Annotated in this window: 48 protein-coding genes (2 of these 48 only partly in view); 26 read left to right on the top strand and 22 right to left on the bottom strand. The window is 43.0% G+C overall.

Going from position 1 to position 57,671, the window contains the following annotated elements; all coding sequences use genetic code 11:
- The 3 genes from fetB to QO189_RS02715 form a co-directional block, all read left to right on the top strand.
- Positions 1-417, top strand: the 3' portion of a protein-coding gene (fetB, locus tag QO189_RS02725) for an iron export ABC transporter permease subunit FetB (protein ID WP_371531403.1). 378 nt of this gene lie to the left of the window's left edge; the window shows 417 of its 795 coding nt (coding positions 379-795); the start codon falls outside the window, past its left edge; its stop codon occupies positions 415-417.
- Positions 418-989: 572 nt separating this feature from the next.
- Positions 990-2,687, top strand: a complete 1,698-nt coding sequence (locus QO189_RS02720; protein ID WP_371531402.1) for an AMP-binding protein — start codon at positions 990-992, stop codon at positions 2,685-2,687.
- A 576-nt stretch (positions 2,688-3,263) separates the two neighbouring features.
- Positions 3,264-4,964: an AMP-binding protein gene (locus QO189_RS02715; protein ID WP_371531401.1), complete on the top strand. Its 1,701-nt coding sequence runs from the start codon at positions 3,264-3,266 to the stop codon at positions 4,962-4,964.
- 87 nt (positions 4,965-5,051) lie between these two features.
- Here the strand turns inward: QO189_RS02715 and QO189_RS02710 are convergent, their stop codons facing one another.
- From QO189_RS02710 to sohB, 5 genes are all read right to left on the bottom strand, one after another.
- Positions 5,052-5,921 carry an SDR family oxidoreductase gene (locus QO189_RS02710; RefSeq protein WP_371531400.1) on the bottom strand — a complete coding sequence of 290 codons (870 nt, stop codon included), beginning with the start codon at positions 5,919-5,921 and terminating at the stop codon, positions 5,052-5,054.
- A 203-nt stretch (positions 5,922-6,124) separates the two neighbouring features.
- Positions 6,125-6,877 (bottom strand): histidine phosphatase family protein, encoded by a 753-nt coding sequence (locus tag QO189_RS02705; RefSeq protein ID WP_371531399.1) that lies wholly within the window; start codon positions 6,875-6,877, stop codon positions 6,125-6,127.
- 41 nt (positions 6,878-6,918) lie between these two features.
- Positions 6,919-8,163, bottom strand: a complete 1,245-nt coding sequence (locus QO189_RS02700) for a phosphotransferase family protein (protein WP_371531398.1) — start codon at positions 8,161-8,163, stop codon at positions 6,919-6,921.
- 183 nt (positions 8,164-8,346) lie between these two features.
- On the bottom strand, positions 8,347-9,594 hold the full coding sequence (locus QO189_RS02695) for an acyl-CoA dehydrogenase family protein (RefSeq protein WP_371531461.1): 1,248 nt from the start codon (positions 9,592-9,594) through the stop codon (positions 8,347-8,349).
- 270 nt (positions 9,595-9,864) lie between these two features.
- Positions 9,865-10,845: a protease SohB gene (gene sohB / locus QO189_RS02690; RefSeq protein ID WP_371531397.1), complete on the bottom strand. Its 981-nt coding sequence runs from the start codon at positions 10,843-10,845 to the stop codon at positions 9,865-9,867.
- A 359-nt stretch (positions 10,846-11,204) separates the two neighbouring features.
- Here sohB and aspS point away from each other — a divergent pair, with 359 nt between their 5' ends.
- The 4 genes from aspS (at position 11,205) to QO189_RS02670 (ending at position 15,967) form a co-directional block, all read left to right on the top strand.
- Positions 11,205-13,031, top strand: a complete 1,827-nt coding sequence (aspS, locus tag QO189_RS02685) for an aspartate--tRNA ligase (protein WP_371531396.1) — start codon at positions 11,205-11,207, stop codon at positions 13,029-13,031.
- A gap of 67 nt (positions 13,032-13,098) precedes the next feature.
- Positions 13,099-14,079, top strand: coding sequence for a lysophospholipid acyltransferase family protein (locus QO189_RS02680; RefSeq protein ID WP_371531395.1), 981 nt, complete (start codon positions 13,099-13,101; stop codon positions 14,077-14,079).
- A 130-nt stretch (positions 14,080-14,209) separates the two neighbouring features.
- Positions 14,210-15,004, top strand: coding sequence for a glycosyltransferase (locus QO189_RS02675; protein ID WP_371531394.1), 795 nt, complete (start codon positions 14,210-14,212; stop codon positions 15,002-15,004).
- 105 nt (positions 15,005-15,109) lie between these two features.
- Positions 15,110-15,967: a hypothetical protein gene (locus tag QO189_RS02670; RefSeq protein ID WP_371531393.1), complete on the top strand. Its 858-nt coding sequence runs from the start codon at positions 15,110-15,112 to the stop codon at positions 15,965-15,967.
- On the opposite strand, the gene QO189_RS02665 is transcribed toward QO189_RS02670, so the two are convergent.
- Positions 15,964-17,082, bottom strand: a complete 1,119-nt coding sequence (locus QO189_RS02665; RefSeq protein ID WP_371531392.1) for a glycosyltransferase — start codon at positions 17,080-17,082, stop codon at positions 15,964-15,966. The genes QO189_RS02670 and QO189_RS02665 overlap by 4 nt on opposite strands.
- Positions 17,083-17,403: 321 nt before the next feature.
- Here QO189_RS02665 and QO189_RS02660 point away from each other — a divergent pair, with 321 nt between their 5' ends.
- The 4 genes from QO189_RS02660 to QO189_RS02645 all read left to right on the top strand — a co-directional run bounded on the left by QO189_RS02660 (position 17,404) and on the right by QO189_RS02645 (position 21,528).
- Positions 17,404-18,414 carry a capsular polysaccharide biosynthesis protein gene (locus tag QO189_RS02660; RefSeq protein WP_371531391.1) on the top strand — a complete coding sequence of 337 codons (1,011 nt, stop codon included), beginning with the start codon at positions 17,404-17,406 and terminating at the stop codon, positions 18,412-18,414.
- An 83-nt stretch (positions 18,415-18,497) separates the two neighbouring features.
- Positions 18,498-19,664: a nucleotide sugar dehydrogenase gene (locus tag QO189_RS02655; RefSeq protein ID WP_371531390.1), complete on the top strand. Its 1,167-nt coding sequence runs from the start codon at positions 18,498-18,500 to the stop codon at positions 19,662-19,664.
- Entirely contained in the window at positions 19,664-20,677 is a 1,014-nt protein-coding gene (locus QO189_RS02650) for an NAD-dependent epimerase (protein WP_371531389.1), read from the top strand. The genes QO189_RS02655 and QO189_RS02650 overlap by 1 nt, the downstream gene beginning before the upstream one ends.
- 83 nt (positions 20,678-20,760) lie before the next feature.
- A complete protein-coding gene (locus QO189_RS02645; protein ID WP_371531388.1) occupies positions 20,761-21,528 on the top strand; it encodes a hypothetical protein in 768 nt (255 codons plus the stop codon).
- A gap of 70 nt (positions 21,529-21,598) precedes the next feature.
- Here the strand turns inward: QO189_RS02645 and QO189_RS02640 are convergent, their stop codons facing one another.
- The 6 genes from QO189_RS02640 to glnE form a co-directional block, all read right to left on the bottom strand.
- On the bottom strand, positions 21,599-22,705 hold the full coding sequence (locus QO189_RS02640; RefSeq protein WP_371531387.1) for a glycosyltransferase: 1,107 nt from the start codon (positions 22,703-22,705) through the stop codon (positions 21,599-21,601).
- A gap of 65 nt (positions 22,706-22,770) precedes the next feature.
- Complete coding sequence (locus QO189_RS02635) at positions 22,771-23,850, bottom strand: glycosyltransferase (RefSeq protein WP_371531386.1); 1,080 nt, start codon at positions 23,848-23,850, stop codon at positions 22,771-22,773.
- Positions 23,851-23,915: 65 nt separating this feature from the next.
- Positions 23,916-24,782, bottom strand: a complete 867-nt coding sequence (locus tag QO189_RS02630; RefSeq protein ID WP_371531385.1) for a glycosyltransferase — start codon at positions 24,780-24,782, stop codon at positions 23,916-23,918.
- Between the two features lie 73 nt (positions 24,783-24,855).
- Positions 24,856-25,692, bottom strand: coding sequence for a glycosyl transferase (locus QO189_RS02625; protein WP_102092851.1), 837 nt, complete (start codon positions 25,690-25,692; stop codon positions 24,856-24,858).
- Between the two features lie 106 nt (positions 25,693-25,798).
- Entirely contained in the window at positions 25,799-26,728 is a 930-nt protein-coding gene (locus tag QO189_RS02620; protein WP_102092191.1) for a branched-chain amino acid transaminase, read from the bottom strand.
- A 310-nt stretch (positions 26,729-27,038) separates the two neighbouring features.
- On the bottom strand, positions 27,039-29,903 hold the full coding sequence (gene glnE / locus QO189_RS02615; protein ID WP_371531384.1) for a bifunctional [glutamate--ammonia ligase]-adenylyl-L-tyrosine phosphorylase/[glutamate--ammonia-ligase] adenylyltransferase: 2,865 nt from the start codon (positions 29,901-29,903) through the stop codon (positions 27,039-27,041).
- Positions 29,904-30,302: 399 nt separating this feature from the next.
- Between glnE and tusD the strand changes: the two genes are divergently transcribed.
- Genes tusD through QO189_RS02595 form a run of 4 tightly spaced genes read left to right on the top strand, consistent with a single transcriptional unit; the run spans position 30,303 to position 31,882 of the window.
- Complete coding sequence (gene tusD / locus QO189_RS02610; protein ID WP_371531383.1) at positions 30,303-30,767, top strand: sulfurtransferase complex subunit TusD; 465 nt, start codon at positions 30,303-30,305, stop codon at positions 30,765-30,767.
- 52 nt (positions 30,768-30,819) lie between these two features.
- A complete protein-coding gene (locus QO189_RS02605) occupies positions 30,820-31,143 on the top strand; it encodes a hypothetical protein (protein ID WP_371531382.1) in 324 nt (107 codons plus the stop codon).
- 53 nt (positions 31,144-31,196) lie between these two features.
- Entirely contained in the window at positions 31,197-31,526 is a 330-nt protein-coding gene (locus QO189_RS02600) for a hypothetical protein (protein ID WP_201600647.1), read from the top strand.
- Positions 31,523-31,882, top strand: coding sequence for a TusE/DsrC/DsvC family sulfur relay protein (locus QO189_RS02595; protein ID WP_371531381.1), 360 nt, complete (start codon positions 31,523-31,525; stop codon positions 31,880-31,882). The genes QO189_RS02600 and QO189_RS02595 overlap by 4 nt, the downstream gene beginning before the upstream one ends.
- 42 nt (positions 31,883-31,924) lie before the next feature.
- On the opposite strand, the gene QO189_RS02590 is transcribed toward QO189_RS02595, so the two are convergent.
- Positions 31,925-32,485 (bottom strand): tRNA (cytidine(34)-2'-O)-methyltransferase, encoded by a 561-nt coding sequence (locus tag QO189_RS02590; RefSeq protein WP_371531380.1) that lies wholly within the window; start codon positions 32,483-32,485, stop codon positions 31,925-31,927.
- 262 nt (positions 32,486-32,747) lie between these two features.
- Here QO189_RS02590 and QO189_RS02585 point away from each other — a divergent pair, with 262 nt between their 5' ends.
- Entirely contained in the window at positions 32,748-32,888 is a 141-nt protein-coding gene (locus QO189_RS02585) for an entericidin A/B family lipoprotein (RefSeq protein ID WP_201600641.1), read from the top strand.
- Between the two features lie 107 nt (positions 32,889-32,995).
- Here QO189_RS02585 and hemW read toward each other — a convergent pair whose 3' ends face one another.
- Positions 32,996-34,261 carry a radical SAM family heme chaperone HemW gene (hemW, locus tag QO189_RS02580; protein WP_371531460.1) on the bottom strand — a complete coding sequence of 422 codons (1,266 nt, stop codon included), beginning with the start codon at positions 34,259-34,261 and terminating at the stop codon, positions 32,996-32,998.
- Positions 34,262-34,644: 383 nt separating this feature from the next.
- Here hemW and QO189_RS02575 point away from each other — a divergent pair, with 383 nt between their 5' ends.
- The 4 genes from QO189_RS02575 to accC all read left to right on the top strand — a co-directional run bounded on the left by QO189_RS02575 (position 34,645) and on the right by accC (position 39,012).
- Positions 34,645-35,133: an EVE domain-containing protein gene (locus QO189_RS02575; protein ID WP_371531379.1), complete on the top strand. Its 489-nt coding sequence runs from the start codon at positions 34,645-34,647 to the stop codon at positions 35,131-35,133.
- Positions 35,134-35,486: 353 nt separating this feature from the next.
- Complete coding sequence (locus tag QO189_RS02570; protein ID WP_371531459.1) at positions 35,487-36,854, top strand: MATE family efflux transporter; 1,368 nt, start codon at positions 35,487-35,489, stop codon at positions 36,852-36,854.
- Between the two features lie 242 nt (positions 36,855-37,096).
- Positions 37,097-37,525: an acetyl-CoA carboxylase biotin carboxyl carrier protein gene (accB, locus tag QO189_RS02565; RefSeq protein ID WP_075106157.1), complete on the top strand. Its 429-nt coding sequence runs from the start codon at positions 37,097-37,099 to the stop codon at positions 37,523-37,525.
- A gap of 125 nt (positions 37,526-37,650) precedes the next feature.
- A complete protein-coding gene (accC, locus tag QO189_RS02560) occupies positions 37,651-39,012 on the top strand; it encodes an acetyl-CoA carboxylase biotin carboxylase subunit (RefSeq protein WP_075106156.1) in 1,362 nt (453 codons plus the stop codon).
- Between the two features lie 151 nt (positions 39,013-39,163).
- Here the strand turns inward: accC and QO189_RS02555 are convergent, their stop codons facing one another.
- Entirely contained in the window at positions 39,164-39,784 is a 621-nt protein-coding gene (locus tag QO189_RS02555) for a hypothetical protein (RefSeq protein ID WP_371531378.1), read from the bottom strand.
- Between the two features lie 279 nt (positions 39,785-40,063).
- A complete protein-coding gene (gene leuA, locus QO189_RS02550; protein ID WP_371531377.1) occupies positions 40,064-41,848 on the bottom strand; it encodes a 2-isopropylmalate synthase in 1,785 nt (594 codons plus the stop codon).
- 220 nt (positions 41,849-42,068) lie between these two features.
- Between leuA and QO189_RS02545 the strand changes: the two genes are divergently transcribed.
- Complete coding sequence (locus tag QO189_RS02545) at positions 42,069-42,557, top strand: Lrp/AsnC family transcriptional regulator (RefSeq protein ID WP_371531376.1); 489 nt, start codon at positions 42,069-42,071, stop codon at positions 42,555-42,557.
- A 23-nt stretch (positions 42,558-42,580) separates the two neighbouring features.
- On the opposite strand, the gene QO189_RS02540 is transcribed toward QO189_RS02545, so the two are convergent.
- The 5 genes from QO189_RS02540 to QO189_RS02520 all read right to left on the bottom strand — a co-directional run bounded on the left by QO189_RS02540 (position 42,581) and on the right by QO189_RS02520 (position 48,789).
- Positions 42,581-43,837, bottom strand: a complete 1,257-nt coding sequence (locus tag QO189_RS02540) for a YbfB/YjiJ family MFS transporter (RefSeq protein ID WP_371531375.1) — start codon at positions 43,835-43,837, stop codon at positions 42,581-42,583.
- Positions 43,838-43,963: 126 nt separating this feature from the next.
- A complete protein-coding gene (locus QO189_RS02535) occupies positions 43,964-45,307 on the bottom strand; it encodes an ABC1 kinase family protein (RefSeq protein ID WP_371531374.1) in 1,344 nt (447 codons plus the stop codon).
- A gap of 90 nt (positions 45,308-45,397) precedes the next feature.
- The gene (locus QO189_RS02530; RefSeq protein ID WP_371531373.1) at positions 45,398-46,189 is read right to left on the bottom strand and encodes a ThiF family adenylyltransferase; all 792 of its coding nucleotides are present in this window, start codon (positions 46,187-46,189) and stop codon (positions 45,398-45,400) included.
- Positions 46,190-46,235: 46 nt separating this feature from the next.
- Positions 46,236-47,108 carry a peptide chain release factor N(5)-glutamine methyltransferase gene (prmC, locus tag QO189_RS02525; RefSeq protein ID WP_371531372.1) on the bottom strand — a complete coding sequence of 291 codons (873 nt, stop codon included), beginning with the start codon at positions 47,106-47,108 and terminating at the stop codon, positions 46,236-46,238.
- A gap of 52 nt (positions 47,109-47,160) precedes the next feature.
- A complete protein-coding gene (locus tag QO189_RS02520; protein ID WP_371531371.1) occupies positions 47,161-48,789 on the bottom strand; it encodes an MFS transporter in 1,629 nt (542 codons plus the stop codon).
- Positions 48,790-49,552: 763 nt separating this feature from the next.
- Here QO189_RS02520 and katG point away from each other — a divergent pair.
- The 5 genes from katG (at position 49,553) to QO189_RS02495 (ending at position 57,271) form a co-directional block, all read left to right on the top strand.
- Positions 49,553-51,736, top strand: coding sequence for a catalase/peroxidase HPI (katG, locus tag QO189_RS02515; protein ID WP_371531458.1), 2,184 nt, complete (start codon positions 49,553-49,555; stop codon positions 51,734-51,736).
- 368 nt (positions 51,737-52,104) lie between these two features.
- Complete coding sequence (locus QO189_RS02510) at positions 52,105-53,034, top strand: LysR substrate-binding domain-containing protein (RefSeq protein ID WP_371531370.1); 930 nt, start codon at positions 52,105-52,107, stop codon at positions 53,032-53,034.
- Positions 53,035-53,237: 203 nt separating this feature from the next.
- Entirely contained in the window at positions 53,238-55,766 is a 2,529-nt protein-coding gene (locus QO189_RS02505; protein WP_371531369.1) for a membrane-bound PQQ-dependent dehydrogenase, glucose/quinate/shikimate family, read from the top strand.
- A gap of 284 nt (positions 55,767-56,050) precedes the next feature.
- Positions 56,051-57,070 carry an LLM class flavin-dependent oxidoreductase gene (locus tag QO189_RS02500; protein WP_371531368.1) on the top strand — a complete coding sequence of 340 codons (1,020 nt, stop codon included), beginning with the start codon at positions 56,051-56,053 and terminating at the stop codon, positions 57,068-57,070.
- Positions 57,071-57,100: 30 nt separating this feature from the next.
- Positions 57,101-57,271, top strand: a complete 171-nt coding sequence (locus QO189_RS02495) for a hypothetical protein (protein WP_371531367.1) — start codon at positions 57,101-57,103, stop codon at positions 57,269-57,271.
- A gap of 132 nt (positions 57,272-57,403) precedes the next feature.
- Here the strand turns inward: QO189_RS02495 and QO189_RS02490 are convergent, their stop codons facing one another.
- A protein-coding gene (locus QO189_RS02490) for an AEC family transporter (RefSeq protein ID WP_371531366.1) crosses the window boundary here: on the bottom strand, positions 57,404-57,671 show its 3' portion. 692 nt of this gene lie beyond the right edge of the window; 268 of the gene's 960 nt are visible here — the last part of the coding sequence; its start codon lies off the right edge, out of view; it ends in the stop codon at positions 57,404-57,406.

Raw genomic sequence — 57,671 nt, 5'->3', positions numbered from 1 at the left:
TATACCCCGCAATTCATTATTCCTATATTGGGGCTGATATTGGGCAATTCTTTGACAGCCATCTCATTAACGAGCAATCAACTGATCGAAGCTTTTCATGAGCAGCAAGGACGTATCGAGATGATGTTAAGCCTTTCTGCTAGACCATTTGAAGCTGTGCATGAGCAGATACGTGCTGCGATTACCAATGGGATGACCCCAACGCTCAACTCTATGTTGGTCGTCGGTATTGTCAGCTTGCCCGGCATGATGACGGGGCAAATACTAGCTGGCGCCGATCCCACTCAAGCGGTGCGCTATCAGATAGTGACGATGTTTTTGATATGTGTAAGTAGTACGCTTGGCTGTACGATTAGTGCTTTACTGATTTATCGACGCTTTTTTAATAAAAATCAGCAGTTTATTTTACCTCGATAGTTTCTCCTCTGATCTGATCCCTCAGTTTCACGATCAAGCGTTATCATTCTGAAAAACCAGACCGTTGTTTATCTATATAAGCTCATTAACTCATCTAAACAGCCAATTGCTTTACTCATCATTAATAAACAATCTGCTCTGTTTTTATATTCATTACCAGCTCAAAAATACGCCTTACTTTATCTCATTTCTTAAACATCATAGATGTATCAAATTTTTCAGCTTTATCTATGTACTGCTCAGTCTTGCTTTCTATTATTGTCTTCAACATTATTCATGCTACTGTATTGCTTAAATGTATCGTTTTTTTGATACCGTAGTTGCAAAAACCAGATAATATCTAATTGAAATACAGGTTATTTCTGTCATTGGATTATCTAATTGTTTGATTCATTTAACTCACCCATCAGTAGTTAATTAGCATTGAGCAATGGCAACAAAAGCAAGCAGACACGGACGTTACTGCATCCAATAGCAGGTTAATCACATTAATGCTGATTTGTGATATTGACATGCATATGACTGCTTTCTTAAAAAACATTCACCTATATCAAACTGCAAGGACGCTGACTATGATGCCAAACAAACCTTGGCTTGACCAATATCCGGCAAGTGTACCAAAGACGATTAATCCTGATACTTATGGCAGCGTGATGGAGTTGTACGAGGAGTGCTTCGAGCGTTTTAGCGGGCATCCAATGAGTATATGCATGGGTGTTACGCATACTTATAATGATGTGAATAACGCTTCTCTTGCCATTGCCGCATGGTTACAGGCGCAAGGTCTACCTAAAGGTAGTATCGTCGCACTGATGATGCCAAACCTACCGCAATATCTACCAACGATGATTGGCATCTTGCGTGCAGGCTATGTCTGTACTCCTATTAACCCACTGTATACAGGTCGTGAGCTACGCCATCAGCTAAATGATTCAGGTGCTCAGGTGATTTTTGTGGTGGACAATTTTGCGCAGGCCCTTGAGCAAGTAGTAGATGAGACTGCCATCAAGCGTATCGTCTTATCTAAACTTGGCGATATGATGGGCCTAAAAGGTATGCTAGTAAATACTATTGTCCGTCAAGTCAAACGCTTGATACCCAAATACGAGCTCAACGATCCAAAGCATGAAGTTACCAAATTCCCGGACGTGCTCAAACAAGGTAAAAACTTACCTTTTCATGCGCCAAAAATGACTTTAGATCAATTAGCTATCTTGCAATACACAGGCGGTACTACAGGACTGTCTAAGGGCACGATACTGACCCAGCGCAATATTGTCTCCGCTGCATTAATGGCAGAAGCATGGTATCGCCCAGTGACCTCAGATATCAATGAGGTATATATCAATATGGTCATGGCATTGCCGCTTTATCATATTTTTGCTTTTTCGCTGAGCTTACTCGGTATGCGCTCGGGCTATACCTTTATATTGATACCTAACCCGCGTGATATGCCAGGATTTGTCAAAACCTTGTCCAAGCAGCCGTTTCATATCTTCCCTGCGGTCAATACGTTGTTTAAAGGACTGCTTGATACACCAACCTTCAAAAACTTGAATTTTGCCCCCCTACGCATCTCTCAAGCAGGTGGTATGGCAGCCACCAAACAAACAGCAGAGCGCTGGTTAGAGGTCACAGGCTGCCCTATGGTTGAAGGCTGGGGTATGACTGAAGGCGTCGCTGGTGGTACTGCCAACCTCGTAACCGATGACAAATTCAACGGTACAATTGGCATCCCAGTACCGAACGTCGACATTATCCTCATTGATGAAAATGGCGAGCGTGTGGGTACTCACCAAGCAGGTGAAATGTGTATCAAAGGCCCTAACGTGACCTCAGGATACTACAATAGAGACAGTACTAATGACTTTACGAGTGACGGTTATTTCCGTACTGGCGATATCGCTAGCATGGATGAGAAAGGCTACTTTACTTTACTAGACCGTAAAAAAGACATGATCTTGGTTTCAGGCTTCAATGTCTTCCCAAATGAAGTTGAATCTGTGATGCTAGACTGCGATGGTGTTATTGACTGTGCAGTGATTGGTATTCCTGATGAGCGCCAAGGTGAGGCGGTTAAAATTTATATTGTGCCTGCAGACAATAACGTGACTAAAGAAGTCATTACAGAGTTTGCCCTAGACAATCTGACTGGTTATAAGTGCCCTCGTCACATTGAATTTGTGAGCGACCTACCAAAGAGTAATGTCGGCAAAGTATTACGCCAAAAATTACGTGAAAAACATCACGCAGAACATCCTCAACAATAAGCAAATCCCCTCAATAAAAAAGCGCCTTTATCTTAACTGTAAGGCGCTTTTTTCATTCTATGTATTCCTCTTTAATCGTCATTTTTATAACTTTTACCAATGATTGTATAAATGATAAATGCCATTCATTAGCGTGAACCTCTTGTCTCTTTTACCTTTCAACACATATTGTTCAATATATCAAACGTAAATATAAACTATTGAGTTCTTGGATAGCCGTAACGAATTTAGTTGTAGTTATGTTAATGTAATGCCGAAATGTGTCACTAAGTTTTCTATCAATTTAGATTAATTGAATATTCAATTTAGGGCACTTTATTACTGTTGATTTGAATAAGGATTTTAATTTTAAAAACAGTAATCAGCCGTTTGATCTACTCAGATGCTTATTTTTTAGTAGCTCATTCTTGGTAGTTGAATCAAATTTTATAAAGGACTCTGTACTTTAGCAGTATGTGAAAACAAAGGATAGCACTCGACAATTCATCGCTCAAAAGGCACTGATGTATATCGTCGACATGGATGTGACTACTTTTTTATAGAACCTTAACTTATCTTAATTTAAGGACGCTAGGCATGACAGCAGATAAACCTTGGCTTGCTCAATACCCAGAAAACGTACCCAAGACTATTAACCCTGATCAATATGAAAGCCTCATAGAACTATATGAAGAGTGCTTCAATCGTTTTCGTATGCATCCGATGACTATCTGTATGGGTGTGACTCATACCTATGATGATGTTGATAAGGCGTCACTGGCAGTAGCAGCATGGTTACAAGCTCAAGGCTTACCTAAAGGCAGCGTCGTGGCACTTATGATGCCAAATGTCCCACAATATTTGCCAATCATGATTGGTATCTTACGCGCAGGCTATGTCTGCACTCCTATTAACCCACTGTATACCGGTCGTGAGCTACGTCATCAGTTAAATGATTCAGGTGCTCAGGTGATTTTTGTGGTGGACAATTTCGCTCAAGCGCTTGAGCAGGTCATCGAAGAGACCAATATCAAACGTATTGTCCTATCAAAAATGGGCGATATGATGGGTCTAAAAGGTATTTTGGTGAATACCGTTATCCGTCAGGTCAAACGCTTGGTGCCCAAGTACAACCTGAATGATCCAAAATACAATGTTACCAAGTTCCCTGAAGTACTGAAAAAAGGGCGCAACTTACCGCTTCAAGCCCCCAAAACTACGTTGCAACAAAAGGCAATTCTGCAGTACACAGGTGGTACAACTGGTCTGTCTAAAGGGGCTGTTTTAACCCAGCGTAATGTCGTCGCGGCGGCAATGCAGTCAGAAGCTTGGTATCGCCCTGTGACCTCTGGCATCAACGAGGTATACATTAATATGGTGATGGCATTACCGCTTTATCATATTTTCGCCTTTATGCTCAGCCTACTTGGTATGCGCTCAGGTTATACCTTTATATTAGTACCCAATCCACGCGATATGCCAGGATTTGTTAAAACCCTATCCAAGCAGCCATTCCACATTTTCCCTGCGGTCAACACCCTATTTAAAGGATTGCTTGATCAGCCAAACTTTAAAGATTTGGACTTTAGCGCCCTACGCATCACTCAGGCGGGCGGTATGGCAGCAACTGAACAAACCGCAGCACGTTGGTTAGAAGTGACTGGATGCCCTATGGTCGAAGGTTGGGGTATGACTGAAGGTGTCGCTGGCGGTACTGCTAATGTGATCACTGACCGCAAATTCAATGGCTCTATTGGCATACCAGTTCCTAGTGTCGATATCATCGTCGTCGACGAAAATGGTGAACGTGTCGCCATGCATCAGGCAGGTGAGATGTGCATCAAAGGTCCGAACGTCATGTCAGGCTATTTTAATAGAGACAACACGACCGATTTTACTCGCGATGGGTATTTCCGTACTGGTGATATCGTGAGCATGGATGAAAAAGGCTACTTCACTTTACTAGACCGTAAAAAAGACATGATCTTGGTCTCAGGTTTTAATGTGTTCCCAAATGAGATCGAAGCCGTTATGCTTGACCACGAGGGTATCGTTGATTGCGCCGTGATTGGCATCCCTGATGAAAACCAAGGTGAAGCCGTCAAAATCTATATTGTCCCTGCAGATAATAATGTCACCAAAGAAGACATCAAAGAGTTTGCACTGGATAATTTAACCGGTTATAAATGCCCGCGTCACATAGAGTTTGTCAGCGAACTACCAAAAAGCAACGTGGGTAAAGTATTGCGTCAAAAGCTACGTGAGCAGCACATATCAGACAACCCGCAAACGTTGTAATCTGTACATTATGATTTTGCCATAGAGACAAAAAAGCCCACTATTATTAAAGTGGGCTTTTTGTTTTTGTTGAACAAACCTCTCGTATCAGCTCAATCGACTCATCACTTGCAGCGGCAAACGCTTCATTGCCTGACCTACAATCGACCATGGCAAGCTTGGTACGCACGCTTCTTCCACACCTGCTTCAATCGCTGCAACAATCGCTTTGGTACCAGTATCAGTATCCACCTCAAACGGCAATGGCTTGGCATTCGTATTAATCTCAGTACGGATGTAACCGGGATAAATGGTAGACACCTTGATAGGTAGCTTAGTCAATAGCATATCAGCACGAATACCTTCTGCAAGATGCGCCAAACCTGCTTTGCTAGCGCCATAAGCCGTCAAATGCTTAGGTAGGCCACGCATCGCTGACATACTCGACATTGCCACCAGATGACCGCTATTTTGAGCCCGAAAGATATTCATCGCAGCTTCACATTGCGCTAATGCCGAGATAAAATTAACCTCAACGGTACGGCGGTTGGTATCAAAACGTCCTTTACCAATGCGGCGGCTATCGCCAATACCGGCATTGACCACTATACGATCAATCGTGCCAAAGTCAGCAGCAAATGCATCAAATACCTCAAAAACAGCAACATAATCACTGACATCTAATGCTCGGTACTCAACGCGTATATTGGGATATGCTGCGACCAGCTCTGACTGCAGGCTTTTTAAACGATCAGTACGGCGCGCACAGATAGCGAGGTTGTAACCAAGCTTAGCAAACAATCTTGCCATGCCCTCGCCCAATCCTGAACTGGCACCAGTAATCAATACAGTCTTATTTTTCCCTACTTGCTGCTCATTTAGCTCTTTTAGATATCGCGACGGCTGAATCGCACTAAACACCTGATTTTTACTTTGTTTAGCGCTTTTGGTTACTAAATTGATCAATTTATTTTTCATAGACAATCCTTTTTATATCAATATTAGATAAAATCGATAGCCTATAATATCGCAAATCGATAGATGGAGCTTGTCAGTTGTAAAAATAAACGAAAAATACTCAACAAATATAATGACTGACGTTAACGATATACGTAGCGGTCACATATTTAAAATAGCTACTTTATCACGGCTTTAATATATCACTACGATGTGCTGTCAGCCTAACGCCACGTCACAAAACGCTTACCTTCAGAGAATAGATGACTGTATTCATTTAAAGACAACAAACGCGTACTCTGATTTTTTAGGGTGATAGATGTTACGCCTGTATTTACTAAGCTTTTATTTAACTGATAAGCGGTTTGGCTACCTTGTTTCAAGAGCTGCGCGGTAATGGCAGCGATGACGCCACCTGAGGTAAAGACCAACACCGTACTGTCCTGATCTAAACTCATATTGGCTATTTTTGTACGTACTTGTTCAAGGGCTTGCTGTGCTCGGTCATTAAACTGCGGCCAGCTTTCAATATAGTCTTGATCATTGTCGCCAGCATGCCAGCGCTGCATCGCTTGGTCAAATAGCTCAGCCAAACGCGTGGACGGTGATTCTGCTTTGGCAATTTCAGCTCGATTACCAAAATTCCCAGCTGACTTCACAAACACGTCTTTATGATTGAACTCATCGAATTGCGGCAAAATATAACTATCAGGCTCGTCAAAGTCGATGGCTGATACAGTTGGTGTACTATCGCCGTTATTGATATGAACGAGAGGTTGATAACCCTCCCAAAAATGGCGCGCAGAGTCTTGTTGCCTGACCAAATTACCCGTAAATATCGCATCGATTCGGCGCTGGGTATTTGCATAATGCTGACCTAGCATTTTGGCCTGAGTTTCACCTAGCTCTGAAAGCTGATCGTAGTTTTCTTGACCAAAAGAGGCCTGACCATGACGAGCTAAAAGTATGGTTGTCATAAAATACTGCCTTTTATTATTTTATCCAAAATACTATTTCTTTATATTTCAGATGAATCAGAGGATTTTGCAAAATAGCCCTTTGGTAAGATACCTTTCACCACTTTTTGTACAGGGATTGGCAATTTCTCAATCGTCGCCGCATCGACTCCTCTGTCTTCCAAGTGCGGCTGAACATGTGCATTGAACAGCGCCTCGCCTTCATATTGCGCAATCAGTTTGAGACATTTGGCGTGCATGACGTGTATAGCGAGCCAAGCATTCTTAAATGCTGGATTGGTGGTTTGCTTATGATAGTAGCGATAGTAGATTTGCTGAATGATACCTGATAGACGGAACAGACCGAATACTTCATAAAAGGTCCAGTTGTCTATCTTAAGTCCAGATTTTTCTAGATAATAAGCAACCACTTCATCACGCGTCATCATACCTTCTAAATGAGTTGGCTGACGACGAAACTGCTGCATGACAATGTTATCGTCTTCTTCAATCCAATAGGCCAAGGCACTACCTAAATCCATTAATGGATCGCCAAGGGTTGCCATCTCCCAGTCAAGCACGCCAATCACTTTAGTCGGCTCGTCTGCATCGAGTATGACGTTGTCAAAGCGCCAGTCATTGTGAATAATGCACGTTTTGCTATCAGCAGGCGTGTGCTTTTTGAGCCACTGTCTGACCAAGGCAAAGCTCGGTACATTAGGTGTCTTCGCTTTGATATAGCGCTTGTCCCAGCCACTAATTTGGCGCGCGCAATAGCCATCACCGCGACCCAAATCAACCAAATCAGGATGCTCTGTATAATCTATCTGATGCAGCTCTACCAAGGCGTCCAAAACATTGGTACAAAGTAGACGGGTTTGTTCAGGATCTAGATCAACCCCTTTTGGTAAATTGGCACGAGGAATGATCCCTTCCATACGCTCCATCACATAAAAATCAGCACCGATAACAGATTCATCCGTACATAGCGCAATCATCTCAGGTAGGTAAGGATAGGCATCTTTTAAAGCCTTTTGAACGGTATATTCACGTACCATATCATGTGCAGATTTTGCCTTGGTACCTTTTGGTGGACGGCGTAAGATAAGATCCTGGTTTTTACTTTCGCCTTCATATTGTAAACGATACGTCCAGTTTGACGCTCCGCCCGAAAACTGAGTAACTTTAGGTTCGCCTACGACATCGACACCTTGACTGCGCAGCCATTCACTCACTGCTGTAGCGTCAAGCTCTTCACCTTCACGTACGGCACCACCTTTATCAAGTACTTTATTATCAGTTGCCATAAGACATTCCTTATCCTGTTATCGTTTATTTTTATAGCCAGTAGTCAACTATTTAAAAGCAATGAGCTACTGTTAGCGATGAAAAATTCACTACTAAATCGTTAATAGTGAATTTTCAATTTTTTTATTTTTAGCAATAACGGCGTGAGCAGCTTGAGGTTTACTCACACCTATTGATGAATCTTAAGCTTTGTCAGATTTAGAACGACTAAAACCTTGACGTTTTAGCTCTAGCTTGGCAATCATCGTTTGGTGTACTTCGTCAGGACCGTCTGCGAGACGTAATACACGAGCTTGGGCATAGAACCCTGGTAGCATCGTGTCTTGACATACACCCATACCGCCATGAATCTGAATCGCCATATCGACCACTTCCTGCAATACAGTTGGCGCAACTACTTTGATCGCGGAGATTTCAGTCAATGCCGCTTTGGTACCTTGAGCGTCCATTTTTTGTGCTGCATAAAGGGTAAGCAAGCGTGCTTGATCAATCTTAATACGCGCCTCGCTGATACGCTCGAAGTTTCCACCTAATTGTAGTAGCGGCTTACCAAACGCCGTACGTGACATGCCGCGTTTCACTGCCAACTCTAGAGACTTCTCAGCCGCACCAATACAACGCATGCAGTGATGAATACGACCTGGCCCTAAGCGACCTTGTGCAATCTCAAAGCCCATACCTGCCCCACCAATAAAGTGACTGACTGGCACACGTACATTATCAAAGCTGATTTCACCATGTCCGTGCGGCGCATCGTAATCGCCAAACACTTTAAGCATACGCTTGATATTTACACCCGCAGTATTAACTGGTACCAGTACCATCGAGTGCTGATGATGACGGTCTGCGCTTTCGTCCGCTGTATAGGCCATGACAATTAAAATATCAACCGCAGGATCACCAAGGCCCGATGACCACCACTTGCTACCGTTGATGACGATCTCATCACCATCGACCACGGCGGTTGCTTGCATATTGGTGGCATCGCTTGAGGCCACATCAGGCTCAGTCATACAAAACACTGAGCGCGTCTTACCTTCTAATAGCGGCGTGAGCCATTTATCTTGCTGTTCTTGCGTACCATAGCGCCATAATAGCTCCATATTGCCGCTGTCAGGCGCATTGCAGTTAAACACATGCGGCGCGAGCAAACTGCGACCCGTCAGCTCTGCAATCGGTGCATAGTCAGTGACTGAAAGCCCTGCACCTAACGTATCGTCAGGTAAGAATAAATTCCATAAACCCTCCTCGCGTGCTTGTTTGCGTAGGTTATCATAAGCGTCTGGCCACTCCCAGTTTTCCCAATTACCATCAGGATTTTTCTTATGACATTCTTCCCAGAATTGGGCTTCGATGGGCTCAATATTCGTTTCAATGAACGCTTTGACTTTGGCATGCATGGCTTGACCATGTTCTGTTGCGGTAAACATTAAATTGTCGTTAGACATAAATGACTTCCTTTTCTTTATTGATTGTCTAAATCGGGTTTTGACAAAAAGCTCTGCTAGATCTTTAATGCGAGCCTTAGTGTACGGACGTATACTGTTTTCTGTATCCTACATTTATAACACAGCGATTATGATTAAACAGCAAAAAGGCGCGACCCGTTAGGACACGCCTTTTACAAAATACAAACAGTGTATTGCTGAACATATGACCGCTAAAATACTAGCTGTCAGACATCATAATGATATCTAACACTATTTTAGAATATTCAAGCGGCTGTTTAGCTCAAAACGTGCAAGCGCGTCTGGCAGTTTGTCCACTGCCATACTGAGCGTTGCTTCTGCTGCTTGCGCAAGGCCTAGCTTCTCTGCCAGCGTCGGCTTCTGACGTGAATGTAATGCGTACACTTCGCTGTTTTCCATACGCTCTAGAATGTAGCTGTCAGAGGTTTGCAAGCTGTCAATCAGGTTAAGCTTTAAGGCATCTTCGCCATACCAGTGCTCACCTGTGGCTACTTTGGCAACATCCAACGTTGGACGATAAGTATTGACAAAGTGTTTAAATAGCTCGTGCGTTTGCTCTAGCTCTTCTTGGTATTTGGCACGATCTTCGGCATCGTTTTCGCCAAATACAGTCACTGTACGTTTATAGTCGCCAGCGGTAAACATCTCATAATCGACGTCATGATTTTTGAGCCATTTATGAAAGTTTGGCAATTGTGACACCACACCGATTGAGCCAATAATCGCAAATGGCGCTGCCACGACATTGTCTGCCACACAGGCCATCATGTAGCCACCACTCGCCGCCACTTTATCGACGCAGACCGTTAGCTTTAGACCAGCGTCCTTTAGACGAACCAATTGCGCGGCTGCTAAACCGTAACCATGCACTAAACCGCCACCTGATTCAAGGCGTACAATCACTTCATCGCCTTTGTTGACCGTACTGATTAAGGTGCTGATTTCTTCGCGCAGATGCTTAACAGCAGTGGCTTTGATGTCACCTTCAAAATCCAGAACAAAAACTTGCGAGGCATTGTCAGTATTTTTTTTCTGCTTTTTGCTTTTTGCTTTTAGCGCCTGCTTGGCTTTTTTTGCCATGGCTTTTTTGAATTCTTTAAGCGCAGCTTTACCTTGGGTGGCTTCCATTAAGTCTTCGCGGCGCTGTTTTTGGGCTTCATTTAAATGTCTTACTTTTAGCTCGACAGGGTTTTTCGGTGGATGAAATAGCATGGTTACAAATCCTCAAGTCAGTAGATATATCAATATGGCTGTTTTTATTCAGGTGCGGTTGATATGCGCACGTTCGCTGGTATTTTCAAGCAAAATGACAATATTTAACCTAATCTAGGTATGGCTCACTTAATACAGCCGATACCAATGCATGGCTGCACTTTGATTGAACTCAGCCGGTTGTATAACAAAGGTAGATTAGGCATAATATGCGTTTATATCAAATTTTCTGCAGCCAACGTGATGACCATTTGTCTTAATCGCGTTGTTTGTGTGTTTTTTTTGCAAATCGCTTGAAACGCACAGCAATGGCTGCATTATTGTACTTCGAATTGGGCTGATAACTGGATAACAATATTATGACGCATAGCGAATACCGAGACGAATATTGCGGAGCTGTAACCGAGAGCTTGCTTGAGCAAACCATTAGTATCGTAGGCTGGGTACATCGTCGTCGCGATCACGGTGGCGTGATTTTCTTAGACATGCGTGACCGCGCTGGTATCTTGCAGGTCGTAGTCGATCCTGATACACCAGAAGCTTTTGCAACCGCTGATGCAGTACGTCCTGAATACGTGCTAAAGATCACTGGCCGCGTACGTCGCCGTTATGAAGGTACTGAAAATAACAATATGACCAGTGGCCAAATTGAGCTATTGGGCAAAGAGATTGAAGTACTGGCCAAATCTGAAACGCCGCCATTCCCATTGAATGACGAAAAAACAACCGTATCAGAAGACTTGCGTCTAAAATATCGCTATCTTGATATGCGCCGTCCGCAAATGCAAGAGCGTATGGTATTCCGTGCCAAGGCAACGTCAGCAATTCGTCGTTATTTAGACGATCATGGTTTCTTGGATGTTGAGACACCTATTTTGACTCGTGCAACGCCTGAAGGTGCGCGTGATTATCTTGTACCATCACGTACGCGTCCTGGTAACTTCTTTGCCCTACCGCAGTCACCACAGCTGTTTAAGCAGTTGCTTATGGTCTCAGGTTTTGACCGTTATTATCAAATCGCTAAATGCTTCCGTGATGAAGATTTACGTGCCGATCGTCAGCCTGAATTTACTCAGGTCGATATCGAGACGTCTTTCTTAAACGAAGAAGAGATCATGAACATCAACGAAGGTCTGATCAAGCATTTGTTCAAGACTATGATGGATGTTGAGTTCGAGCAATTCCCTCGCATGACGTACGCTGAAGCCATGCGCGACTATGCATCAGACAAACCTGATTTACGTATTCCACTGAAACTGGTTGACGTTGCAGATTTGATGAAAGACGTTGATTTCAAAGTATTTGCCGGTCCTGCTAACGATCCTAAAGGTCGCGTTGCTGCCCTACGTATCCCTGGCGGTGCTTCATTAAGCCGTAAGCAAATTGATGCTTATACTAAGTTTGTTGGTATTTATGGCGCACGCGGTTTGGCTTATATCAAAGTCAATGACGCAAGCAGCATCAACAATGGCGTGGATCAAGAGTCTGGCCTACAATCACCAATCATCAAAAATATGACTGATGATGTGCTCGTTAGCCTCATCGAGCGTACTGCTGCAGAAGATGGCGATATTATCTTCTTTGGTGCAGATAAAGCCAGTGTCGTGAACGACGCAATCGGCGCATTACGCCAAAAAATCGGTCTAGACCTTGAAATGATAACTTGTGAGTGGGCGCCGCTTTGGGTGACTGACTTCCCAATGTTTGAAGAAACTGACAACGGTCAATGGACGTCAATGCATCATCCATTTACCAAGCCTAAAGGCTCCGTTGAGGAGCTGAAAAATAATCCAGAAGCTGCTCTTTCTATCGCTTATGACATGGTACTGAATGGTACGGAAGTTGGCGGTGGTAGCTTGCGTATCAATACTTACGATATGCAGCAAGCCGTCCTTGATGCTCTAGGCATCGGCGAGCAAGAGGCAGAAGACAAGTTTGGTTTCTTACTTGATGCCTTGAAATTTGGTGCACCGCCGCATGGTGGCTTAGCATTTGGTTTGGATCGTTTGATTATGCTTATGGTAGGCGCTGACTCTATCCGTGATGTGATCGCATTCCCAAAAACCAAAACTGCTGAGTGCCCATTAACCCAAGCACCTGCTGGAGTGGATAGCAAGCAGCTACGTGATCTTGGTATCCGTGTGCGTGAAAAAGCACAGGCTGATACCAACAATCCTGCTCAATAAAACATTTGATGATGTGCAATTGCTGTCTACAGTGCTTGTTACGCGATTCATCGCCGTGTGAGTGGTTATGAATCCGTATCATATTTTCAAATTCGTGCCACTGTCTGTATTACAGATGCTGGCACGTTTTGTCGCTTGGGTTATCGTCAAAATACCTAGTCTGAGTATCATGCGCACCATTCGCATCAATATGGCGCTGATTACTGATACCTTGTCTGAGCAGAAACGACAAGCGCTGATTAAAGACATCATTTACCATCAATGTTTGACCAGTATCGAATCTATCAAAAGCTGGGCAATGCCACCTGAATGGAGCATTGCTCAAATTTGTGATGTCCATAATAAAGACATTCTATTGGAAGGCCTTGCCAATCCCAATGGTATGCTTGCTATCGTACCCCATCTTGGTACCTGGGAGATGATGAACGCGTGGCTCAATCAGTTTGGCGCGCCAACCATTATGTACAAGCCCGTAGACGGTAAATTCGCTAATGAGTTTATCTTGCAAGGTCGTGCGCGTCTTAATGCTACACTGGTACCTACTGATGGGAGCGGTGTCAAAGCCGTGTTTAAAACCCTCAAGCAAGGCGGCTTTAGTATTGTATTACCAGATCACGTCCCAGATCCGTCAGGCGGCGTAGTCGTTCCCTTCTTTGGTATCAAAACATTAACCAGCACCCTTGCCTCAAAGCTCGCCAGCAAAACCAAATGCGCCTTAGTTGGCTTATCTTGTGTTCGTCGTAACGATGGGCGCGGTTTTGATATTTACTGCTATAAGCTCGACGATCCAGCGCTATATGACCGCAATGCCCAAACAGCGACTCATGCGCTCAATCAAGCCATGGAGCATATGATTAAAGACAACTATAGTCACTATATGTGGGGCTATAGACGTTTTAAGCGTATACCGAATCTAGGCAACCCTTACCGAAAAGACAAAGCCACTTTAGCAGCCTTTATTCAGTCTCATCACGCTACTGGTAGTCACTCTGGTAACGATGTAAGTGGTTCTTTTACTGATGATACTAATATCGATAATCGCAAGTAATAACTGTACTATCGTTTACTGATTTAGACATATCATCAATCACAGTTATGCTAATATTGGCTAATTTCTGTATCCTCTCATTTTTATTAGTCCTTCATTTACCTCACTATTATCTCACTACGAGTGCATTATGACATCTGACGTAACTAAAACCTTACCTATAGAACCAACACAAAACAATACTGCTGAACAGCGTTATATCATTTGTATGAAATGGGGTGATAAATACGGTCCTGAATATGTCAACCGTCTGTACAATATGGTGAGCCGTCACCTGACATTAGATTTTCAAATGGTTTGTTTGACCGATGACAGCACAGGTATTGATCCTGCGATTGCTTGTTATCCCATACCTGACATGGATCTACCAGCAGGTCCTGAACGTGGTTGGAAAAAGCTCACGACCTTTAAACCTGAGCTATATGATCTAAAAGGTGTGGCACTATTCTTAGATATAGATATTGTGATTGTCGATAATATCGATGCGTTTTTCACTTACCAAGCACAGCATGAAGACAGTGTGGTCATCATCCGCGACTGGAAAAAGCCGTGGCGTATGATTGGTAATAGCTCCGTGTATCGCTTTAATATTGGCATGAATACCTATCCTGATTTGCTGGCAAACTTTGAGCGCAATTTTGAAACCATTCGTACCCAAGTGCGTCACGAGCAGGCTTACCTCTCTAACTATTTGCGTGAGCATCATCACTTAGAGTACTGGGATAAGACATGGTGCGTGAGCTTCAAGTATCAATGTATCGCGCCCATTCCTTTTAACTTTGTGCGAGCGCCTGCTCTACCTGATGAGGCAAAAATTGTGATTTTCCACGGTGAAATTAACCCGCCCGATGCGATTGCTGGTAGCGGCGGCAAATGGTATCGACATGTGAAGCCAAGCCCATGGTTAAAGCAATACTGGCAGTAAATATATAGCCATGAGCCATGTCTACATAGTTCACCAATAGTCCAAACAATTTGCAGGCAATGCATTAGGATACAAGTTATTTGAGGTCAACGACTGGAACATAGTATGGCGTTATATTTAAGGTTACCTGCTACCGCTGGGTTCAACATCAATAACGAGCTCATCGTTATTAGTGCTTTTAATGCCAATGAAGCAGAGCAAAGTTTGCTTGGACAAGACGTCAATATTATTGCCTCAGGCCCATCTGTACAACAGTTAGCGTTGTCAGAACTATTAGACAAGCCCACTATTTTTGTTAATGGTAGTCTTAGCCTTACCGGACGGCATCAATTTACTCATGTCGCCGGCTACGTTATTAGTGACGCGCGCTTTATCAATCATCAACCTGACATTTTACGTCAGTATTATACGGGTCAACCTTTATATGCAACGTTAGCCGTCTTTGAAGCAATGGCCACGACTCACCCTGATATCATGCGTACGTATCATCACGCCATGCGGGTATTGTATCCAGTAGACAGACCATGGGGCGTCAAATCGAACAAACTCTCTTTTAATAAGCTCATATTTAAGAAAAAACGCCTAAATAAGAAAATGCCCTTATCCTACTTTATCAATCATCCAAATTTTGTTATTGATAGCAGTCATAGCTCTACTGAGATCGGCGTCTCACTTAATGTTACTCATGGATTTGTCGAGGCGGGTACGGTTGCTTACGTAGCCACACAACTGGCGTTCTCACGCCATGCAGCGACCATTCACCTATACGGGATTGACTTACTCAATAGCGATCAGCCGCGATTTTACGAAAATAACCACAACCGCGCGCCAAGCACGCTGAACAAAGTCATGAACGAGCGCATTGTGCCTTCGTTCAATTTATTGAGTAGGAGCTACAAGGCGCATGGTGTCGCTGTGATCAATCACTCACCTGTCTCCAAATCTCTATTTGATGATCTTTAGTCATTCTTATCTGATAAATTCAACGCTACACCAAATTCTAAATATTGCTGCGCGATATGATTTGGCAATAGCTGCTGATTTAGCGGCACTATATAATTCGTCAGATTGTTTACTGCTTGATCGATGAGCATCGCCAATCCCTCAATATCACCGACGGGTATTAAGTTTTTGACAGGTAACAACTCTCTTGGACCAAATGGACAATCGGTACTGATCACTGGTACGCCAAGTGCTTGCGCCTCTACAATGACATAGCCAAAACCCTCGAATTTGGAAGTGAGCACCATCAATGCCGCTGAGGCAATGATCGGATAAGGATTGGTCTGAAAATCTAAAAACCTAACACAGTCACTAATATTAAGTTGAAACGCCAGCGCTTTAATCTCTGCTTCAAGCTTACCTTTACCGACCAATACTAATGGCAAACTCCGCTCTGTTTTCGCATAGGCTTGTAGCAAGTCTCGATGACCTTTCATGGTATCGAATGAGGCCACATGGATAATATACTGTTTATCTGCTAAGCCTAACTGTTCGATATGTGCTGTTTGTGACGCTTTGCTTTGGATCCAAGTGGCATCGCAAGGATTATAAATGGTTGCGGTTTTGGTGATATCTCCTAAAAGTGAGATTAAGTCTTTGCTTGCACCCTCGCTTACACAGCTACAGGGATGAGCACCATAGACCATTTTCAAATGATTGATAGTCTGTAGTGGTTTATCAGATAATTGATGCTCAAATTGCTTAGATAGCGCTGTATGCAGCACATTTACGATGTTGGGTAATTGGCTGTACGCCATAATCCAATTCACTTTATAAATATTAGCCAATATCAGATTTGGTGTCCCTATTTGGCTAAGCACATACTCATCAATACGCTTAGCGACTGCCTCGTAAGCCTGTGCCTGCTTAGAGTTTGGCTCAAGATTTTGCTCAGAAAACACCTCATCGTATGGCACGATATGATAGTGAATGTCAGCATCTAACGGCATATCCTTTGTTTCTTCCAGACATAAAATATGGACGCTATGACCCATTTTTACGTAAGCACTTGCTAACGTTGTGACCATACGCTCAGCACCTCGGCCTTCAAGTGCTTTTAAAATAAATAAAATCATAGGTGGCATTAGTGTCTCAGCTTAATTGTATGAAGGTATAGGTATAAGGGGTTAGCCAGATAAAGGTATCGAGGGTCATAATTATTGCAGCGTTCTGACTTTATGTGCTAGTCTCATCTACTTTTATGGCCCAGCCTTTACTTGTTGAAGTATAAACCGGATTAGTTTATCTACCCATAGTAAAATCGCAATCAAACTTTATTTTATAAATCAGTTAGATCTTGCTAATAACGATGCCAGTAAATATCATAGCTGGACTAATGTCACCATTGAAACTATCAATCTATTAATAGAATACGTTCACAAAAAATAGGATCAGTCATGCAGCAACCTGACGAGAAAACATTAGACGTTGTCATCGCTTGGGTGAATGGCGCAGATCCTATACTCAAACAAAAAAGAGAAAACTATAAGCCAGGCAAAGCAGTGGCGTCAGATGCAGTAACTGCCACACGTTTCGCAAGTGATGATGAGATATACTATAATATTGCCTCTATCATCAAATACGTGCCTTTTTGCCGTCACATTTATGTTGTGACCGACCAACAACGGCCAGCATTCATTGATGAGTTTGCTAAGCAAAATATCTGTGCAGCAGATAAAATACGTATTGTCGATCACAAGGAAATATTTTCGGGTTATGAGGAATTTTTACCGACCTTCAACACTCGATCAATTGAGACGATGATTTGGAATATCAAAGGACTGTCTGACTATTTCATCTATATGAACGATGATTTCTTTTTTAATCAACCAGTGGCGATAGATGACTTTTTAGACAGTGAGAAGCTAATCGTTCACGGTGAATGGCGTAAAAGTGCTGCTTTGAATGCCAAGCTCAATTTTCGAAAATCACGCTTTAAATTGTTTGGTACACCGATACAGCCAAGACATACTATCGCGCAAATGTTAAGTGCTAAAATACTGGGCATGAATCAGTTTTTTGAAATTCATCACTACCCTCATATTGTCGATAAAAATATCTTAAAGTCCCATTTATTGAACCATCCGCAACTATTGACTGAGCAGATAAAATATAAATTCAGAGATGTCGCCCAAGTTAACCCTATAACACTGATGAATCATCTAAAAATTCAAAAAGGCGAAGCAAGTTTAAAACCTAACACCTCTATCAACTATCTAAAAAATGAGCATAGCGTAGAAGATTTTATTCTTGCCTTAGAAGATAAAACTATTAAATATGGTTGTATTCAAAGTTTGGATCTTCTTGAGTCAGATTTATATAAAAAAATTAGCCAAGCCATGAGGCACAAATTCTTGGATTATCTACCTAATTCCGTGTTAGATAACACAAATACTGTCCCCAAATGAATTCAAACTAAGCTTGAACTATAATAATGATCACTCACTCTTGATTTAAACCAATAAAAGCTCAAAAATTACTTGGATATATTATGAAAATAGCAGTAGTAGGTACAGGCTACGTAGGCTTATCAAATGCAATGCTGTTAGCACAGCATAATGAAGTCGTTGCTGTCGATGTCATCGCTGAAAAAATAGCCTTGTTAAATGCCAAGCAGTCTCCTATCGAAGATACAGATATCGAAGATTTTTTATTGCACAAAGAGCTCAATTTTTCTGCAACGCTGGATGCCAAAGAAGCCTACAAAGATGCAGATTTCATCATCGTTGCCACGCCGACTGATTATGATACCAAGACCAATTATTTCAATACATCAACGGTAGAAGCCGTCATTGAGCAAGTGCTGTTAGTGAATCAACAAGCGACCATTATTATTAAGTCTACAGTGCCAGTAGGTTATACAACAAGTATCAGAGAACGTTATGCGACTGATCGCATTATTTTTTCGCCTGAGTTTCTGCGCGAAGGTAAGGCGCTACATGATAATCTCTACCCTTCACGAATCATTGTAGGCGCACAGACTGAGCAGGCTCAAATATTTGCCAACCTATTACTTGAGGGTGCAATCAAAAAAGATGCACCGCTATTATTTGTAGAGTCTACTGAAGCTGAAGCGATCAAATTATTTTCTAATACTTATTTAGCGATGCGCGTGGCTTATTTTAATGAGCTTGATACTTATGCGCAAACCTTTGGACTTGAGACCAAACAAATCATCGAAGGGATTGGCTTAGACCCACGCATCGGTGACCATTATAATAACCCATCCTTTGGTTATGGCGGTTACTGCCTACCTAAAGATACCAAGCAGTTATTAGCAAATTACGATGAAGTGCCAAGCAACCTAATAAAGGCCATTGTCGACTCTAATAGAACCCGCAAAGACTTTATTGCCGATAAAATCATCGAAAGACAGCCAAAAATCGTGGGAATACATCGCCTAGTCATGAAAAGTGGATCAGACAACTTTAGAGCGTCTGCCATACAAGGTATCATGAAACGTATCAAGGCAAAAGGTATCGAGGTCGTTGTCTACGAGCCTGTGCTAAAAGAAGACAATTTCTTTAATTCGCGTGTGATTCAAGATTTAGAAACTTTTAAATCATTGAGTGATGTCATTGTCGCAAACCGCCTATCTGATGATATAAAAGATGTCGCAGACAAAGTATTCACTCGCGATCTATTTGGGAGCGACTAATGAAAATACTGGTCACTGGTGCGGCAGGTTTTATTGGTTTTCATTTAATCAAGGCGATACTGGATACAGATCTATCTGCTCGGGGTTACTGTATCGTTGGTATCGACAATATCAACGACTATTATGATGTAGATTTAAAAAAAGAGCGTTTAAGAATATTAAGTAAGATAGCATCACCAGACAAATTTACGTTCATCAAGTTAGACCTTGCTGATCGAGAGGCCATGTCTGAGCTTTTTGCAACCTATCAATTTGATACGGTTGTTAATTTAGGTGCCCAAGCAGGTGTGCGCTATTCTATCGAAAACCCTAATGCGTATATCGACTCAAATGTGGTTGGCTTTGTTAATATTCTAGAAGGCTGTCGTCACCACGATATCAAGCACTTAATCTACGCAAGCTCTAGCTCTGTTTATGGTATGAATATAAAGCAGCCATTTACTACTGCTGATTGTGTTGATTTTCCTATCAGCCTATATGCCGCCACCAAAAAATCCAACGAGCTTATGGCACATAGTTATAGCCATTTATACAATATCCCTACGACAGGATTAAGGTTCTTCACTGTTTATGGTCCTTACGGTCGACCTGATATGGCATATTTTTCGTTCACGAAGAAAATTCTAGCTAGTGAGCCAATCAATGTTTTTAATAATGGTGATATGCAGCGTGACTTTACCTACATTGATGATATCGTCAACGGCATTATTCGCATAATTAATAAGGCCCCTTCTCCCCAGTACTCTACTATTACGACAGCGACTGCTCCCTATAAGATTTACAACATTGGTAATAATCAGCCTGTCACTTTGCGCCGTTTTATTACTGCCATTGAAGACGCTTGTGGCAAAAAAGCGCAAGAAAACTTATTGCCTATGCAAGCAGGCGACGTACCAATTACTTACGCAGACATAGATGAATTGGTAGATGATATCGGATTCAAACCTGAAACTAGTATCGAAGAAGGTATTGAAAAATTTGTTGACTGGTATAAACAGTATTATTCAGTTTAAACAAGCAACAATGATCTCTAAGACTTATATTATAGAGATTAAGGCGCTAATATCTTTATATATTTTTAGAGGATTTTGATAACATGGCTACACCTTCAAGTTGGCAGAGAAAATTGCTATTGATCTTTCGAAGCGAAAAAAGATTGAATGCGGGTAAGATTATCAAAACCTATAATGATAGAAGCTTTGATGAGATGAAAGCAACAACCATTACTGAATCAATGTGTGATATTGAAGCGTTAACCGATGAGCGTAAAAGCACAGATTTAGAAAACCATTTGAATAATTTGAAATACAAATCGCTTGGTGAGTCTGAGCTCTGCTTTTATCACAACACGCTTATTATACTAATGCGCCGTAAGTACAAAATAGATAAAACATTCGCTGAATTTGAAAGACTATGGGAAGCAGAGAGCGACTATTTATTGACACATCTGTCGTTGCGCTGGATTGTCTCTGCTTGCGATACGTTTATTGATCATTCAGACAATACTCATAGAGCAGCTATTTTGATGAATGTTGTAACTCTAATGAATACTTTACGTACTTATGAGACCAAAAACTTTCTGCAGTTATCCACTAATGCTAAATCTATGCCATTGCTAGCTGAAAAAACCGATATGCTTTATGCCGGTGACCTGCCTCTATACGATGGTCTTACTTATTTTCGTATCGGCACCGATGATAGCTTGAGAAATATGCGAAAACGCTATAATAAATTTCAGAAAGTTGATAAATTGGCCACAACCATGTTACTGGCAGTGTTTGAAAAACTGCAGAATAATGATAGTGCTTTTGCTACTCTACGGCAGTTGCACAGAGATGATTGGTCTAAATGGTGGTTGGATTAGTCTATCTCTCTTATATATTACTACACGACTACGACCTACACTTTTTATCAAGGCTGTAACCGAGTAATGTCTAACCATTAGTTCTCATAAAATCTATATATTGTTGAGCAATATTAATTGGTAATAGCTCTCTGTCAAACGAGGACTGATATGTATCAGCCTTCTCCATCGCTTCATTCATCTTCTTAGCTAATGCATCAATATCTCCCACAGGGACAAGGTTATGTGGTGGTAGTAACTCACTTGGACCCGATGGGCAGTCCGTACTGATAACAGGTGTCCCTAAAGCCAGTGCTTCAGCAATAACACGTCCAAATCCCTCAAAGACTGATGACAAAACCATAAACTGTGCTTTTTGGATGTAAGGATATGGATTTTTTTGAAAACCTAAAAAATGTACATGCTTATCCAAACCTAAAGAAGTAACCAGCTCTTTAATTGACTCTAGCAATACACCTTCACCCAATAATAAAAGTGGCAATGTTTTCCGAGTCTTTGCATAACTTCTAATCAATACTTCATGAGCTTTTTGAGTCTTAAAACTACCAACGTGAATAATGTAACTGTCGAACTCTGGCTCAAACTCTGACGCCGATTGCACAATCTGTCTTTGGTCAATTGGGTTGTATATTGTCATTGTATTTGTAACACCCAATGTAGACCGAAAGTCTTTTTCGACTCCTTTACTAATGCATATGCAAGGATGCCGAGAATATATATTGCTTAATCTTTTATCATTTGCTTTTTTGCCTTGGCTTCTAAACAATTCAATTTTTTTAGAAATAGTATTTCTAATTACGTGTGCGATATTGGGCAGACTACTATGGCGCAAGACCATATCGGCTTTGTCTAAATTCGCTAGTGTCAATGTTGGAGTGCCAATCTCTTTGAGCACGTATCTATCTAATATTTTTGCAAAATACCAGTACCTAAGACGTTTAGTAGGTATAGATTTATAATCATTTAGGTCCAGTTGATGATAAGTAATATCATCATTGAGCTCATAAGCTACTTTAGATTTAAAGCGTAGAATATGAACGTCATAACCTAACTCGTGAAAACCTTGTCCCAGCGTCAAGACCGAACGCTCTGCACCGCCACCTTGCAAGCAGTTAATAACCAATAGCACTTTTTCTTTACTATTCGAATTTTCTTTTTTTTCTATATTATTAATCATTTATTAAATATTCTTAAAAATAAATATTATAATTCAGAGATATAGCGACCCAACTGTTGTGCCAGCTATAGATTTTGAGTAAATTCTACGTATTTTTCTGCTATTTTGGCTGGTAGCAGCGCTTCATCGAATGGCGAATGAAACGCTTGCGGATTACTCATCGCTTGCTGCATTTTTGCGGCAATGGCATCAACATCGCCCATCGGCATCAAGTTACTTTCAGGCAATAACTCACTTGGGCCTGATGGACAATTGGTACTGATAACAGGCGTATTTAGTACGAGGGCTTCGGCAATAACCAAAGCAAAACCTTCCCAGTCAGAGGTCAATATCTTAAACTGCGCATTTTTGATATAAGGAAAGGGATTATCACGAAATCCTAAAAATATTACTTTGTCTTCTAGGCTTAACTCTGTTACCAGTCGCTCTATTTCACTTTTATGCTTCCCTTGACCCAAGAGCAGTAACGGCATAGATTGATCTGTTTTTGCGTAAGCCTTTACTAATACATCATGCCGTTTGGCATCTTTGAAACTACCCACATGGATAATATAGTTCTGATAGTCAGGAACAAAAGCATCGGCTTGTTGTTGAATACTGTTTTTATCAATTGGATTATGAATGGCAGTGGTTGGCGTAATATGACCAAAGCTTTTGATAAAGTCTTTTTGAGCGCCTTCACTGACGCACACACAAGGGTGCTTGGCATATATATCTATCATTCTTTGCTTTAACTGCTCAGCGTCGTGATTTTTATTAAACTTATAAAGTAGTGATACTGTGTTATGAATAATATAAGTGATATTAGGCAGTTTACTATTACTTAGAATACTATCGGCACGATCTAGGTTGGACAGTATGATGTCAGGCTGACCGATATTTTTCGACACGTATTTATCAACAGCACGTGCAAAAATCTGGTCACGTCTTTGTGCCCCTGGTATAAGCTTATACGGCTTAAACTTAAGTACATGGTAATTAAGATTCGGACTTAAGTCATACTGTACTAACGGCTTAAATCTTAGAATATGTACTTCATAGCCCAATTCATAAAACCCTTGCCCCAATGTTAATACGACACGTTCCGCACCGCCGCCTTGTAGACAATTAATAACGAGTAACACTGTTTTTTTATGCTGCTTCATACACGATAACCTATGGAGTAAGTTTTCACCTTCTTAAAAAGGCTTATCATTGCTTCATTAAAAAACTAGCGTTTAAATAGCTTCGAAAAAAATGATTTAGATGCGTGTGGACGAGTCACCTTATTACCGGTATAACCTTCTTGAGATTTTTTAGGAAAATGACCGAAAGGTTCTACCCTATAACTGTCTAAATCGTATCCAGCAGCAAGTGCTTTGTTATAATATTCATCAAAAACCTCAGATAAATCCTGCCTTGGGTGCGACATTATTTCACCGTCAAACCAATGCTCGATACCTTCTTCACTGACTCTAGGTAATGAATATTTATGACTGAACTGTGTACCCATATCTGAATAATGCAAAATCCTAATATCTTCTAACGCTAAGTTTTCGCCATCTATACAGTTGTAACTATCCTGATAAGGCTCAATGAGCTGATTATTATTTTTAAATACAGCCATCATTTCTTTATGGCTTTTAGGATCTTTCCTGAGTTTCTGAATTGGCAGGACAGTGTTTTTCGCCGCCTTGCAATCCCATACGCAGGTACACAACCGAGTCATATCCGCATTAGTCTTAGCAGCTACAACAGACTGTCCTTCAATAGGATGGTGCCACAGCTTTGCCAAATCATCTAAAATAATGACATCAGCGTCCATGTAGATGGCACGACCAGAGTATTGACAGTATTCTGGAATTGCCCAGCGAAAGCCTGAAAAAGGCGTTGACCATTTAGTGGTATTCCAACCTTCTCCAGTCTCAGGATTAGAATACCAATAGTTATTAGGATCGCGTGACAGCTGCATCCATACTATCTCAACGGGTGCACTGGTATGTTTATGAATACTATAATCTAATACCATCATCTGCTCTAGATCACAGTTATTTGGGTCACAACCAACAAAGACTTTAATAGTATCTTCTGTATTCATAATTTTATCCGTTCACTGACTAATATTTATCTCTGCTAATGCAATGCGATAATACTCAACTATATAATGGAACCTATTCTTTCCAGTACTTTTCGATCCACCCTACTGGCAAGATAAAATGACGCAAATGACGTAGCGGTCTTTTTAGATTTTTGGGCTCAGTCAATCTTTTTAAGTGATCTTTGGCATTGTTAGCAGCATTTTTATTATATCTACCTTCGATCGCATGTGTAGGATATAAGTCGCCAGGGAAAATAACAATTCGAGCACCTTTAGGAATCTTTGGCTCTTTGATATAGTTAAGTGGGAACGGTTGACGGCATTTGCGTCTAAAGTGCGCAACCCATGCTTTTGGAAACAGCTTGACACCGCCTGGCGCATTACGAGTGACGAAGCGCTGCTCAAAACGATACTCATCAGCAATACCTTGTGGATCGGCTTTGAATTTTTCTTGTAATGATACAAGCGAGCCTATCTTGAATCTAAAGCAAGACGTTTGCCCCAAGCGCTCTAATGGGTTACTCGGATTATAAGATAAAATAACATCATCTGGCTCGCCGTATTCGAAGAAAGGATCGAGGCTGTCTACTATGATCACATCCAAATCTACAAATAATACTGTCCCTGTCAAATCACCTAACTTCTCACCCCACAAACGAGACTTTGGCCACTTGCCAAGTGTGTTGGTTGGCATGGTGACATCTAATGGTGGCAATTCTTGACATTCGATTTCTGGACGTACATCGGTGGTATCATCGGTAAAACAGACAAAGCGAAACGGTGGCGTAATATTGCGAGATACCATGCCATACAATTTATTGGCATAATCAGCCCCGTACTTTGTACCCCATTTAATACAAATAATTTGTTTGATATTTTTATTATCTGCTGTACTAGAATCTATTGGCATGGACTGCTCGCTTTAATCTTAAGAATAAATATGATGGCTATATTAGCATAAAAAAAAGACTGAACAATTATGTTCAGCCTTTTTGGTCTTTAAACTAACGACTTTATTAGTCAATAAAGCTTAACCAATCCATATATTGCTCGTTACGACCATGAACCACATCAAAGTATAAAGTCTGCAGTTTCTCAGTCAATGGTCCTCGGCCGCCATTCCCGATAGTGCGATCATCGTACTCGCGAATAGGTGTCACTTCAGCAGCGGTACCTGTCATAAAGATCTCGTCTGCTAGGTAGAACTCATCACGAGTGATACGGCGTTCAACGACTTTGATGTCTAGATCAGCCGCGAACTGAAGGATAGTACGACGAGTAATACCATCAAGTGCACCGCCCGCTAAATCTGGCGTATGTAGCACGCCATCTTTTACCAGGAATAAGTTCTCGCCAGCACCCTGACACACATACCCTTGCGGATCCATCAAGATAGCTTCGTCATAACCATTACGAGTGACTTCTTGGTTGGCCATGATAGACACAGGATAGTTACTTGAGGCTTTTGCCTTACACATAGTGACGTTTGGCATATGATGCGTGAATGAAGAGGTTTTTACACGGATGCCATTTTTGATACCTTCCTCACCAAGATACGCACCCCAATGCCACGCAGCAACCATAGCATTGATGCTGTTGTCACGCGAAGATAAGCCAAGCTTTTCTGCACCTACCCAAATAAGCGGACGAATATAGGCTTCTGCCAAGTTATTTTGCTTGACCACATCTTTATGTGCTTGCTCTAGCGTGGCCGCATCAAACGGCACGTCCATTTGAAAGATTTTTGCCGAACCAAGTAGACGTTCAGTGTGTTCCTTTAGGCGAAAAATAGCCGTGCGATTATCAGCGGTTTGGTAAGCACGCACGCCTTCAAACACAGCCATGCCATAATGCAAGCTATGGGTAAGCACATGAACTTTAGCATCTGGCTGTTCAATCATCGTGCCATTCATCCAAAGCTTACCATCTTGTGTTGCCATATTCATTTTATAATCCTTATGCTAGCACTGACGTCTAACTTTTTTTAGGTAGGTTTTATTTAACAGTAGTGATCAACATCGTATGATAACACCGCAGTGCCCATTTTTATTGCTTAAAGCACAGCTTCATTATGACGAACAGCTGACAGTATTAAGATGATGTGTGATCGATTATATCACTGGCCGTATTGGCAAATGAAATCTTTTGGTTTGAGACCATATAGTTTTTAATTACGCTTTTTAGTTATTATAAGGCCTTACAGTTTAAGCGTCTCTTTGGTTATCAGCAAGGCCTTAATAAAAACAAATCTCACGATTATTCTTCGTTAGATTCTACACCCATTAGATGCTGCCACTGCGCTTGTACCAGTGCGCGCGTCTCCTGCCAGAGCGATTCATCGACCAATAATGACTGCTCTGATAGTGCCAGTTGATGAGTGGCAGCACGTATTCTCAGATAGGCATCGGTCAACTCCTGACAGACTTGCTCTTGCCATATACCAAGCAGAGCAACTTCTTCAAAAATACGGACATTGTCGCTCCATTTGGTCAAGCTTATATACTCATGTGAATAGGCCAACACCGCAAACTGCGCCAAGAATTCAATGTCTACAATACCGCCTGCATCTTGTTTGAGATGAAACTTGCCCGATTGCTGTTGCCACTGGCTGGTGCCCAAGTGCTTCTGCATTTTGATACGCATACTGGTGACCTCAGAGCGTACTTGCTCTAATGTCCGCGGCAGCGCCAGCACATCTCGGCGAATGTCACAAAAACGCGCAGTCACTCGTCTGTCACCACAAATCGCCCGAGCACGTACCAATGCCTGATGCTCCCATGACCACGCTTTGTCCATTTGATAGGTTTCAAAGGCATGACAAGATACCACCATCATGCCAGCGTTGCCCGACGGACGCAGACGCATGTCAATCTCGTATGCCCTACCATCTCGCGTTTGGGTATTGAGATAGTTCATCAGCTTTTGTACAAGACGCGCGGCAAACTTCATTCCACTCACCGATTTCTCACCAGTGGTCATGCCCTGCTCTTTTATCTTATGCAAGAATACCAAATCCAAGTCGGAAGAATACGAGAGCTCTAGTCCACCAAGCTTGCCATAACCGATAATCGCGAAGCCACATTCTGCTTCAGTCACTGGATCACCATCTTGACCAATCGGATAGCCATAGCGGTTGACGATCTCTGCAAACGCACGCTCTAGTGCGGCTTCTAGCACCACTTCAGCAATATAGGTCAATGAGTCTGATACTTTCATGATCGGGCGCTCAGCCAACACATCACTGGCAGCCACAGCCAATACTTGGTTTTTCTTGAATAGTCGCAAGACGCTTAGCAGCTCTTCTTCGTCATTGGGTTCGACACGCAATAGCTGTTGGCGCAGGATATCACGCAGCTCAGGCTTATCTGGCAGGTGGCGATAGTGCTGTTGTAAAAAGGTGTCTAATAATACAGGGTATTGTGCTAGCTCTTTTGCAATCCATGGGCTCGCCGATAGCATCGGAATCAACTCAATCGTTGCATTGGGGTTTTCTGCAATCATGACCAAGTAAATTGAACGTCGGCAAATGGCTTCAAGCAATGCAATCAATCGCGGTAAGGCAGCGTTGGCAAGTTTTTGCTGCTCTTGATGAGCTAATAGCGCGTGGACAATAACAGGATACGCATCATCTAAGCGCTCTCGGGCTTCCTCGCTGAGGTTGGCGACCATCTTTGATTGCCAAAAATTCTGCAATGACTCGCGATTTTCTTCTGTTAGTACCTCGTTTAGACGCGCAATTTGCGCTTCTAAATGCTCCGGCTCTAGATCGGTATCATCATTGTCAGGTACTTGACGCTCTGTCACCATACGTTCAAATGGCACATTAACATTGTCTCGATGAGCATTTAATTGGGTCAGTAATGCCTGCCAATCATCAAACCCAAGCGTCACTGCGAGATTATGCTGCCAATAAGCATCATGCGGCAGTCTTTGGGTTTGCTGATCGTTAATGGCTTGAATCGCATGCTCAAGTCGACGCAAAAACCGATACGCAGCTTGTAGATTATCGTAGGTAATCTGCTCTAAGTATCCAAGCTCACGCAACACTTGCATCGCTTCCAAACAAGGCTTTACTTGTAGCTGAGGATGCCGACCTCCGTAGATCAGCTGAAACGCTTGTACAATAAACTCAATATCTCTGATACCGCCCGCGCCAAGCTTAATATTGTCTAGATCTTCACGCTGTGCAACTTGATTTTGAATGAGAGACTTCATCTCCCTGAGTGCTGAAAACGCACTGTAATCCACATAATAACGAAAGACAAATGGCTTGATTAGTGCCTGAATCGCATCATAAAATGGCTGGTCTATCTGACCAACGACCCGTGCTTTTAGCCAAGCAAAACGCTCCCACGCGCGCCCATGCATCGTAAAGTATTTTTGTAATGCGGACAGATGGATGGCCAAATCACTGCCATCACCCCATGGACGCAAGCGCATATCAACCCGAAAGACAAAACCGTCAGCTGTTTTATTATCAAGCAGCTTAATAATCCCTTGACCAAGACGAGTCATAAAACGTTTATTGTCTATGCTACGCGTGCCCTTTGCCTTGTCACCATTGGTTTCGCCGCGCGCTTGATGTACAAATATTAGGTCAATATCGCTCGATAAATTGAGTTCCTGAGCACCAAGCTTACCCATGGCCATGATAGCCATATCATCGATCTGCACATTGCCTTGTTCATTGATAAAAGTTGGCTCACCGTATTTAGCAATCAAATGCTGATAGGTATAGTCCTTGGCAAAGGAGATACAACCGCCTGCAAACTCTGATAGCTCATCAGTCAATTGCTCAAGACTAATCATCTGCAAAGCATCTTGCCAAATCCAGCGCATCATTAACAGCTTACGCAAATTACGTAAGCCACTCATGACTTTCGTTTCATCAGCGAGTTGATAGTTTTCATCTAGCGTATAATCTTGTATCAGATCATCGATTTGCTGACGAGTCAGGGTACTGTTTAGTGGGTAGCTACGCAAAAACGTTTGGCAGGAAACCGTTCGGCTCTCCCAAATTTGATAAGCAAACTCACTGGCTGTTTGCAGTACTTGCAGTTGCTCTGCTGTCGGCTGATAATCTGTACCACTGTTCATACGTGAGGGCATAGCAGGTAACATAGTGACAAAAACTCCTTACATAGAATGGTAAGACTACGTGAACCCAACTCATAAGTTTATTGTTTTTTCTTACGAGACAGTCACAGCATCAGATGAACATACTCAATATATCATTACAAAACATAAAGCCCTGTTTAGTAACAGTGACTCTATTTGCTTTGAGCCGCTTTATGGTAGCATAAACGTCTTTAATCAAAATGCTTTGAGATAGCCTCATTGCAGCGCACCTTTATACTCAATAAAAATAGCGTTTTGACTCAATGGTATTAAGAAATATTAAAACTCGACTATAAATCGATTAGATTGCTTTACACAAAACATTTATAGCCTTTCAATAATACTGTCTTACCCTTATAACACTCTCTAAACGCCTATTTATAATATGTGATACTGCCCCCTATGACTACTACCCCATTACTACTCATTACCGCTGATCCTAGTCATCCATTAGCGCATTTAGCATTACGCTATGCGCGCGCGTATCTTAAGAGCGCATCGGCTGATCATAATATCGATAGTAATGCAGACGATATCATCGATAAAGAAGACATCGACAATCCTAACACCAAACCGGCGTTGCTCAATGTCTTTTTTTATGGAGATTCTGCTCATCTAGCGAATCGGCTACGCTGGCAGTCAGCTGATCAAATGAATTTGACCAAAGAGTGGCAAATGTTGGCTGAACAATATCAGTTACCACTTCCTGTTTGTGTCAGCACGGCTCTTGGCCGCGGTGTGAGTGACGCAGATAACAGTACCCGCCATCAGCTTAATGGTGACAATATGGCGACAGGATTTACGTTGGTGGGACTCAGTGAGCTCGCTCTGATGATGCAGGATGGCTGCCGCTTAATACAGTTTTGATAGCGCATCTATTGCGACATTAGCCTGCGACAAATATATTTAGGAATACATGATGAGATTATTAATCCAGCTGCATACACCCACCGAAGCAGCAAGCTATGAAGGCAGTGCATTGGCACTGACATTAGCGACATTCGGTCATGAAGTGCAGCTATACTTAGATGCACCTGTTTTTGGCTTATTGATGCAGCCTGAATCACGTTTGCACGGTATGATTCAGTCGCTTGATCTTTACGACATGCCAGCGGCTTGGCTACCTGATGATGTCTTTAGTGGTTGGGTGATCGGGATGCTGCCAGTAGATCTGACTTCACAGCTCATGCTAGTGCCAGAAATGATCCGCTCGCAAGATTTTGAGCAGATTTTAACCTTTTAATTGGCAATATAATCAAACTTATAAAATAATAAAGCACACACTTGGACACTGTTATGGCAACTTTATATCAATTACACAGCACGATGGATACCCTCAGGCGCAGTGCTGAAGAGATGTCTCGCACTTGGCGCACTGGCGACAGTATTATCCTACTTGGTACCACAGCCGCTTTTATTGACTGGCTCAACGCCTATTTGAATGATAGTGAAATAGATGGTATTGCAGGTATTTATGCATTAGCGGATGATATAGCGCAGCTGACGGCGAATACCACTGGCAAGCTAAATTTAGAGAGCAAATTGACTGGCATTTTAACGGATGAAGAATGGATTAGCCTATCTCAGGATAGTCAGTTTGATAAAGTGGTGACGATTGCCTTATGACGACTCATACCTCTACGACAACTCATACTGCCACAGCATCGACCGATATTGCATTAGATCAAGATGGTCATTTATGTGACCATACAATTTGGACAACTGATATCGCACAACAACTGGCAGACACACTAGATGTCAGCCTAACGAGTGAGCACTTACAAATCTTGCAGCAAGTGCGCGCATTTTTCATCAAGTTTAATCATGCACCAGCGACACGCCCACTGATTAAATGGCTACAGAAAACTTTGCCTGAGCACGACATTAGCAACCAAAAACTACAGCAGCTATTTAATACTGGTTTGGTGGCGCGCCATGTCAACCGCTTAGCAGGACTACCCAAGCCGCCCAACTGCTTATAAAGTGTGTTTGGATAGTTGTTGTTCAATTGATTGTATGAATATCTATTTTGGGTCATAGACTGTCAAGGTCTCATATCCGATACTACGACCTTCATCACCTAAGAATCCTTGCTGTCGCCATATTTCATACAAGCATATGGCGACACTATTGGATAAATTCAGACTGCGCGAATCAGCCAACATTGGTAATCTCAACCAATTATCGGCACCGATATCTTCCCGTATATCATCTGCCAGTCCTGCTGTCTCTGAACCAAATACTAACGCGATATTGGGCATGGCTTTATTGTCAGGTTTTTCACTGTTTACTTGCCCGCCAAAATCATAATCATAGAATGGTTTGCTCAGTTTGGTTGTTAAAGCCGTGACAATATGGCAGTCGGCGGCTTGCAACGCCTGCCGTGCGGCTGTCCAATCATCATGCACCTGCAAATGTGCGTATTCATGATAATCAAGACCTGCGCGGCGTAGTTTCTTATCATCAAGCTCAAACCCTAACGGTCTGACTAAATGCAGCTGCGCGCCGCTGTTGGCACACAGTCGAATAATATTGCCAGTATTACTCGGCATTTTTGGGGCGACCAACACGATATGAATGGTCATATTTGTTTACTCCACAAACGGTCGATGCTCTATTATTTAAATTTATGAGCGATAGGTAATTGAAAGTTACAGTTTACTGCCAATAATTACATTTTGATACTGTGCAGGGTTTTTAACTTTCACTATGATGTCTGTAATGGATAGCGAGATAGCATTTATGTATGACTGTCTCATCCAATACCCCTTCAGTGATGCTTAAACTTGCCGTTTAGCCTCACTGTTGTTATTTATAAACCATCCATTTATCTTTGAGGATATTATTATGAAAAAAGTAATCATCGCATCTTTAGCTGCTATGTTTGTTCTAACTGGTTGCAACACGTTCAAAGGCTTGGGCCAAGACGTATCAAGCGCTGGTAATGCTGTATCTGGTAGCGCACAAGAAGTACAAAACAAAATCTAAGGTTTGATTGTTTTAGATTTTTTGAGGGACTTACTATTTTGTAAGTCCTTTTTTTTGGTCACGGATTCTTTATTTTAAGTAGTTACTGCACATCCACTTTATCGATACTATAAAAAAGCACGCAGTATTTGATTGAGATAACGCTGACCTAACACAGTCGGTTGCAACTGCGTATCACTATCCACTAATAACCCTTGTTTGATCAGACTGTCAATTTGTTTAGCAATACTGTCGAGCCTCAATCCTGTTCTCTGCTCAAACAACGCCCAAGCGACACCGCCATGTAAGCGCAGTACATTTAGCATAAACTCGCTAACGAGCTCATCTCTATCGATTGCTTGCCAACCAACCATTTTTGGTACGTTTTGAGTGGTCTTGGATGTTTCTGTCTCTATATCTCCTACATAATCTTTTGGCAAACGTGATTTGCTAAAACGATAGATGCCAGATTCTGCTAACAAATCGTTTTCTGACTTATTACTTTCTATTGACAGCTTACTATCCCTGTCTGCGTGACAATCAATCGTCACTTTACCATGTGCACCAGCACCTATCGCTAGATAGTCGCCAAACTGCCAATAGTTGATATTGTGACGGCAAGGCTTATCTGACTCTCCCGCCCATGCAGACACCTCATAATTGCTGTACCCCAATTGCTGCAACAGCGTTTGCCCCGCTTGTTCGATATCTGCCAAATTGTCTTCATCGGGTAAAATAGGCTGACTACGATAAAACACCGTGTTGGGCTCAATCGTTAATTGATACCATGAGATATGCGTTGCGCCAGCATCGTGCGCCATCTGAATGTCATTTAATGCTTCGTTCATGGTTTGCTGCGGCAGACCATGCATGAGATCGACATTGACTCGCGTAAATCCAGCAGCCCTAGCAGCACGAATCGCTGATAACGCTTGTACAGGATCATGGATACGTCCAAGCACTTTGAGCTTATCAGCGTCAAAGCTCTGTACGCCGATAGATAATCGATTGATACCAACCTCTAGATACTGAGCAAATGGCGCATGCTCGAGTGTCCCTGGATTGGCCTCCATCGTAATCTCGATGTCCTCTGCAAATTCAAAACATGACCGCAAACCAGAAAACAGTCGCTGATACTGAGCAATTGGCAATAGTGATGGTGTGCCACCGCCAATAAATATTGAGCTGATTTGACGCCCTTGCGCTAATAACTGTTGCATATTCGCATCCAAAAGGAGCGCATCGACATAGTCATCATACATAGACAACTGACTGTCTATAGGAAGCTCATGCGAGTTGAAGTCGCAGTAAGGACATTTTTTCACACACCATGGGATATGGATATAGAGCGACAGTGGAATGCTCGTCACCTCTACAACGCTAGTATCTGTCATCTTTTCTGTGAGTTGCAACGTATCAAGGTTATTCGGCGAGCTATCAGCATTCATTTTGGACATAAATAAACTTATTGTGTAATGGGAAATGATGATCAGTATCAAAAGTATCGCTAGGATAACGGCTAGATGATATAAAGAAAAGCCTAACTAACGTAAAACTATTAACAAAGCCACGCATAAAGCCACGTACAAATCCCCTATTCACCATGGTAACTTGCAGGCAGTATATAAAGAGATATTACCAGTACAGCATCCAAAGCGCAGCGCTGTATTCAGAATATAACCATTAAATTTGCGGCGCGCTTGAAAGCTGATTAATAAAAAACGCACCCTGACAATGTTAAAGATTAAATGTAAAAATGAAGCAAAGGATAAGACATATGGCTTATTGGTTAATGAAATCAAACCCAAAGTTTTTTGGTATTCACGATTTACAACGATTGGATACAGATAGCTGGGATGGTGTCCGCAACTACCGCGCTCGCAACTTCATGCGTGACGATATGAAAGTCGGTGATAAAGTGTTCTTTTATCATTCTAGTGCAAGGCCCTCTGGTGTGGCTGGTATTATGACGGTCAGTCAAGCAGGCTACCCTGACCCCACTCAATTCCACCCCGAGCATCGTCACTATGATCCTATTGCAACCGAAGAAGAGCCACGCTGGTATATGGTGGATCTCACTTTTGAGCAAGCGTTTACAGAGGTGTTACCGTTATCAGAGCTGAAATTTTTGCCTACGCTTGAAGACTCATTACTGCTGAGAAAGGGCTGCGAGCAATTAACGGTCATTCCATTAGAGCCCAAACACTGGCACGCGATTATGGACATGGCCGAGACACTCGAACTACTGCCAGAACACACCAATTAGCTTGACCCTCTATCTACTGAACCTACTGATTATCAATACCCAGGTAAAAAAGCTTAAGACGAGTATTCACATAGCGCTTCTAAATCGTTGACATCATAGTCTGGCTTCTTTACCATCTTATATGTATATGACCTGTCAATCTACTGCTTGGATTGACGGGTTATTTTTATTTTAGTGCCTTCACTTTTATTTTCTTACTCCGTCTGTATAAGCTTGCTCATATTGTTTATCGGAGTATCATCGTCGGCACGACTCTTCTCATACTGTGTCAATATTGAATTGACGACGGTATATGCTTGTTCACCGTTACTATTTTCATAACAATTATCGCAAAGAATAAAAAGTTGCTTACCATGGTTTTCCCATTATCTTTCAGAGACTTCAAAAGCTACAGTTTACGCTTAGGGGTCCTCGCCCTACCTATCTTGATTACTCAGTTTTGCCAAGCAGCGCTTGGGGTTGTCGATGCCATTATGGCAGGCCAAGTATCTGCGCTTGATTTGGCGGCCGTGGCAGTTGGATCTGGCATTTGGCTACCGCTGTTTTTATTAGCAACAGGTGTGTTGATTGCCACTACCCCTCTCATTGGTGAGGCTGTCGGTCAGGACCAGCATCATCAGGTTCCTCATATTACTCAGCAGTCCTTATGGACAGCAGGCGCTCTTGGCCTTATTGGTTTTATTGTTGTCAATTTGGCACCCAATGTCCTTGGCATCATGGGTGTGCCTGAGAACATTCAGCCTATAGCAACACAATATTTACATGGTGTGTCTTTTGGTTTCCCTGCGTTGGCTGTCTATGCTGTGTTACGTAGTTATTGCGAAGCGCTTGGTCGACCTGAGCCGGTAACGGTTATTAGTATTGTCGGTCTGCTTGCAGATATTCCTCTGAACTATATTTTTATCCATGGTTTATTTGGTATGCCCGAGATGGGCGGTGCAGGCTGCGGTGTGGCGACCGCACTGGTATTATGGATCAACGTCCTGTTGCTGGCTATTTATACCAGCTTTACTAAGCGACAAGAGTTTGCTGGTACGCGCTTTTTTTATGGTTTTACTAGTCCAAATCGCACACAGATCAAAAAACTTCTAAAATTGGGTATTCCTATTGGTGTCTCTATCTTTTTTGAGGCCAGTTTATTCAGTTTGGGCGCTCTTGTTATCAGTCCGCTAGGAGAGCTTGCAACAGCGTCGCATCAAGTGGCTTTATCAGTAACGTCACAGCTATTTATGATACCGATATCCGTCGCGATGGCACTCACCATTATGGTCTCAAATCGTTATGGTCAAAAAAACCTCTTAGCACTCCGTCAAGTACAAGCCACTGGACTTGTCTGGACAGTATTGATTGCGCTCACTTGTATGCTTGGCATATGGCTATTTAGACCAGAGTTGGCAGCAGCATTTACCGATAATCCAGCGGTTAGAGCGGAGTCTATGCATTTGCTCATCTTTGCCCTTGCCTATCAGTTATTTGATGGCTGGCAGGTCAATGTCGCTGGTATATTACGCGGTATGCAAGACACCACCATACCGATGTGGGTAACGCTTTTTTGCTATTGGTTAGTGGCGCTACCACTGGGTATCTATTTAGTGCGTTTCACTGATGTTGGCGCTCAAGGCTTTTGGATGGCATTAATCACCGGCCTGTTCTTATCTTCTATTCTCTTGACCCTTCGTCTTCGCTATCAGCAAAGACGTTTAACAGCACTGTGGGGTTGAAACTGATTGATTAAAACGTCACATCTCATAACCATTGCTAGCGATACTTAGTCACATAGACTATGATGAATCGTAGATGATTTCTTACTGAAAACATGGCTTACGTCAAAATATGTAAAAAATCTCAGTTAACAACTGTACATTGATTGCTCATTGCTCTGAATCTAGGTATCATTAGCAACTAATTAGACAATATTTAGTTACACTATTTCTCGAATTTAGTACAAGGTCAGATAAAAACTATGGATATTGAAAAAATACGCACCCTCATCGCCCTTATGGAAGAAAGTGAACTGGTTAATTTAGAAATCAGTTCAGATGACGAGCATATTAGCTTAACTCGTCACTATGATGCGCCTGCACCAGCCATGATGGCAGCGCCAACTGCTAGCGCAGCGCCTATTGCTGCTGAAGGAAAACCTGCGGAAAAAGCGGGGAGCGTCGAAAACTCGCCGATGGTTGGTGTTTTCTATTCAGCACCAAGTCCTAACGACCCACCATTTGTAAAAGTTGGTCAAAAAGTTCAAGCGGGTGATACTCTAGGTATTATCGAAGCTATGAAAATCATGAACCCTCTTGAAGCGACTCAAAGTGGTATTGTTGACGAAATCTTGGTAGATAATTCTGAAGTCGTACAGTTCGGCCAACCTGTCATACGTTATAAAGCGTAACGATATTTGCCATACTTTATTTCATTATGGCTGGTTTTTGATATACATATCGCATCAAAGTCAAATAATAGGATGCTATATATCAAAACTCAGTCAATAACTGATGCTTCGACAAGGATGAACCCATGATAAAAAAATTGCTCATTGCCAATAGAGGTGAGATTGCCCTGCGTATCGTTCGAGCTTGCAAAGCGCTAGGTATCGAAACGGTAGGCGTCTACTCTACTGCTGATGCCAACTTGATGCACCTGCGCTTTGTTGATGAGGCAATTTGTATTGGTAAGCCTAATGCCAATCAAAGTTATCTTGATATTAATACTATCTTAACTGCCGCTGAAATCACTGGCGCGGATGCTATTCATCCGGGTTATGGTTTTTTGTCTGAAAATGCTGAGTTCGCTGAGCGCGTAGAAGAAGCAGGATTGACTTTCGTTGGCCCTAATGCTGATCATATTCGCTTGATGGGCAATAAAGTCTCTGCCATTAACGCCATGAAAAAAGCGGGCGTACCAACTGTACCCGGTTCTGTGGGTGCCGTTACGCTACATAATGCTGAAGAACAAGCACGCAATATTGGTTTTCCGCTATTGATTAAAGCGGCCTCTGGCGGCGGTGGACGCGGTATGCGCGTCGTTGAGCGCTTTGATGAGCTGGTCGGTCAAGTACAGGCTGCTAAGCAAGAAGCTGAGCTTTGGTTCGGTGATGACACCGTCTATATGGAACGCTACCTACAAAACCCACGCCACGTAGAAGTACAGGTACTGGGTGATGGCAATGGCAATGCTATACACCTATATGACCGTGATTGCTCATTGCAGCGTCGCCATCAAAAGGTACTAGAAGAAGCGCCTGCTCCAGATATCCCAGATGATGTCCGCGAACCCATCTTAAAAGCATGCGTGAAAGCCTGTGAGCTTGTGAAATACCGCGGCGCTGGTACGTTTGAGTTTTTGTTTGAGAATAATGAATTTTTCTTTATTGAAATGAATACTCGAGTGCAAGTTGAACATCCAGTAACCGAGATGATCACTGGTATCGACGTCGTCGTTGAACAGCTAAAAATTGCAGCCGGCTATGGTTTATCTTATCGTCAAAGTGAGATTGAAATCCAAGGTCACGCGATTGAATGTCGTATCAATGCTGAAGATCCAGCAACTTTTGTTCCTTGTCCTGGTACTGTCAATCAACTATTTGCGCCAAGTGGCGCAGGCGTTCGATTCGACTCACATCTATACCCTGGCTATGAGATACCGACTTACTATGATTCACTCATTGGTAAGCTTATCTGTCATGGTCAGACTCGCCAGCAAGCCGTTGCTAAGACCATACACGCACTTGATGAGTTGATCATTGAAGGTATCAAAACCAATATACCGCTACATCGTGATGTGATTTTGGCAGATGAGAATTTTGCCAAAGAAGCACAAAACATTCACTATCTTGAGCGAGAAATGTTGACTGCGAATAAAGCTAAGAAAGAGGCGTAGAACAAAACGATTATAAATCGTAAAAAGTTCACCAACTCTTGTTTGAATAGCAGTACCAAAAGCTAATCATAAAAAAGCCGCCATATTGATAGCGGCTTTTTTGTGCTCAGTAGATGTCAAATAATCTGTGCAGTATGATAAAAGCTACTTATTATGGCAATACTCTATTAAAAGTCATAAAGCACTCTGTACCGTCAGGATCAGCGCACCACTGCATTTGATTGCCGTCGTGGTACAAAAATGCGATCAACGCTTCATCAGTTTGATCAATCTGATTGCCTGAGCAATCTACTTCATTATTATCATAGACCGTTTTGATAGCGATAACTGGCAGCCCTTCTTCACGATGTGTGACTAGATAGCGACCGTATGTCCACTCTTTACCACTGACCGCCCACATCTCATTGTCCGCACCAAAATTATATAACTCACGGCACTGATTCGACTTGTTGACTGACGCCATTAAGTTTTTACTGGTAGTCGGCTTAATGTTTAGTATGCGTGCTTCACTTTGAGTGATTATGCCGCCGTCCATATCAGCTACCACCTTAGGCTCTGCACTGTTTTTTTGCAGACTATTCGATGATTCCGTTTGCTGAGCTTTCGCGTCTTTGGTCATGGTGATAGAACTGTTTAAATCTATCTCCCACTGTCCTGCAATGGCTGGACTGATATGCGTAGTGATTGTCGGCTCAGTAACCGTCTCACCATTCACCGGCAATGAAGCCAGAATAGATGCTAATGTAAATGAAGCAAATGATATAGGTTCCATGATTAACCTTTTATTTATAATATTTTATATACATTAGCGTAAGTCGTAGACACCAAAAACACAAGTAACATTATGCTATTGGGCAAAATACTCTAATCCAAACGATAGCCAAAACCTTAGTCAGTAATGACGTTGAAGTAAGATAATGCCTGATAATCTAGCCGCTTTCTACTCATAAAAAAATAACACCGTAGCTTTGCTTGTTGAGTACAAGGAGCTACGGTGTTATATATTTATAAAATTAAGACCAGTAAAGTATCACGATATCGCTATTTAATGCTAAGCCGCTTCTACATTCAATGCCTGAGCAAAGGCTGATAACGCTCCTTTTAGCATGGCTGAGACTGTGCTGCTACACGTACCGATGCCAGAGTACACTTCGCCATCTACATTTAGCTGGATATAAGCGGCGGCATTTGCATTGGTTTTATTATCACTATTGGTATCATCATCGATACCGTTACCACTGTTGTGATGCGGGTTAATGGCATGCTCTGCATAGTTAATAATATGCAATGATTTACCCGTGTGCTGTGCAAGACCGTCGATAAACGATGATAATGGACCATTACCCGTACCATCGATATCAATGGTATCGTTATTCATCTGTACTTGGCCGCTGAAATACACCTCACCGCCTTTGTTATTGACACTATAATCTAGTAACTCAAACTTGCCTTGCTGCAAATAGGTATTTTCAAAGGTTTGTAAAATTTCATCATTTTGCAATTCACGCGCAGCCGCTTCAGCTTGTTTTTGTACCACTCGGCTAAAGTCAATCTGCATCCAACGTGGTAGGTTAAATCCATAATTACGCTGCAAGATATACGCGACACCACCTTTTCCTGACTGGCTATTGATACGTACCACGTCTTGATAGCTACGACCAATGTGCGCGGGATCAATTGGTAAGTAAGCCACATCCCAAACGTTGTCAGTCTCAGTTTGATTGTTTTCATTGTAATCAAGTGATTTTTTGATGGCATCTTGGTGTGAGCCACTAAAGGCAGTAAAGACAAGCTCTCCCACATAAGGATGACGCGGATGCAATGGTAAGTTATTGCACTCGCTCACAACCTGTACGATTTCACTCATGTTGCTAAAATCAAGCTCAGGATCGATACCTTGGCTAAATAAGTTCATGGCCATGACCATAATATCCATGTTACCTGTACGCTCGCCATTACCAAGCAACGTGCCCTCGATACGATCTGCACCTGCCAACACACCCAATTCGGCCGCGGCTACAGCACAGCCACGGTCATTATGAGTATGAAGACTAATAATGACATGTTCACGCTGGGGAAGATTGCGGCAGAAATACTCTACTTGATCCGCAAAGACATTAGGCATAGATGCTTCAACAGTCGCTGGCAAGTTAAAAATCACCTCTTGGCCTTGTTGTGGTTGCCACACATCACAAACCGCGTCGCAAACCTCTACTGCATACTCAGTCTCTGTCTGGCTAAAGCTCTCTGGCGAGTACTGAAACACCCACTCAGTCTCAGGGTATTTGGCCGCATACTCTTTCAATAATTTGGCGCCTGTAATGGCAATCTCTTTAATTTCGTCTTTGTTTTTGGCATAGACTTTTTCGCGCTGTACACGGCTGGTTGAATTGTAGACATGGACGACAGCACGTTTTGCGCCTTTTAATGATTCAAAAGTACGGGCGATTAAATGCTCACGCGCCTGTACCAATACTTGTAGCGTCACATCATCAGGCACGTGGTTTTCTTCGATAAGTTTACGGGTAAAGTCAAATTCAACCTGCGCCGCTGATGGAAAACCAATCTCAATTTCTTTAAAGCCAACCTCTACTAGTGTTTCAAAGAAACGCATTTTTTGTTCAATCGTCATCGGATCAATCAGTGCTTGGTTACCATCACGCAGATCCACACTTGCCCATATTGGCGACTTCTCAATTGTTTTGCTCGGCCACGTACGATCTGGCAGCGATGGCGCAAAGGCAAATGGACGGTATTTACGGAAGTCAAAAGCGGCATTTTTTGGTGTGATCTTTGCAGTCCCAGTGGCTGCAGTATGCGTGGCTTGGTCAGACATAATCAATCCTTAGATGATATGGTTATTTGTATATTTAGCTAGGCGATTAGCTGTTGGTTAAATTTGTATTTATCATACGGGGTAACGAGTAGTTACACCATAATAATAGCAAAGTTTAGCAAATAGAAACCTGCTATTTTTTATTTTATTTTCTATATTTTTAGTGGAAAAACCTATTTTATTTATTATAATCGAATAAATTCACTACCAAGGAGGCAAAATGCCAGAAAATTATATAGGAAGTGCAGATACAGCAAATATAGATGACATCGATAAGCAATTATTGCGTTTGTTGCAGACGCAGGCACGTATGAGTATCACGGAACTGGCTGAGCGCGTTAACCTTTCTGCCACCCCTTGCGCACGTCGTATTAAACGCTTGGAAGATGCAAACATTATCACGGGTTACTACACCAAAACCGATGCGCAAAAACTTGGCTATCCGCTTGCCGTGTTTATCGCTATCAGTATGGACCGTCATACGGCTGAGCGTTTTGAGCATTTTGAGCGTAGCGTTCAGAGTTTTGAGGAAGTCGTGAGCTGTAGTATTGTCACAGGACGTACAGAGGACTATCTGATTAAAGTCAGAGTGCGTGATATGGCACATTATGAGGAGTTTTTATTGCATCGCCTCAATCGTATTGAGGGTGTTGCTCAAGTTCATACCAGTTTTGAGTTGCGAGAAGTATTTAGCCGTAGCGTCGTATAAAAGCGTTGAGGGCACTAAAAACGCTAGGCGAGCATTGGTGATTGTCTACGGAATAATATGATTAATATCAACCCAATCATCAATCCAATAGCAGCGACCAGTAACCCTGCATTGAAATTGCCATCCTGTCCTGCCAATGCTACCGTTACCAAAGGTCCCAAGAACTGCCCTAGTGCATAGGCGAGCGTTGCCAATGCAATCAGCAAATTAGAATAAGCAGGATTGATGTTTTTAAACAACGTGAGTGTCATTGCTACCATACCGACGAAGGTCAACCCTAGAATAGCTGCATTGCCATATAATCCAAGCGCACCATCAAACCATATAGGCAAGCACATGCCAAACGCTTGTAATACCGTGAGACCCATTAGGGTTTTTATCTCACCGATACGTTTGGCAAGCGCGCCCCATAACGGATTTGACAACATCGCAAAAATACCGACGACCAACCAAATCATCAATCCAGCATAGGTCTGTGTCGTTAGACGCTGTGCTGCCATAACAGGCAGGAAAGTTGCTGAGCTGATATAGCCAAATCCTGCCAATATATAACTCATAAAAAGTAAAGCAAGCGCTTTATGGTGTCCAGAAATCGCTTCATATAAAGAGCGTTTGAAGTTCAAATAGCTCTGATGCACTGAGACGTGCTGTTTCGAATCGGTCAACTGTGACTCCAAACTATTTACTGGTTTGGGTTTTATCGCGTAGAGGAGCCATATCAGCGGTAAACTGGTACAGCCTGCAACCAGCCAAATCACATCAAAGTGATAGCCCAATGTTAGAAGCCACCACGTCACAATGGCAGAAGCACTAATACCAACGCCAATGCCTGCATAATGTACGGCCGAGAGTATAGAGCGGCGCTCGGGGCTCAGGTTTTGAATCACAAACGATGAGCTCAATATCATCGCTACCCCGCTTGCAATCCCCGCAATTAGACGAATGATATACCATAAAGTTAACGACATATTTGGTACGACGAGTAGCATCGTTGTGACAACACTTATAATCGCCCAAAGCGTCATCGCTTGCCATGTCGAGCGCTGAGGCACAAACATGGCAATGAGGGCACCGATAAAGTAACCGATATAATTGATTGATGCTAGCCAGCCTGCAATCGTCGTTGATAATGACAATTGCACCATAATATCAGGTAAGGTGGCGGTAAAGAGAAAGCGTCCATAGCCCATGACAACTGCCATGCAGTACATACCGATACAGGCGATGGCAGCTTCATTGGTGATGGTAGGAGCGATACGGCTTTTAATAGCAGTCATCATGACAGCGCCATTTTTGTGGCAATTAGCACACAATCCTTTGTGTTAGATAATTAAAAGCAATAGTAAAACAAGTAGGAGTCAAGCAGTTATTGGCATTATTAAAACAGCATAAAGTAAAAACAAACGCTACGATACATCTAACGATATTGTGTTTGTCGTATCCTGTCTTAGCATTTGTACACGCTGATCGCTAAACATATCCATGTCAGGGGCTAGCGTACGCATAAACCGATCAAAATATAACATTTGCTTGGTCAATAAAGCAAAGTCGCGCGGGAAATGGATACCATGACGTTTGCCAACCTCGACAATTTCAAGCATCATTTTATTGAGCTCGTCGGCCTGCTCTTTACTATTAAACGGTACGCCGCTAGTAAAGGTCTTATCTTCTGCCATGATCGTTATCATCATGCGCTCTAAATCATTACCTAAGGCAACCACATCAACTTTATTGCTGCCATGCGTCATTTCCATATCAATCATATGGCGTGCCATCGCTTGATAGTCACTATCTTGCATCGCTTGCATCATACCCATGCACGCGCGCCAGCTCTCAGCTTTTAGTTTACCCACAATACCAAAATCTAAGAAACCAATACGCCCGTCGGTCAATAGCATTAAGTTACCCGCGTGCAGGTCAGCATGAAAACTATTGCACAGCATGAGACTGGCAAACCATGTGTTTAACGTATCTGCCATGACTTGCGCAGGATCGCTGCAGTACTGACGCATGAGCGATTCATCAACCATAGAAACCCCATATAGACGGCTCATCGTCAATACACGCTTGGTGGTCAACGCTTCATACACGGTTGGTGCCACGACCCGAGTGTTGCCTGATACGGCTAAGAACTGCTGAAAATCGCGAATATTCTGTGCCTCAGCGATAAAATCGGTCTCGGCAAGCATACGCAGGCGAATCTCATCGATAATCGGCGCGATACTCGCAAACTTCATCGACGGCATCACTATTTCAAGCAGCTTAGTCACGCCGTGCAAGACGCCCAAGTCGGTCTGCATGATCGTCTCGACGCCAGGCTTTTGTACCTTTAGCACTACCTCATCGCCATTGTGCAACCGTGCTGCATGCACTTGAGCGATAGAGGCGGATGCTAGCGGCTCTGAATCAATATGCGCAAACTTATCATCAAGACTCATACCATCAGTCGCTAGTTCTTCTTTTAGCACTTGCTCGATATAAGCGTAAGACAATGGCGTGGTTTGATCCAAACAGCTCTGGAAAGCGGTGACATAATCACGTGGAAATAGCGATGGCGTACTGGCGATAAACTGACCGATTTTGATATAAGTCGTGCCTAACTGCTCAAAGGTTTCTTTGAGTAGCATTGCATCAGGTTTCTCCCCTTTTGCGACTCTCAGCGCAGACAGACCTGCCACACTCGCTGTTTGGCGAACACGATTAACGACGTTAAAAGTATGCTTTAATAAATGCGGACGATGAATTTTCATAAAAAACAACTATGGTAATAAAAAGGATTTAAAAATAGATAATTCTGAAAATAGACAATATAATCTAAAGATACATCAAAGGCACATTATTCAATTGGGACTGCTACAGACAGGACACTCTGGATCTTTTCTATAACCCATCAGCCGTTGCTGCATCTGACTACCATCCCATATGAGTAGCTTGTTTGTCAGTGGATTTTTGGTTAACCCCAGATACTGCAAAGCAGTATTGGCTTGTAGGTTACCCATGACAGCTGTGGTACTCGCGAGCACGCCCGAATTGGCACAAGTCTGCTCATCAGCGGCTTCATCAAGCACGACTGAGCCAAACACACAATGATAGCAACCTGTGTCTAGATGTGGCTCAAACAGTGCTAGCTGCCCTTGCATCGCAATTGCCGAGGCAGAGAGTAATGGAATTTGATAGCGTACGCTAATGCGATTGATGACGTCACGAGTCGCAAAGTTATCCGTACAGTCCAATAACAAGTTTGGCTTACCCGAAGCCATATCGAGCAACTCATAAGCGTTGTCTTCATTTAACCTTGCCACTGTTCCGCAAGCTTCTATCAAAGGATTGATGCGCGCCAGCATAGCCGCTGCTGTCAGCGCTTTGGACTGACCAATGTCTTCTGGCAAAAATAGTGTTTGGCGCTGTAGGTTACTTGCCTCGATCGTATCATCATCGATTAAATGAACAGATCCTACCCCTGCTCTCACTAATGTCTCAGACGCTGGACAACCAAGCCCGCCTGCCCCTATCATCACCACGCGTGCTGATTTTAGTTGCAGCTGAGCATCCATATCCCAACCGTCTAGTAGTATTTGCCGTGCATAACGGAGTAGCTCATCATCTGATAGCTGTACCATCTCTTCTGCCATATTTATTCACAACCTATCATTAAAGAAGCCTACTCGTAAAACCTATCTATGGGCATTGCCCTAGCGTGACGCGATCATTACCACCATAATCTTGTACCGTGTGTACTGATTCAAAGCCGCTGTCTAAAAATAGCTGCCGAACCGTAGCACCTTGGTCAAAGCCATGTTCGATAGCCAATAGTCCATCTGTACGCAAATAATTTGGTGCCTTCTGGACGATATGCTCGATATCAGCCAAACCATGATTGGGTGCACTGAGCGCGCTGATCGGTTCAGCGGTTAGCCCTGCCAAGTGCTCGTCTGCCTCGTCAATATAGGGTGGGTTTGAGACAATCACATCAAACCAATGCTCAGCACCAGTGGGTAGCGCTTGATACCAGCTACTTTGGATAAATTCAACATGAGCAACATCATTACTCACGGCGTTGTGCTGAGCAACCTTGAGCGCCTCAAGCGATAGATCAACCGCCACCACTTGCCAATCAGCGTGCTTTAACTCATGGGCAAGACTGATAGCGATACAACCTGACCCCGTACCTAAATCCAGCAAGCGCTTATGATTTCTCGATACTGGCTGAGCATTTATCCAATTCAATACTTGTTCGACCAATACTTCGGTATCGGGTCTGGGGATCAAGGTGTGCTCATTGACGCTAAAATTCAGCGACCAAAACTCTTGCTGTCCAGTCAGATAAGCAAGCGGTATTCCTTGCTGCATCTTTACCACACCAGCATTGAACTGTGCAAGCTCACTATCGGTTAGTTGATAGTCGTCATCCGTCATCAAAAACAGTTTCGGCTTATCAATGACATGTAATAACCAGTCCGTTAGCCAAAATGATGGCATCTGACTGCTCGTATCACCATTCGTCAGTTGCCCAATTTGCTGCTTGATTTGACGAATGTTCAATGCTGTCATAAGTGACTCTTAAAGATATTGTGGATATATAAATGCGAAAGTACTGCCGACGCTACTCTGACGCGCGCGGTGGCTCATTGGTATCGGTCAGGTTTGGATTTGCCTTTGTTAATTTGTCATTATCACCGTATATATCGTCATTATCACCAATGACAATGTGTTTATCGACCAAGTAAATCAATATCAAAATTGGCACGCCAATCGCAAAGGTAAAAATAAAGAAAAACGGATAGCCCATATTGTCGACGACAGCGCCAGAGTAACCACCCATCACCTTCGGTATTAGCGTCATTAGCGATGAAAAGATAGCATACTGTACCGCCGTAAAACGAATCGAGGTCAAGGCAGATAAGAACGCGATGAATACAGCACTGGCAAGACCTGCTGCTAAATTATCAAAAATCACGGCCACGTACATATGCGGTAAGCTACCAGGATGATAAGTGAGCAGGACAAATAATAAATTCGTCACACAAGCTAATATGGCACCGATCATCATCGCCTGCATCATACGCATCTTTTGAGCCAAAATCCCGCCCAAAAAGCCACCCGCAATAACCATGATAACACCTACTAACTTCACAGCATTGGCAATGTCTGTCTTACTAAAACCCATGTCTTGGTAAAAGACGTTCGAGATAACCCCTGCTACGATATCAGAAATGCGGTATAAACCAATCAAGGCCAGTAGTAATAATGCTTTTTTGCCATAACGGCGAAAAAAATCAACGACGGGTTCAACCCAAGTCGTATAGGCCATTTCTTGTTTGACCACGCCTACTTTGACAGACAGGTAACCCACAACCGATGCCACCAATAGGCTTGCTAATAGATGAATCACCTCAAGTAAAAAGGCAAACATCACACTGTCTGTCTCTGGCAGTAACGCGCCAACATTGACAAAAGCAATGATAAAAGCGACGACCGACAATACAAATACCAGTACTAAGCGAGAATAGTCCGAGGCGGGACGATCAATACGTATCTGCTCGCTCACAGGCTCCCGAATTATCAGCGTGGTCACCACACCTACGCCCATCACTGCTGCCATGATCCAATAAGTATTGCGCCATGCTTCATAACTATAAAACTCTTCGGTCGAACCGAAATAATCTGCCAAATAGAGCGCACCTGCGCCTGCAAAAATCATCCCTAAACGGTAGCCTGCCGTATACATTGCCGACAATACCGATTGGAAGCTCGCAGGGGCAAGCTCAATACGATAGGCATCGACCACAATATCTTGCGTGGCGGATGAAAAGCCCAATAGCACGGCTGCCATTGCCATATAATGCAAACTGCTCTCATCGGTCGGATTGATGCTAGCCATCATATAAATCGCCAAAATAATCAAGAGCTGTGCGATCAAAATCCAACTACGACGACGGCCCAATAACCTAGTTAATATCGGTAGCGGCACCGCATCTACTAGGGGCGCCCAAATGAACTTGAACGAATAACCCAATGCTGCCCAACTAAAGGTTGTCACCACACTGCGATCAAATCCTGCCTCACGCAGCCATAACGATAAGCTGGAGAAAATAAGCAAAATAGGAATACCCGCTGCAAAACCCAAAAACAGCATGATCATAGCACGCCGATCAAGATAGGCTTTCGCCGCCTCGCCCCATGATTTTTTGGCGATGGGAGGTTTGGGTGGTACAGATTTGACAGCAGACATAATAACTCACCAACAATTGAGACAAATAACACAACTGCGCACAATTTTTATCAATCTTTAGAATCAGTTATCCATAAAAAGATCGATAAAAATTGCTCTACGTTGCACCAATATGATCATTACAACAAAATTCAGTTATGGTACTTGAGAACCTCTACCTTGACTAGATGTTTTTGCATTAACTCATTGATTCTGGCATTTTCATAACGGCTTATATTTCGCGGCAGTAACGCAGATTATAGAAATCTTTCACTATGGTTAAATCAGTCCTTAGTTTTCTTACTACTTACTCTCATTAAAGATGTCTGACAACGCTTTCATTTATCGGTAATATATAGATAGAGGTAGGATCAATACAAACTTGATCGGCTTATTACTGTCCTGCCTAGTAACAAGAGCAATGGCGTTAATGGTAAGCTAGATGAGGTACTACACCAAGACTTAATGATTAATAATTTAAAACTTATAATTCTTATATATTAGTTTTATAAATACACAGTGCTTCGTTATGCTCTCTATATCAACAATGATTATCTCGATTGACTACTTGTTCTTTTTATTATCATAGCCTAGGAGTTCTACCATGTCCGACTCAACCAAAGCCCCAACTGATAAAAACACAGCGCAAGATACTGCCGGTTGTCCTGTGAACCACGGCGATAACAACGCACCAACTAACACAACCTATGATCAAGGTGATGATAAAGGACCGACGATTCATAGTGAAAACGTCGATCAGACACACGCACCGCAGCGCCCTAGTATGGGTGGCTGTCCAGTCATGCATCAGGCACATACTACCACAGCCTCTGCTGCCACTGATTGGTGGCCAAACAGCTTAAACCTAGACATATTGCATCAGCAAGACAAAAAGACTGATCCAATGGGAGCAGACTTTGATTATGCTGAAGCTTTTAAGCAACTCGATTTAGAAGCGGTCAAAACCGATTTGAAAAACTTAATGACCGAGTCACAAGAATGGTGGCCAGCAGATTGGGGCCATTATGGTGGTTTGATGATTCGTATGGCATGGCATTCGGCGGGTACGTATCGTGGAGCCGATGGTCGCGGCGGTTCTAATACTGGCAATCAACGTTTTGCTCCACTAAATAGCTGGCCGGACAACGTCAACCTAGACAAAGCGCGTCGCCTACTGTGGCCCATCAAGAAAAAATACGGCAATAAACTGTCTTGGGCGGATTTGATGATCTTGGCAGGCAACATGGCTTATGAATCTATGGGCTTTAAAACGCTAGGCTTTGCTGGTGGTCGCGCTGATATCTGGCATCCAGAAAAAGACATCTATTGGGGTTCTGAACGCGCATGGCTTGCACCGACCGAAAACCGCTACGATAGCGATGAAGATCGTGCCTCCCTCGAAAACCCACTAGCAGCAGTACAAATGGGCTTGATCTATGTCAATCCTGAAGGTGTTGATGGCAATCCTGACCCATTAAAGACCGCTCAAGACATGCGTACGACGTTTGCGCGTATGTCAATGAACGATGAAGAAACGGTTGCTTTGACCGCGGGTGGTCATACCGTTGGTAAGTGTCACGGTAATGGCGATGCGACGACACTAGAAGACGAGCCAGAAGCGGCAGACGTCAAAGAGCAAGGTCTAGGCTGGCGCAATCCTAAAGGCAATGGCAATGCAGGTGATACCGTCTCAAGTGGTATTGAAGGCGCGTGGACAACCAATCCAACCCAATGGGATCACGGCTATTTTGAATTACTCTTGAATCACAACTGGGCATTAACCAAAAGTCCAGCAGGTGCATGGCAGTGGGAGCCCAAGGATATTAAAGAAGAAGATCGTCCATTAGACGCTCATGATCCAAGTGTCCGCCGCAACCCAATCATGACTGATGCTGATATGGCGTTGATTAAAGATCCTGTTTATCGTGAGATTTCAGAGAAATTCCATCAAGATCCAGCGTATTTTGATGAAGTGTTTGCTAAAGCATGGTTCAAACTGACTCACCGCGATCTAGGGCCTAAATCTCGTTACTTAGGGGCAGATGTACCGAGCGAAGACTTTATCTGGCAAGACCCTATTCCAACAGGCAATGCAGACTTAAATGCTGATGATATTGCAACGCTAAAATCGCAAATATTGGACAGTGACTTGAGTCGCCGTGAATTAATCATCACCGCATGGGACAGCGCACGTACATTCCGCGCATCAGACTATCGCGGCGGTGCAAATGGCGCACGTATCCGTTTAGCCCCGCAAAAAGACTGGGCAGGTAATGAGCCAGAGCAGCTGCAACGTGTGCTTGAGGCGTTAACCCGTATTCAGTCTGATTTTGATAAAGACGTGAGCTTGGCCGATCTGATTGTGCTCGCTGGTAATGCCGCTATTGAGCAAGCAGCAAAAGATGCAGGCGTAGAGGTTACCGTACCGTTTACCGCAGGTCGCGGTGATGCCGAAGCAGCAATGACCGATGCAGAATCTTTTGCAGACTTAGAGCCACTGCATGACGGCTATCGCAACTGGGTCAAAGAAGATTATGCAGTCTCTCATGAAGAGATGCTGCTCGATCGCACTCAGTTGATGGGATTGACCGCGCCTGAGATGGTCGTATTGATTGGCGGTATGCGTGTCCTTGATACCAACCATGGACAGAGCCAAGAAGGCGTTTTCACTGAACGCGCTGGCGTACTAACCAACGACTTCTTTGTCAACTTAACAGATATGAACTACACGTGGCATCCTGTGAATGCAGCAGATAATACTGCTAATAACTACGAAGTACGTGAGCGTGGTACGGGCAACGTCAAATGGCAAGCCAGCCGTGTAGATTTGGTATTTGGCTCAAACTCTATCTTGCGTGCTTATGCTGAGCTATATGCGCAGGACGATAACTTAGAGAAATTCGTTCGTGATTTCGTTCGCGCTTGGAGTAAAGTCATGAATGCTGATCGTTATGACGTTGCTGAATAAGCGTTATTGATTAGATTAATGAACAGTGAGTAAGTTTATCAATCATGAACAGCTATCTTTTAGAAGGTAGCTGTTTTTTTATACCTAAAATTTAGATATTCAACAGTCTTAAATATTCTGAGTTACACACCCTACCTAAATAAATCAAATGACTAAAATTAAGTGACTGTAAGAAATACCATAAAAGCAAAAGTACTATAAAAAATCTATATTCATAATTATCATAAATTGATAGCTATTTATTATATACAAGAATAATAGCTTTGTTTTACACTACGCTCTTATGGCACATTTGTACGTTTTTACTTTCATATACAAATCTTTCAAATATAGATAAGGTTTGTATTTTTACACAATAGGATTCAGTAATGGCAATCGATGTAGTGGTCAATCAGCGACATTTGCAAATTCAGCTCAAGCAGCTGGAAACAGTCTGGCATACGGTGATTAATGGCTATAACTTAAGTCAAGCAGCGACTGTGCTACACACCAGCCAATCAAGTTTGTCAAAGCATATCGCGGCACTTGAAAACCAACTGAAGACCGAAGTATTTATTCGTCAAGGAAAGCGTCTAACAGGGCTGACCACCATGGGTACGGCGCTTATGCCACATATCGAGTCCATCTTTGCTGAAATCCGTACGATTGAAAATTTAAGCCTAGATTTTAATAATCCTAATATCGGTACACTAACGATTGCGACGACTCACACGCAGGCACGATATGTCTTGCCGAAAGTGGTTAAAGAATTTAAAGATCGCTTTCCTAAAGTCAATTTGATCTTGCAACAGGCCGATCCTGAGACCATCGCACAGATGGTGATTCGTGGTCAGGCTGATATCGGTATCGCAACCGAGTCCTTATTGCACAACAACTATCTCAGGTGCTACCGCTATTACGACTGGACGCATCGGGTCATCGTACCGAGCGATCATGAACTTGCCACGCAAGACTCTATCGATTTGCCGACTCTTGCCAGCTATCCCATTGTGACCTATCACGGCGGCTTTACTGGACGCGGTGCCATTGATAAAACTTTTGAAGAAGCAGGTTTAGAGCCAGATATCGTACTAGCGGCGCTGGATGCTGATGTGATTAGCACCTATGTCGGACTTGGCTTAGGCATTGGTATTATTGCCGAAATGGCATTTGAGCCGAGCCACTATCAGAACCTAACGGCCATACCAGTTGATCACTTCGGGCGCTTCACCAGTTGGATGGCGGTGCGTGATGATGCGGAAATCCGCCAATACGGTCGCGCCTTTATGGAGCTGTGTCAGAAACAATTCGACAACTAAAACAAAGGGTTTAAACCGCTGGTCTTACCTTACCCCACCTTTACCGAGCTTATGTATAAGTGATAAAATACAGTCTAGAACGTTATTCAACGTTTTATTTCGTTTTTATTTCTGCATGTATTGCTGGACGCCTAGACATTTAATTGTACTGGGTGTCGATCACTGCATGTCCATTTGCTTCTATGTAACAGGTGATACCGCTCATGGAAAAACTCGTAGCGATCATTATGGCAGTTTTTGCCGCCCCCTTGCTTATTGGCGGCGCTTATCTGCTCTCTTTAGGCGGTAGTCCTTACTATCTTTTTGCTGGCGTTATGATGTTAACGACAGCATTTTTACTGTTCAAAAAACACTGGAGTGCTTACGGGGTGTACGCGATATTTATCGTTGTGACACTAGTATGGTCGCTTTGGGAATCTGGATTTTATTGGTGGGCGCTGGCAACTCGCTTGGGCTTCCCGCTAATATTTGGTTTATTAATGCTTTTACCGTGGGTCTCTAAGAAGATGCACGGGCAACACGCTCAAGTAGCAACCACAAACAACGCTAAGAAAAGTCCTCTTTACTATTGGGGACTAATGGCCAGTGTGGTTGTGGGTGCACTACTCTCTTTCGGTAGTATGGCTAATAATGCCACCGACAAATTGGGCGAGCTCGATTTAACTGCCAAAGATGACGGCGATCAAAACGCCACTTCTGCAAACCTTGGCGACCCATTATCAAATGGCGAGCAAACACCAGATGGCGAGTGGAGCGCGTATGGTCGTACTGACTATGGACAACGCTACTCTCCTCTGACTCAGATCAATACTGATAATGTCAAAGACTTGGAAGTTGCTTGGCAAATCCAAACTGGTGATGTCAAAGGTCCTGATGATACTGGTGAGACCACTTATGAGGTAACGCCTCTAAAAATTGGTAACGCCCTGTATCTTTGTACGCCGCACAATTGGGTCATGGCGCTAGACGCTGACTCTGGTGAGACTTTATGGAAATTTGATCCTAAAATATCAGGAGACCTGCAACGTCAACATCAAACTTGCCGCGGCGTATCCTACTATGCTGGTCAAGCTGGTACAGATACTACCACTCCAGCAGTTAATGATCAGGTAAGCAGTGATAATGAAGTAGCTGTTGCCAATAAAGCAACTGCGACCAGCACTGTGATGGCACAAAAAGTGGCTGGTAATACCTTTGAAAAAGCATCTAAACAATGTGATGCTAAGATATTCATTCCAACTTCTGATGCCAAACTATACGCACTTGATCCAAATACTGGGCAACGCTGCCAGAATTTTGGGAAAGATGGTTCGTTAGATTTGATGCACAATATGCCATATAAACAAGATGGCTATTACTATTCGACCTCTCCACCGATTGTCGTCGGCGACACGATTGTTGTGGCCGGTGCAGTTAATGATAACTATGATGTGAACTCACCTTCTGGTGTTATCCGTGCTTATAGTGTCAATACTGGTGAGCTATTATGGAACTGGGATTCAGGCGATCCTGACAACACAGCTCCTTTCGATGTCAATGATCCCACTCAAACGTATAAAACCAGTTCACCAAACTCATGGTCAACAGCCAGTGCGGATGAAGAGCTTGGTTTGGTCTACTTCCCGATGGGCAACCGTGTACCGGATCAATTGGGTAGCTATCGAAACGCAGCTGAAGAAAAATACGCAACCTCTGTGGTCGCTTTAGACATTCAAACAGGTAAAGCACGTTGGGTTCAACAATTCGTACACCACGACCTATGGGACATGGATACACCTGCCCAACCAAGTCTGATTGATTTAAATACTGATAGCGGCGTTCAGCCTGCACTTGTTGTTCCTACCAAACAAGGCGATGTGTATGTATTGAATCGCGAAACAGGCGAACCAATCGTGCCAATTAAAGAACGTGATGCGCCGCAAGGTTACTTGGTGGCGGGTGAACATGCCGCTCCAACGCAACCTTATTCTGGTTTGAGCTTTGAGCCGCCGATGTTGAAAGAAAAAGACATGTGGGGCGCTAGCCTTATCGATCAAATGATGTGCCGTATTGAGTTTAATCAACTTAATTATGATGGTCGTTATACACCGCCGTCAACGAATGGCAGTATCGTTTATCCTGGTAACTTCGGTACCTTTAACTGGGGTAGCCTCGCTGTTGACCCTGAAAATGGCGTGATGTTTGGTATGCCGACCTATTTGGCATTTACCTCAAAGCTTATTCCTAAAGAATCACTAGGTGATGCTGAGACCAATAAAGGCGAACAGGGCGTTAATGCCAATGAAGGCGCAGATTATGCAGTAGAGCTTGGGCCCTTCTTATCTCCTTTAGGTGTACCTTGTCAGCAGCCACCATGGGGCACGGTCGCTGCAGCTGACCTAGATACAGGTGAGATTGCGTATCAACGCAAAAATGGCACGGTTCAAGACTTGTCTCCTTTACCATTGAAGTTTGAGCTGGGCGTGCCTGGTATCGGTGGCCCTATCATTACCAAAGGTGGCGTGGCCTTCTTGTCTGCTGCAACCGAAAACAACTTCCGAGCTTATGATCTAAAGAATGGCGATGTGCTATGGAATGTTCGTATTCCAGCAGGTGGTCAGGCTACACCTATGACTTACTTGAACTCTAAAGGTGAGCAGATGGTAGTACTGGTAGCTGGTGGACATGGTTCAGTAGGTACGAAGATTGGTGATTATGTTGTGGCTTATAAGCTTGGTGACCAAGCTAAATAATCGATCTAAGTAATCGACTGCAATAACCACTCAGTCAAATAAAGTCATTTTGAGAAAGCAGGTAACTTCGGTTATCTGCTTTTTTATGTGCTGACGCTTTTATCATACGATTCTTTTTATGATGATAGGCTTTTTTGTCAACGGATGCTGTTGCTCATCAAGCGCCTAAATCATCGATAATCTGTCTTTGTTATGATTTATTGCTACTCGGTAACACCGCTTGAAATCGATAGTGGCGACAAGCATATCAAGAGAAAATAATTAATCACTCTATTGGATAATTTATGAGCAACAAAATCCCTTTATCTTTTTTAGATCTAGCCCCTGTACCTGAAGGCAATACAATCGCTGAAGGCATCGCCCAAACGGTTGAAACCGCACAGCAAGCTGAAAAGTCTGGTCTAAACCGCTATTGGATGGCTGAGCATCACAATATGCCGGGTATTGCCAGTGCAGCAACCTCAGTATTGCTATCACATATCGGCAGCCAAACCGAGAGCATCCGTATTGGGGCTGGTGGCGTGATGCTACCGAACCATGCACCTCTCGTGATTGCTGAGCAATTCGGCACATTGCAGGCATTATATGGTGACCGCGTTGACTTAGGGTTAGGACGCGCGCCTGGCACTGATGGCGCTACGTTTCAGGCACTGCGCCGCCAAATGAAAGACGCCGAGCGTTTTCCACAAGATGTACAAGAACTGATGTACTTCTTGGGCAATGATACAGATGGCAGCCCTGTACAAGCATTTCCTGGTGCCAGATCAGGCATCCCTATTTGGATATTAGGCTCGTCCCTTTTTGGCGCGACCTTAGCCGCGCATTTAGGACTGCCCTATGTGTTTGCCTCACATTTTGCACCGCAAATGCTAGGACAAGCAATTAAAGCTTATCGTGAGCAGTTCAAACCGTCTGCCTATTTAGATAAGCCTTATGTCATGCTGGCTGCAAACTTGTTATTGGCTGACGACGATGAAACTGCTCAATATCACTTTACCTCAGCACAGCAGAGTTTTGTACGCTTGCGCCGTGGTGAGACAGGTCAGATGCCAAAGCCTACGCACGATATGGACAGTATCTGGAGCCAAGCAGAAAAAATGATGGTAGATAATGCACTGTCAGTTTCATTTACTGGATCTGTCGAAACAGTCAAACCAAAATTGGCTGCGTTTTTGGCAACCCATCAACCAGATGAATTGATTGTGACTGCTAATGTACATAATCAAGCAGCGCGTATTCGTTCACTTGAACTTACACCGGAGCTAAACTTATTTACTTTACAATCAAATGAGACACTTGCATAATTATTGCTAAACCTTAACTGGATTTTTGACATGGAAGCAACTGCTATTGTTGGCGCCTCATTGATGATTGGCTCGTCGATATTTATGTATATCTTGGCATTTCTTGCAGTCATGGCCATCGGTGGATATCTGACCTATCGTACTAGCCCAAAGCAAAAACGACGTCGAGAAGATAAACGCAACCAAGACAATGTAAATTAATATAAAAAAGCCCCTTTTTCTTCTTTGAAAAAGGGGCTTTTTTAATGCAGTAAAACAGTAATAAGACTTACTATATTGAAAATTGTAGTGTCTGTTAAGTAAATTTAGTAAATCTTTTTCCTAGATTCTTTACTACATTAAACCAAGCGCACGTAATGCTGCGGCACCAAATGCCATCCCAAACATACCCACCACTGTCGTAAACGCCAAAATATTTGCCGCGAGCACATCATTGCCACCCATAGCCTTCGCCATCACATAACTGGCCGCAGCAGCTGGTGATGCCACCATCAAGAATAGCACGCCCATATGTACGCCTGATAAACCGAATGCTAATCCAATCGCAATGGCGACGATTGGTGCAATGACAATACGACCAATACTGGCCTGCATTGACAAC

This window comes from Psychrobacter sp. Arc29 (assembly GCF_041431175.1).
Lineage (GTDB): Bacteria > Pseudomonadota > Gammaproteobacteria > Pseudomonadales > Moraxellaceae > Psychrobacter.
Note: the sequence above shows the minus strand (reverse complement) of the source record. Positions and strands in the feature narration are given on the sequence as shown.

Bases quoted from the DNA above. Each gene is read 5' to 3' on its own strand.
- QO189_RS02500 (WP_371531368.1), top strand. From the start codon at position 56,051: ATGAGCAACAAAATCCCTTTATCTTTTTTAGATCTAGCCCCTGTACCT.
- QO189_RS02575 (WP_371531379.1), top strand. From the start codon at position 34,645: ATGGCTTATTGGTTAATGAAATCAAACCCAAAGTTTTTTGGTATTCAC.
- QO189_RS02605 (WP_371531382.1), top strand. From the start codon at position 30,820: ATGAGATTATTAATCCAGCTGCATACACCCACCGAAGCAGCAAGCTAT.
- QO189_RS02660 (WP_371531391.1), top strand. From the start codon at position 17,404: ATGCAGCAACCTGACGAGAAAACATTAGACGTTGTCATCGCTTGGGTG.
- QO189_RS02705 (WP_371531399.1), bottom strand. From the start codon at position 6,877: ATGACAACCATACTTTTAGCTCGTCATGGTCAGGCCTCTTTTGGTCAA.
- QO189_RS02665 (WP_371531392.1), bottom strand. From the start codon at position 17,082: ATGATTTTATTTATTTTAAAAGCACTTGAAGGCCGAGGTGCTGAGCGT.
- QO189_RS02505 (WP_371531369.1), top strand. From the start codon at position 53,238: ATGGAAAAACTCGTAGCGATCATTATGGCAGTTTTTGCCGCCCCCTTG.
- QO189_RS02600 (WP_201600647.1), top strand. From the start codon at position 31,197: ATGGCAACTTTATATCAATTACACAGCACGATGGATACCCTCAGGCGC.
- QO189_RS02630 (WP_371531385.1), bottom strand. From the start codon at position 24,782: ATGAATACAGAAGATACTATTAAAGTCTTTGTTGGTTGTGACCCAAAT.
- QO189_RS02585 (WP_201600641.1), top strand. From the start codon at position 32,748: ATGAAAAAAGTAATCATCGCATCTTTAGCTGCTATGTTTGTTCTAACT.
- QO189_RS02720 (WP_371531402.1), top strand. From the start codon at position 990: ATGATGCCAAACAAACCTTGGCTTGACCAATATCCGGCAAGTGTACCA.
- QO189_RS02635 (WP_371531386.1), bottom strand. From the start codon at position 23,850: ATGAAGCAGCATAAAAAAACAGTGTTACTCGTTATTAATTGTCTACAA.
- QO189_RS02545 (WP_371531376.1), top strand. From the start codon at position 42,069: ATGCCAGAAAATTATATAGGAAGTGCAGATACAGCAAATATAGATGAC.
- QO189_RS02535 (WP_371531374.1), bottom strand. From the start codon at position 45,307: ATGAAAATTCATCGTCCGCATTTATTAAAGCATACTTTTAACGTCGTT.
- QO189_RS02650 (WP_371531389.1), top strand. From the start codon at position 19,664: ATGAAAATACTGGTCACTGGTGCGGCAGGTTTTATTGGTTTTCATTTA.
- QO189_RS02640 (WP_371531387.1), bottom strand. From the start codon at position 22,705: ATGATTAATAATATAGAAAAAAAAGAAAATTCGAATAGTAAAGAAAAA.
- QO189_RS02680 (WP_371531395.1), top strand. From the start codon at position 13,099: ATGAATCCGTATCATATTTTCAAATTCGTGCCACTGTCTGTATTACAG.
- QO189_RS02570 (WP_371531459.1), top strand. From the start codon at position 35,487: ATGGTTTTCCCATTATCTTTCAGAGACTTCAAAAGCTACAGTTTACGC.
- QO189_RS02710 (WP_371531400.1), bottom strand. From the start codon at position 5,921: ATGAAAAATAAATTGATCAATTTAGTAACCAAAAGCGCTAAACAAAGT.
- accB (WP_075106157.1), top strand. From the start codon at position 37,097: ATGGATATTGAAAAAATACGCACCCTCATCGCCCTTATGGAAGAAAGT.
- QO189_RS02590 (WP_371531380.1), bottom strand. From the start codon at position 32,485: ATGACCATTCATATCGTGTTGGTCGCCCCAAAAATGCCGAGTAATACT.
- accC (WP_075106156.1), top strand. From the start codon at position 37,651: ATGATAAAAAAATTGCTCATTGCCAATAGAGGTGAGATTGCCCTGCGT.
- QO189_RS02540 (WP_371531375.1), bottom strand. From the start codon at position 43,837: ATGATGACTGCTATTAAAAGCCGTATCGCTCCTACCATCACCAATGAA.
- QO189_RS02695 (WP_371531461.1), bottom strand. From the start codon at position 9,594: ATGTTTACCGCAACAGAACATGGTCAAGCCATGCATGCCAAAGTCAAA.
- katG (WP_371531458.1), top strand. From the start codon at position 49,553: ATGGGTGGCTGTCCAGTCATGCATCAGGCACATACTACCACAGCCTCT.
- QO189_RS02655 (WP_371531390.1), top strand. From the start codon at position 18,498: ATGAAAATAGCAGTAGTAGGTACAGGCTACGTAGGCTTATCAAATGCA.
- QO189_RS02700 (WP_371531398.1), bottom strand. From the start codon at position 8,163: ATGGCAACTGATAATAAAGTACTTGATAAAGGTGGTGCCGTACGTGAA.
- leuA (WP_371531377.1), bottom strand. From the start codon at position 41,848: ATGTCTGACCAAGCCACGCATACTGCAGCCACTGGGACTGCAAAGATC.
- QO189_RS02495 (WP_371531367.1), top strand. From the start codon at position 57,101: ATGGAAGCAACTGCTATTGTTGGCGCCTCATTGATGATTGGCTCGTCG.
- QO189_RS02645 (WP_371531388.1), top strand. From the start codon at position 20,761: ATGGCTACACCTTCAAGTTGGCAGAGAAAATTGCTATTGATCTTTCGA.
- hemW (WP_371531460.1), bottom strand. From the start codon at position 34,261: ATGACAGATACTAGCGTTGTAGAGGTGACGAGCATTCCACTGTCGCTC.
- QO189_RS02520 (WP_371531371.1), bottom strand. From the start codon at position 48,789: ATGTCTGCTGTCAAATCTGTACCACCCAAACCTCCCATCGCCAAAAAA.
- QO189_RS02555 (WP_371531378.1), bottom strand. From the start codon at position 39,784: ATGGAACCTATATCATTTGCTTCATTTACATTAGCATCTATTCTGGCT.
- sohB (WP_371531397.1), bottom strand. From the start codon at position 10,845: ATGCTATTTCATCCACCGAAAAACCCTGTCGAGCTAAAAGTAAGACAT.
- prmC (WP_371531372.1), bottom strand. From the start codon at position 47,108: ATGACAGCATTGAACATTCGTCAAATCAAGCAGCAAATTGGGCAACTG.
- QO189_RS02675 (WP_371531394.1), top strand. From the start codon at position 14,210: ATGACATCTGACGTAACTAAAACCTTACCTATAGAACCAACACAAAAC.
- glnE (WP_371531384.1), bottom strand. From the start codon at position 29,903: ATGTTACCTGCTATGCCCTCACGTATGAACAGTGGTACAGATTATCAG.
- tusD (WP_371531383.1), top strand. From the start codon at position 30,303: ATGACTACTACCCCATTACTACTCATTACCGCTGATCCTAGTCATCCA.
- QO189_RS02530 (WP_371531373.1), bottom strand. From the start codon at position 46,189: ATGGCAGAAGAGATGGTACAGCTATCAGATGATGAGCTACTCCGTTAT.
- QO189_RS02595 (WP_371531381.1), top strand. From the start codon at position 31,523: ATGACGACTCATACCTCTACGACAACTCATACTGCCACAGCATCGACC.
- aspS (WP_371531396.1), top strand. From the start codon at position 11,205: ATGACGCATAGCGAATACCGAGACGAATATTGCGGAGCTGTAACCGAG.
- QO189_RS02715 (WP_371531401.1), top strand. From the start codon at position 3,264: ATGACAGCAGATAAACCTTGGCTTGCTCAATACCCAGAAAACGTACCC.
- QO189_RS02620 (WP_102092191.1), bottom strand. From the start codon at position 26,728: ATGAATATGGCAACACAAGATGGTAAGCTTTGGATGAATGGCACGATG.
- QO189_RS02670 (WP_371531393.1), top strand. From the start codon at position 15,110: ATGGCGTTATATTTAAGGTTACCTGCTACCGCTGGGTTCAACATCAAT.
- QO189_RS02510 (WP_371531370.1), top strand. From the start codon at position 52,105: ATGGCAATCGATGTAGTGGTCAATCAGCGACATTTGCAAATTCAGCTC.
- QO189_RS02625 (WP_102092851.1), bottom strand. From the start codon at position 25,692: ATGCCAATAGATTCTAGTACAGCAGATAATAAAAATATCAAACAAATT.